Genomic DNA, 48,078 nt, shown 5'->3' on the forward strand with positions numbered 1-48,078 from the left:
GCTAGGCACGCGGCACGGCTTCAGCTTCCTCGACAGCTCATTCTTCGCTGTCTGCGGGATCTTCAGCCCGTGCTGTTCCCGCAGGAGTCTACGTATGTTGTCTACGCTGATAGTAATGGTCTAATGTATAAAAGGAGGAAGCCCATTTAATAAATATTTCGTGAACTCCTTCTTTATACAATAGAAAAGCTTTCTAAGCTGCGGAAAAATGCGAGACTCCTGTGGGAAAGGAACAGTCTGAAGACCCCGCAACGAACGGTTTTGGTGAGTGAGGAGGCTGAAGCGTTCCCCACGGAAAGCGAGTGTTTTTCCACAGCGTCGATTAAGCACTCATCGTGAACAGAGTGAGAGGAAAACTGTTCAAAGTTACTGCGTATTATAGCTATTGTGCTAGGAGATTTATTTTAAAAAGCGACAATTTTTCATAAAACATCCTGTACACAAAAGTAAGCCTGTCCCAAAAGTTTAATTGGACTTTCGGGACAGGCTTCATTATATTTTATAGATCTTTTCGATTTACATAGTCTGTTACAGCACCTTGAGAGGAACAAGATACGTTGTGTGCGTATTTTCCTAATACACCTTTCCTATAAAGCTCTGGTGCTTGCCAGTTTTGACGGCGTTTTTCTAACTCTTCATCTGAAACATCCATGGAAATTTCCTTTTGTTCAGAGTCAATGGTTACCATATCGCCTTCTGCAAGCAAGCCGATTGGTCCGCCAGACTGTGCTTCTGGAGAGATGTGTCCTACTACTAAACCATGAGTACCACCAGAGAAACGGCCATCTGTTAACAAGGCAACTTTTTCACCTAATCCTTTTCCAACAAGGATGGCTGAAATAGAAAGCATCTCTGGCATACCTGGCCCACCTTTAGGACCTACATAACGAATAACGAGGACGTCTCCTTCATTAATTTCATTATTCATTACGGCATTTGTCGCCTCTTCTTCTGTATTAAACACTCGAGCAGGGCCAGTATGACGTTTTACTTTCACACCAGATACTTTTGCAACAGCCCCAGTAGGAGAAAGGTTACCTTTTAACACAACAAGCGGTCCATCAGCACGGTATGGATTATCAAATGGTCGTAATACTTCTTGCCGTTCTGTTAAGCCTGGTACATCGGCATAGTTTTCAGCAATGGTTTTACCAGTAACGGTTAAGCAATCTCCATGAAGGTAGCCATTTTCTAGCAATAGTTTCATTACTGCTGGAACACCCCCTACCTTATGTAAGTCTTGCATTACATACTTTCCACTTGGCTTCATATCTGCTAGATGTGGAACTTTGGCTTGCAGGCGGTTAAAATCATCCATTGTTACGTCTACATTTGCGGCATTAGCAATAGCTAGCAAGTGAAGTACTGCGTTAGTTGAACCTCCTAATGCCATGACTACTGTAATAGCATTTTCAAATGCTTTTTTTGTTAAGATATCTTTTGGATAAATGCCTAGCTCTAGCAGCTTATATGCAGCTTCCCCTGCTTCACGGCAATCTTCTGCTTTAGAATCAGACTCTGCTGGGTTAGAAGAGCTTCCTGGTAAACTCATACCTAAAGCTTCTACAGCTGTTGCCATCGTGTTTGCTGTATACATACCACCACAAGACCCAGCACCAGGGCATGCAGCACATTCAATGCCATGCATTTCTTCGTCACTAATGTCTCCATTGTTATGCTTTCCAACACCTTCGAAAACCGAAACAATATCTAGCTTTTCCCCTTTACGGAATCCTGGAGAAATCGTACCACCATACACGAATACTGCCGGCACTTCGGAACGAGCAATAGAAATTAGGCAACCAGGGATGTTTTTATCGCAACCACCAATAGCAACATATGCGTCCAGATTCTCTGCACCGACTACTGTTTCAATAGAATCTGCAATCACATCACGACTCGGAAGTGAATAGCGCATACCTGATGTACCCATAGAAATACCGTCGGATACAGTGATCGTGTTAAAAATCATTGGCACACCGCCAGCTTCTTTCGCTCCTTCTTTCGCACTTTTCGCTAAATCATCGATGTGTACGTTACATGGTGTTACTTCACTCCATGTACTTGCTACCCCAATCATTGGTTTTTTAAAATCTTCATCTGTCACCCCAACGGCACGTAACATTGCACGGTTTGGTGCACGTTTGGAATCATCGAAAACATGACTTTTAATACGTAAGTCTTTCCCCATTACCAAATGCCTCCCTACTATATTTTCTAACAACTATACGCTTATGGTTGTCAGATTTCAAAAAATTTATATTTTTCTGTAGATTTTTAATCGAGAAATCCCTAAAGCTTACTTCTCAATAATGATATAGTATCATATATTTAGTAATTACGGAATAATGGAACTTACAAATCAAAGGGGAAAAATATGAAAATTCGAGCAATTTTGAGTATTATCATAATTCTTACTGTCATTCTCTTCGTTATTTATCAATATATGCTTTATCAAAAATACGCCAGCAGACCCATGCCGACAGCACTTCACTCTAAAGTAGAGGAAGCCAGTCAACAATTAATCACCAAGGCAGAAGAAACCGGTATAACGGTGGTCATTACTGATGGATTTCGTTCTGTTGATGAGCAAAATTCGATTTATGCTCAAGGTAGACAGACAGAGGGAAATATTGTGACTTATGCAAGAGGTGGAGAATCTTATCACAATTATGGATTAGCTATTGATTTTGCCCTCCAAAACAAACAAGGTGGCATCATTTGGGATCTGCAATACGATGGAAATGAGAATGGAAATAGTGACTGGATGGAAGTCGTGAAAATCGCCAAATCACTCGGTTTTAAATGGGGAGGAGATTTCACTCGATTTAAAGATTATCCTCACTTGCAAATGGATTTCGGTTTAAGCATCCACGAATTAAAACGCGGTAAAAGGCCTCGGGACGTCATCGATCTTTAGAAATTAATCACGATAAAGTGAGACGCAATCAGTGGGTGGTTTTTCCCACTAGTGGTTAGTTGAACCAATTAGGTGTTAGCGCCCGTTATCCTCCACTTAAACTTCTTTGCTTTTGCTGAACTTTTGAACTGGGGGTTTTACGGACGGTTGGTTATTCACCCTGATAAATAACCGTACTATATACTTGTACTGGCGCCTTTGGATCAATCGATTGGTGAGCATAATTAACGGCTGTGATTGCTTCTGTATAACCGGAAGCAATTAAGGTTGTTTTTCCTTGATAGTTCACAATGTCTCCCGCAGCAAATATACCCTCAACATTCGTTGCCATTCTGCTATCTACTGGCACCCGTCCCTTGTCGGTATGTATACCCCATTTCTTAAAAGGCGTTTTTTGTAACGTAAGTCCATGAAAAATTAATAATTCATCCGCTACGGCCTGTTGTTTAATATTACCTTCATCTATGAAATCTATATATTTCAGATGGTCTTCATCCATTTCCACATTATCTAAATAAGCATTTGTAAATACCTTCACATCACTTTTGTATAATAATTCCACATCTTCTTCTTTTGCTTGATAAAAGCTTTCCTCAGGATTTATTAATGTTATTTCTTTTGCTACATCTTTCAAATATTTCGCCCAACCTACCCCGATTTTATGATCAGACGAAATGGCTACACGTTTCCCCTTATATTTTGCTTGATTCATTAGATTTGTCGGCATTTGATCAACCGACTGATAAAAGGGCTTCTGCTCCCAATCGGATGGCTTTTTAATATGAAAAGTCCCTAACGCCGTTGCTATTAATAAGGCTTTAGAATAATGGTTCTTTCCTTCGCTTGTTTGCAGACAAAAATAATCTCTTTCTTTTACGATTTCTTCTACCCATTCACCTAACAAAACAGTTGGTTGATGCCGTTTAGCTTGCTCTACCATTTGCTCGACTAATTGTTCTCCAGTTATTACAGGAAATCCCCCTACATCATAGATCTTTTTTTCAGGGAAAAATTGAGTTACCTTTCCTCCTAGTTCCTGTTGCCCCTCTATCAGTTTTACTTTCATTTCTCGCATGGTTGCATAATAGGTTGCAAATAACCCTGTTGGTCCTCCCCCAATAACCGTCAGGTCGTATATCTCTTCTTTCATCTTCTTGCCTCTCCTTCCTTACCTTTCAAGCAGCCGATTTGTTTTTTGTAAAGAAGAAATACGGTCTGCTCCAATACCAAACATCACCATTTTCAACTCTAGTTCCCGAACCTCCATCCATTCCTGTACCGCTTCCTGAGAATTCATCACTTCTTTTAAAATGGATCTTGCAAAACCGACATGACTTGCGCCTAATGCGATCGATTTAGCTGCATCATGGCCATCATTTATACCGCCACTTGCAATAACATGTTGATGTGGTAACGCTTCTTTTACCTCCTTGACACATTCAGACGTCGGATTTCCCCAATTGGCAAAAGCTTCTGCTGCCTGTTTTTTTACCCGGTCATGTGATCGAAGCTTTTCTACTTGGCTCCATGACGTACCACCTGCACCGGCGACATCAATAAAATCTATCCCAATATTGGTCAACTGTTTAGCAACAGATGCATCAATGCCAAACCCGACCTCTTTTACACCTACAGGTACTGGTAAATCTCGAGACAATGCTTCGATTTTTCTAAGTAAATCAGAGAAGTTGGTATCTCCTTCTGTTTGAATAACCTCTTGAATTGAATTTAAGTGTAACACAAACGCGTCTGCCTCGGTCCATTCCAGTATTTGTTTGCACTGTTCCACCGTTATCCCATAATTCAATTGTACAGCACCGATATTTGCTACGATGGGAATCGTAGGTGCATAATGCCTCACTTGGAAGGAAGAACGAAATTGTTCACTTTCGATCATTGCTCTAGTAGATCCTAGCGCAAAAATCCACCCATTCTCCTCCGCAGCAGTTGCAAGTGTCCGGTTAATGGACTCGGCGTGCTTTGCCCCACCCGTCATCGAGCTGATTAAATAAGGTACTTTCAACGTTTTATCAAAAAATGTAGTAGTTAAATCAATGTCTTCAAAGTTTATCTCTGGTAGTGCATGGTGTTGAAAATAATATTTTTCCAATCCTGTTGTTGTATTTTTTCCTAAAGCTTTTTCCGATAAAGCAAAATCTAGATGCTCTTGCTTTCTTTTATGTATGGAACCTGTCATGCGCTCACCTCTTCTTTCTTTATTATATAGTATCGGGATGTTTATACAAACCATGTATAGACAAATAATTTAGTCAGGCGTAAACTAATATAAAAAGCTATTTAGGAATGGAGTGCTTATTTTGAAGGATACATTAATCGAACGACTCACTCGATATGTCAAAATTAATACACAATCCAATGAAAATAACGATTCATGCCCATCCACAGAGGGACAATGGGAATTAGCACATCTATTAGTGAAAGAACTAAAAGAAATAGGCATGGAGGACATTACCATAGATGATCATTGCTATGTCATGGCCACACTCCCAAGCAATATAGAGGAACAAGTTCCCGTTATCGGACTTCTTGCTCATTTAGATACCGCTACAGATTTCACTGGGGAAGGAGTGAACCCACAAATTGTTTCAGAATATAATGGCGATTCTATTCCTTTACATACTTCATTGTCTATTACCCTTTCCCCAGAGGAATACCCCGACCTGTTAAAGTACAAAGGACATACTTTAATGACCACAGACGGAACCACTTTATTAGGTGCTGATAACAAAGCAGGAATTACTGAGATCTTGACAGCCATGGAGTATTTCATTCAACACCCTGAGATTCCACATGGTAAAATTCGTATTGCTTTTACCCCTGATGAAGAAATCGGCCGCGGACCGCATCGATTTGACGTCCAAAAATTCGGTGCTGACTTTGCCTATACCATTGATGGGGGCCCTCTTGGGGAATTACAATATGAAAGTTTTAATGCCGCTGCTGCCAAAATTTCGATAAAAGGAAATAATGTTCATCCAGGAACAGCGAAGGGGAAAATGATTCACGCAACAAAACTCGCGATTGAAATACAAAAACAACTGCCTCAACATGAAGCGCCAGAGCATACCGAACATTATGAAGGGTTTTATCATTTGCTATCTTTCGAAGGAGATGTAGAGCAAGCAAAGTTATATTATATTATTCGGGATCATGATCGTGAGAAGTTTCATCATAAAAAGGAATTCTTAACAACACTAGTAGAACAACAGCAGGACATATACGGGAATGAAAACATAACATTAGAAATGAAAGATCAATATTATAATATGGCAGAAAAAATTGAGCCAGTTAAAGAAATCGTCGATATAGCTTATCAGGCCATGCAGGATGTTGATGTGACACCGGTTGTTCAGCCCATTAGAGGCGGAACAGACGGTTCCCAGCTCTCTTTTATGGGATTGCCAACACCTAATATCTTTACTGGCGGCGAGAATTTCCATGGTAAATACGAATATATATCGATAGATAATATGCAAAAATCAGTAGAAACAATTGTACAAATCGCTAAACTATTTTCCAAGCAACGGGCTTAACGTTCGTTGTTTTTCTCATTGGAACAGGTATTTTAATTACGGAGATAACATCAACAGCTAGCAATTATGATTTCAAGCCAAAAAAAGCCGCTTAATAGCAAAAATTGAGGCTGTTCAAAAAAATTTTGATCAGCTCCATTTTTTGTTGTATTTATTTGGAAATCACTTCTGCGTAAGTCTGTTTTTATGGTTTATAGCGTGTTAAAATATAGAGTGTATTTTTTTATTTGGGGAGGCGTTTTTTTCATGAGCTCTTTACATAAACCACTAGGATTTGGTGGTATATTGGACCAGACCTTTACCATCATCAAATCACATTTTAAACCTTTATTTCTTATCTCCTTTTTGATCTCAGTTCCTATCTATTTAATTCATGCCATTATCCTTGCGCTGGATGGTAAGAACTTATTAATTGGTGCACAACCAGCACAAAACTTTTTCAATCAAATAACCAATAATATTGACTCCTTTACACAAACAACTTGGGTAGAAGATATCTCTGGATTTGTTTCCTTTATTCTTATCCTTTTTGCAACACCTTTAATTGCTGGAGCTACCATACATGGTATTCAAAAGGTTAGATCAGGAGAAACTTTTACCGCAAAGGAAATGATTAAAATGGCAATGCCTCGTTATTGGCCAATGTTTTGGAGTTTATTGTTAATTTCCTTAATTGTGATGGGTATTGTATTCATTCCTATTTTCCTTATTGGTATCACGATTGCCATTTTAGCTGTAGCGGAACCAGTTATCGCTATTATAGCGGGAATTCTTATCTCACTTGGAACATTCATTGGTTCCGGACTATTATTGTCAAGGTGGAGTCTTTTCTTACCATGCGTGTTGTTTGATAAAGTAGCACCTGGGCTTTCTAAGAGCTGGAGATTAACGAAAAAACAAACATGGAAATTTTTTGGCCTTTTTATTTTATTATTTATTATTACTAGTATTATAAGCTCTGTCTTACAAATACCGCTTGTATTTCTAGGGAATAGTATAGTCTCTCAATTCTTAACTAATGTCATTTCTATGGTTACAAATATTGTCCTGCTTGTTGGTTATGCTGTCATGTATTTCGATGCTAGCTTAAGATATGATGCAACAGACTTGAAAGAAATGATTCAAGATTATGATACAACAGAACAGCCATAAAGGGGGCTCTATATGGCCAGACATGAACAAGCTAAGGAAACAATAGAAAACATTCTTGAACAACATGAGTATCAAATCTATTACGAGGATCACCGAAGCTTTTTAAAAAAAGTATGGGATAAACTGACAACATGGGTTGGTGATTGGTTAAAAGAGTGGTTTGCTTCTTTTGAACCAGATTCCACTGCTAGTAATGTTATCGTATCTCTCATCATCTTTACTCTGCTTGTTTCGATTATAGTTGGAGCTTTTTTAATCATCAATAAAATGATACAGAATAAAAGATTAGGCAAAAGAAAGCCTTTCCGTACACAAGATATAGAGTGGCAATATCATGAACATTTGTATGAGGTAGAACGCCAAGAAAAAAACGAGAACTACCCATTAGCGACAAGACACTTATTTTTAGCGTTATTACTACTTCTTCATGATAAAGGCTGGCTCGAAAAAAAGAATTGGAAGACGAACTGGGATTATGATAAAGAACTAAGGCAATCTGACCATTACCTAGCAGATAAATTTTATCAAACGGCACTGTATTTTGAACAGATCACCTATGGGGAACAAGCCGCTTACTTAGAGGAGTATCAAGTGTACAAAACGAAAGTGTTACAGTGGATCAAACAACTAGAGCCGGATAGGAAACAGAAAGAAGCAGGTGAATAACATGTTGCATCGATCGTCCAATAAAATAGGGATTGCTTTTGTGCTCATACTAGTCGCCGTCAGCTATTTTTCAACAAGTCAGACACCAGAGGAATACCCTGCCTATTTAAGTGCATCTCCTTCTCCAACAGGTACGAAAGCTTTTTATACTTATTTAGACAAAGAATATCAAGTAACAAAAGAAACAAGCTTACCTTCTGACATTACGGAAAAACAAAACACCATTCGCTTGTTACTGAATCCACCTCTCTTTACTGATCAGTCTATTCAAAAATCGTACATAGATTATATGAAGGACGGGAATACACTTGCCATATGGAAAAACAATCCTGATGGCTTGTTTAATATACAAAGTGATTATGTAGAAGAATTAGTTAATATCGACCAAACAACAGTTGAAACGGACAGCTCTTCTTACCAAGCATTATCCAGTATACCTGTTCGTATCCAAATGGAAAACGAAGATCATGTACTCTTGAAAGATGAATACGGTCCTATTGCTATAGAAAGATCAATAGGTGATGGAAAGCTTATCGTTGCATTAGAGCCTGACTGGTTAACGAACGATTGGATTACAAAAGAAGGTCATGTAGCGCTTATTTTTAACACTCTTCCGTTAGATCATGAAAAGCATATCATTTTTGATGAGTATAGTTATTATACACAAGAAGGTTTACAGGCCCAATTTAACCTTTACCCGAACTGGGCTTATGTCTTATTGTTTGAAGGAATCTTACTTACTATCTTGTGGTTGTGGTACAGCGGGAAAAGGTTCGGAGCCATTATTCAACCACGTGATGAAATGGTCCGGTTCAGTGATGAACGTTTAAAGGCCTTATCTAACTGGTATTTAAAAGGTAAAAACTATCATGCATCCATCCAATATCAAGCGGATTACTTGAAAGATAGAATAAAAGAACAGTACGGGATTCCTTATCATAAAAGCTGGATCGAAAGATTGTCAGCAATTGAGAATAAAGTGACATCCTCTAACCATGAATTACGTCAAGTAGCAGAGGAATTGGAAACTTTACTTCATCGTGATTCGTTATTGAAACAGGAGTATCTAATATGGTCTAAAAGATTAGACAGATTACAGAAAGAGGTGGAAAGCCATGAATGAAACGATTCAATCACTTTTACAACAATATGAGAAAAAAATACTTGGTCAGCAAAAAAACTTGAGGTTATTATTAACTGCTGCTCTTGCCGACGGGCATGTACTTATTGAAGGGGTACCCGGCACAGGAAAAACACAAATGGTAAAAACACTAGCCCAATTAGTGGGTGGCTTGTTTAAGCGAATCCAATTTACCCCGGATTTACTTCCTAGCGATATTACAGGGAGCTCTATTTACAATATGAAGGAACACGTTTTTCAAACGGTTAAAGGGCCTATTTTTACGAATGTTCTACTTGCAGATGAGATTAACCGAACTCCCGCTAAAACACAAGCGGCTTTGTTAGAGGCGATGGAAGAAAAACAAGTAACGATCCAAGGGGAAAGCTATGCACTGTCTGAGTTTTTCTTCGTAGCCGCTACACAAAACCCTATTGAATTTGAAGGAACATATCCATTACCTGAGGCACAGCAGGATCGTTTTCTTTTTAAATTGGCGATTGATTTTCCATCGTTAGAGGAAGAAACAGAGGTATTACAGCAAGTCATTCATGAACAAGACTCTCAATCAGAGGTTCCTGCCTTCTTTTCTCTAGAGGAGCTATCTACGATTAAGCAAGAAGTACAAAAAGTAACAATCAGTGAACAGATTGCAGATTATATCGTGAAAATTGTGCGTAAAACACGTGAAATGGAACATATACAACGCGGAGCTAGTACAAGAGCTGCGATTGCTATTGCCAAAACAGCTCGTGCCTGGTCATATTTAGATGGACGAAGTTATGTAACACCTGATGATATTAAGCATGTTAGCTTACCAAGCTTACGACACCGAATCCAGCTATCTCCGTATGCCGAATTGGAGGGATCGAATATTGATGAAATCGTTCAAGAGTTGGTGGGATCGGTTACTGTTCCGAGATAAAGGAATTCTTCCAACCAAGCGATTATTGTATCTGTTTAGTCTCTTCACAGTTGTTGTATTCCTTATCTCTTTTTGGTTATTTTCTTGGATTTGGTTAATTGTTATAACGTTATTAGGTATTGTTTTTAGCCTCTTAGATATATTTCAGTTACCAAATAAAAAGGAAATGGCTGTTTTTAGAGATATACCTAATGAACTGGAGCGTTATCAAGAACAAGATGTGCTCATTCATATACATAATGAATCGACCTACGATTTATATATACGGCTAAAAGATAATGTTCCTCCATCTTTTCAAGCCGTTTATCCATGCCAACATCGATTAAAAAAACGTGCTGTAACAAAGATTAGCTATCCCATATTTCCACAAGTTAGAGGGAAATATTTCGTTCAAAACATTTATATAAGGGTAAAAAGCATACTTGGTTTATGGGAAAAACAGATCACTTTCTCTCAATCGGAAGAAATCAAAGTAATTCCAAACTTATCGGAAACCAAAAGATATCTAGAAAACGCACAACAATACCTATTACATGAGGGCATGAAAATTCGAAAAATGCGTAGCGGGCCTGGTGAATTTGCTAAAGTACGTCATTATGCAGTTGGAGATGATCCTCGGAAAATTAACTGGCGTCAATCTGCCAAACTTCAGGAAGTCATGACGAATGAATTTGAGCCAGAACATGGAAAATATATAACCATTTTAATAGATTGCGGTCGAATGATGGGGGTAGAGCTGGAAGATGGCAATCGCCTCGAAAAATCAGTGGAAGCAGCACTAACTGTTGCTGCTGCAGCATTAGACAATGGAGATTACGTATCTGTGATTGCTTTTTCTAAAGATATTCAAGCGGTTGTACCTGCCGGAAAAGGCTTGGAACATTTACAAACCATCTTGCAAACCATTTATGCTGTGCAAGTGAATCCTCAAGAATCAAATTATGCATTGGCGATTCAATATGCGCAATCCATGCAAAAGAAGCGAAGCATGCTCCTTTTGTTCAGTGATGTACAGACTTTTATCCATGAGGACTATCATTTGCACTATATGCAAAAGCTCCGTCGTAAACATTTATTCTTTGTTATAGGAATCCAAGATTCATTATTGCAAAAAAAGTTAGAGATAAGTCCTTCGTCCGTATCTGAGGCAATGGAGAAGAGTTTGGCTCAAAAGCAATACCTGCAACAAAAAGAAACCATGCTCAAATGGCAAAAGCATGGCTTACCTATGCTGGAAGCCCCAGCTGAGCAGTTAGCTGCTACAGCTGTTTCCCAGTATATCAATACATTAAATCGTGGATTGTTGTAAGGATTTTCGCTGCATAAATAGATGACCGAGGAACATATAGACAACGAGTCCTACAGCAGTGGTAATGGCAACAAAATACTTCATTTCTAATGATAGGTTTGCTGGTGTAATAAATCCTTCTATTATACCAGCTATGACAAATAAAGGGATCGTTCCTAATAATAATTGAACAGATCTCATAGCCTGCATTTTCAGCTGATATTTCCTTGTATACTGTCCGGGAACAAATAGCTTGTAGCCCATCAATAGACCTGCACCACCTGCAATGAAAATGGCCGCAAGCTCCACAACACCATGTGGTACAATATAGGCCCAGAAAGCATAGGAATTACTGTGATTCCAAAATAAACCGGCTAATGCTCCGACTAAAATGCCATTATAAATCAATAAATATACAGTCAAAATACCAAAAGTGATACCTCCAGCGAAAGCTAATATCGCGACCTGTATATTATTGGTCATGATCTCAGCCGACATGACAGAGGCGTCTACGGCATGCGGATCTATCCCTAATTGTTCAGGTTCTACTCCCTGAACCATTTCTTCCGGTAAAATACCATAGATATGCATTGGATTTTCCACCACAGCAAAGAAGCTAGCAAGACCGCCAAAGGCAAATAATAACATGGCCACAATGATCGCTTTCCATTGTTCCAGTAAAAGCCCTACAAATTTAGTACTAATAAAATAGCTAATTTGTTTGAACGACGATTGCTCGGATTGATATAACACATTATGCGCTTTAGAGACTATTTCATTTAAGTATACTGTCACTTCGTCTTTTGGGAAATAAGTTTGACTGAAAGCTAACTGTTGCGAAACTTTTTGATAGGTATGTTGAAATGATTCAATCACGTCTTTTGATTGGTTCTTTTGCAAGAGGGTAGTTAGCTCCTCTAAACGCTGCCATTCAGCACGGTATTGCTTAATAAATTGATTTAATTGCATAATTCCACCTACCTTTGTGTCTATTATACTGAAAAAGGATTAGGTTGAATAGATGTGATGGAATTTATTTACTGAAAAGAGGGATAGAATGGAACATAATCAATTAAATATTAAAACACCGGAATATGTATCATTAAAATTTCAAACAGCCGGCCTTGGTTCACGTGCTGCTGCCCAAATTATGGATCAACTTATTTTACTAACAACTCAAATGATTTTAATCCTTTTTCTTTTTTTCTTCATGGATAATCCATTGATGACGTATTTCTTTAGTGAAGGAAATAGTGTTGCAATTGCGATCTTTATTATTCTCGTATTTGTGATCAATTTCGGCTATTTCATTTTTTTAGAATATATTTGGGCTGGGAGAACAATTGGAAAGAGAATGTTAGGAATTCGAGTCATACAAGAGAATGGGCATCGCATAACTGTATTATCTAGTATAATACGAAATTTCGTCCGACTTATTGATATGCTGCCATCTGCATACGCAGTTGGGATATTATTTGTATTCTTTCATTCCAAGCATAAAAGATTAGGAGATATTGCGGCAGGAACTATTGTGGTACATGAGCACAGACGAAAGAACAAGGCTTCACCATTGGGAAATTATATCGAATCAAAGGGATTACAGGAAGAAATGCTTGAAATTAATGCTTTTCAATTAAAAAGGTTAACCCAAAAGGATTGGGAGCTATTGCAAACGTATTGTCAACGCGCCATTCATTTAAAATCAAGCGATAGAAATCCACTAACTAACCAGGTGGCACAGATTCTGTTGCCAAAAGTGGATATTCCTTTATCTTCTCATGAGGAAGTACGAGAGGATCAATTACTCCTTTTATACCTTCACGCCCGTAAAGATTGGGATATTCACCTATAAAGAGAGACTTCTATCAGTGAGGGGTTCTTATCCCCCACTATTGGTTAGCAAAACTTACCATGGTGCTAGCGTCTGTTATTCCCCACTTATCCTTCTTTCATTATTCTAAGTCTTGAGTGGGGTCTTACGGCCGAATGTTCACCGTGATAAAGCTAACTTTTTTTACGTAATAAATTTAAGCATAACAAAAACCGGGCAAACCCGCCCAGTCCTATCCGTTCTATCTAACACAAACTAACTCACATCAGAACAAAACTGCGACATAAGCCTTAAAAAAGCTCTGAATACCGCTCCAGAAATATACTTCGCTTTCCGGGGGCACGGCTTCAGCTTTCTCGGCAGCAAGCTGCCTGCGGGATCTTCAGCTCGCGCTGTTCCCCCAGGAGTCTACGTTATTTCTTCCGCTTGTGAGTAGTAAGAAAATGTATTTTTCCTCACTAAAAACGAGCATCCATCCAAGCTGTGGAAAAATACGAGACTCCTGTGGAAAGGAACAGTCTGAAGACCCCGCAGGAAGCGTCCTTTGCTTCCGAGGAGGCTGAATCGTTCCCCACGGCAAAGAAGACACTGCGAAAGCGACTAAAGGAAGCTTGAGTAGATGTCGCACTTGTGCCCTAGGGTGAAAGCGAGTGTTTTTCCGCAGCGACGATTAAGCACTCATCTTTAAACGAGTGGGAGGAAAATATTTATAAGTTACTGTGCAGTTTATGTTTTTCGTGTACTAATTTTATACTTCTGTTATTAACAAAAAACCTCCTGTACGACTGCAGGAGGCTTTATCTCATCTAGCCTTCTCTGCTCATCTAAAAGGCTAGTTACTTATCTAATTGGTTTCCCAGCGACAACTGGATGCACTTGCTCCGAATTTGCCTCTAAATTCATCTCTACTTTCAGTTTTTTTCTACGTGATGAAATTTTTTCCACGACAGATAAAACTAGAAAAGTAAGCAGAATAGTTAAAGAAACCATGTATAAAGACGTTACCATAGTTAACTATCCCCTTTCCTAAAAAAATCCTTCATTTATTAATGAATTCAAGTATATAGTACCATATTTTCTTGATTTGTAAATATAAAATATAAAATTCTTTCAAATACTTTTTTATACTCATACATTTACCTATATACTTCATATTTGCCAAGCTATGGATCATCCTATATACACTGAATATTCTGAATATTTATGCATTTATTGACTAGTCAAAATTCGAGAGAAGAACTTTAGTTAACAGTGAGACAACCACTTCATTACATACAAAACCCCTTTGCTTCTTTGTTCAGCAAAGGGGTTTTTTAGTCTTTCATCATGGCTTTGATGCCTGCAATATTAATACCTTGATCAATATATTTTTTTATTTTCTTTAAGCGCTCGATATCTTGTAATGAGAAAATTCTTCGGTTAGCTTCATTTCTTGCAGGAGTAATTAATCCTTGCTCCTCATAATAACGTATTTGCCTGCCACTTAAATTCGTCAAATCCTTCACTACACTTATGGGAAAAGTGGCCACGTGATCTGGAATATCATGATTCACTCTGTTTTCGCTCCCTTCAAACCGTTAAGGCAAGCTCGCAATATGTGTATAGATATCCTTTAAATTATGGAAGCCCATGTCCTCTACCTTCTGGACACCTTTAGACCATAATCTAGCGGTTGCAACTGCATCATATAGGGCATGATGCCTTTTGCCAATTGGAACATCATAATGATCACACCAATCATCTAAACTAACATGCTCTATCTCTGGTGCCATGACTTTTGTTAAAAACGTTGTGTCAATAATTCGGTGCTGAAAGCTAGTTTTTAAAGCAGTCCAACTGGCATGCTTCATAAATTGTTTTTCATGGCTTGAATGATGGGCAACTAGTGTATCACTTTTTACAAATTGGAAAAATTGCTTTAAAACAACATCTAATGGCTCAGCTTTTTTTAATTCAGACCCCGTAATACCTGTTAAATCCACAATTTCTTGTGAAGGTGGAGTATCGTTGTAGATTGTTTTATAAAATAACTGATCCTCTAGCACTTCAGATCCGATCATTTTGACAGCACCAATCGAAAGAATACAATCTCCATTGTATGGATAGAACCCTGTTGTTTCTATATCAAATACGACAACCGGCAATTCTTTAAATGGTACACTTAATACATCTTTTTTCTTCAATTCACGTTGCAAATTACGTAAATAGGCAATTTTTCTTGGATCTGCTTGATTCGATAAAGAAGTTAAGTCACTTCCATAGATTTTCCCTGACATCTGCTTTATAAATTGCAGCATTTGATTCATTACCATTTCGAGCACTCAATTTCTACTTGTTTTTTTGTTTTTTGAAACAATTCTGAACCATTCTTCATGAAGCTCTTCAACTCCTGCTTATCCCTTTTTCTTAAAGACTTTACCGCAACGTGATGAACCTCGTCATAATCTTTAGCATCCTTTGTATACAAATGTTTAAACTTTAATAGTTTCAGGTAAATCTCTTCATAATCTTGCAAGAAGGGATACTTATTCTTTAATAGTTGAAATCTTCCTGCAGTGGATGCCTCTTCACATTTATCTACTAATGCAAGTAAACGGAGAGCATTAACATAAGGAAAAATAGTAGTTGTTTTAATATTGATTCTGCCAGACATCTCTCCAGATTGTTCTGGTAATAACTGACCAAAGATCCCGATCCCTTTTCGAATGAAATCCACATTATCGATTAGTCTCTCATAAACGTGTACATGCTGTTCTAAATATTCGAATGCTACTTGCTTAACATCACTTAACAGGAAGGAGTTTCCAATTAAGACACGAGAATCAAAAAATGTAGAAAAGTGTCTAAGAGATTGCCAAGTAGCATTATCCAGCCACTCATGTATCTTTTTCTCCCACGACTGTCTAGTCTTTGTCCACATAGGCTCTGATGCCATGACTTTACCATCGCATTTTTGATAACCAACCATTTCTAAGCCATGAACAATTTCTTCACCTAAAGTTAGAAAGTAAGAAGTGAATTGTTCGTCCCCTTCAAAAATAATACCATGATCCTGATCACTCCATACTGATTGCTCTTGTCTTCCGGCACTTCCCATAATAAAAAAAGCGAAGGGAGCAGGTATTTGACCCTGCTCTCTTTCCACTTTCTCCATTGCTACATGTACTGTTTTTTCCATTACTTTATCATGAAAAGCATTTAATTGCTGCGCATTTTCCTTCTCTTTTATATACTGCTCTCTAAATTGCTTTATTTCTTCATAGTTATTCAAATCGGAGGTCATCTCCTTTTGACTCAAACAGGTATTACCTAGCCTGTTTATCATTTACCTGGTTGTCATTTGGATGTGGTATATTCTCAGGATAACCATAGCTTCCGTGTTCACTTAAGTCAAGACCAATGATCTCTTCTTCTTCAGATACACGTATTCCTCCCATAACTTTATCCATTACTTTCAAGATGATAAATGATACAACAAATGCGTAAATACCACTTGCTACAACACCCATAATTTGAACACCTAATTGTTCGAAGCTACCACCGTAAAATAAACCTGGCAGACCCCATTCCATTCCGACTGATAATTCATGTGTAGCAAAGAAACCTGTTGAGATTGTTCCCCAGACACCTACAGTACCGTGAACAGATAAGGCGAAAATTGGATCGTCGATACGAGCTCGATCAAAGAAACGCATACTTGCATAAACAATAAGACCACCAATTGCACCGATTAAAACGGCCGCCCATGGTTCAACAAAACCACAAGATGCTGTAATTGCTACGAGACCTGCTAGTGCACCGTTTAATGTCGTTGGGACATCTGCTTTACCTGTGATCGCCCAAACTAATAACATTGCTGCAATAGCACCTGCTGCTGCTGCTAATTGTGTATTTAAAATAACATAGCCAAAGAATGCGTCAGATACGCCAAATGTACTTGCACCGTTAAAACCGAACCAACCTACCCATAGTAATAATACTGCTAATGCTGTATATACTTGGTTGTGCCCAGCTAACTCATTAGATGAACCATCTTTATTATATTTACCAATACGTGGCTTTAAGATAATAGTTGCTGCTAAAGCTGCCATCGCACCTGTTAAGTGCACAACAGTTGAACCTGCAAAGTCTTGCTTACCGTGGTCAGCTAACCAACCGCCGCCCCAGATCCAGTGTGCAACGACCGGATAAACTAACGCTGAGAAAAGAACTGCGAATACTACATATGCTGATAATTTTGCACGTTCCGCAAAACCGCCAAATGCAATAGTTAATGCGATAAGTGCGAACATCATTTGGAACATAAAATCAACTGCTGGAGATAACCCTTCGCCATCAAATGATGTATCTCCGTAAAAGAAATCTGACAAGCCAATGAACCCGTTACCTTCACCGTAGATGAATCCCCAACCTACAGCCCAGAAGACAATCGATCCAATACCAATTGTAAAGATTGTTTTCCCTGCAATGTGGCCGGCGTTTTTCATTCTAGTAGAACCAGCCTCAAGCAAGATAAATCCACCAATCATTAATAAAACTAAGAAAGTACCAATAATGACCCATAAATTATCCATAAGTACCATTTCCATTTTGCTTTCCTCTCCTTGTAAAAATTATTAACATCAACTGTTAATCACAGTTTAATCCGAATTTAGGCTATCCACAATTTTTATGTAAGGTTATCTTACATGGTTTTTTAATTTAGTTAGTAATTGGTAATAGCTGTTAAAAAATTCGCTTGTTATCCATAGATCGCAAGTGTGTGACCGCCTATATAGTTCTCTTACAGTGACTTCTATGTTAGTATTTTCTACAGCAAGGTTGTATATTCTTACCTTTTTATAGAAAAACCCCCCTATTAAGATAAGCACTCATCCTAATAGGGGGTTCACTGTTTCAAATAAGAACCTTGTTATTCAATTTTATCTAACAATTCATAGGCTTCTTCATCTGATTTTACATTTAATAATTTTTCTCGAAACTCATCATCCATTAATTTTCTTGATAACATTTGTAAGATTTTTAGATGGGCATCTCCTTCTGCATGTTTCGGTACAGCGATCATGAAAATAAGTTTAGCTAATGAGCCATCTGCACTATGCCAATCCACTCCATTTTTGTGAATACCAAAAACAACTCTTGGTACTTGGACAGCATCAGACTTTCCATGTGGAATCGCTACATTCATCCCAATTCCTGTAGAACTTTCTGCTTCTCTATTCAAAATTGCTTGGCGAAATTCATCTTTAGATGTTAACACGTTTTCTTTATCTAACGTTTCAATCATTTCATCTATCACTTCATCTCTTGATTGACTCTCTAAGTTTGTGTTAATAAAAGCTCGATCTGTTATGTCGGTTAACTTTTCCATTTTACTTACAGGCTCAGCAACCACCGAATCCTCTACTTTTGTATCTGTGGTTGCGTTAATTTCTTGATCTTCTTCTGTATCTACTTCCTGTACGTCTTTCTTTAAAAAGTTTACTACAATAGCTGTCACAACAGCACCAATAGCAATAGCTACAAAGAACATGAACACATTGTCCACTGCCCCTAACACACCAACTATCGGACCACCATGTGCCACTCTGTCCCCGACTCCGCTTAACATAGCAATAACAGAACCTGTCATGGAGCCAATCATAATACTAGGGATAACACGCAACGGGTCTTGTGCTGCAAAAGGAATAGCACCTTCGGTAATCCCAAAGAATCCCATTGTTAAGGATGCTTTTCCTGCTTCTCGTTGTGATGGTTCAAATTTGTTTTGAAATAGCAATGTTGCCAATCCTAAACCAATTGGTGGTATAGCGATAGCTGCTGCTATTGGTCCCATGATTTCATAATTCCCTTCTCCAATCATGGCAGCACCAAATAAGAATGCCACTTTATTAACCGGACCACCCATATCAAAGGCAATCATTGCACCTAATATTAAAGCGAGCAATATAGAGCTTGTCCCTTGCATGCCTTCTAACCATCCAGTTAATGATTCAAATATTTGTGCAACTGGCGCACCAATTAATAGAACAAATAATAAACTAACGACTAATGATGATAACACAGGAATAATGATAATCGGCATGATAGGTTGCATCATTTTTGGCACCTTCACTCTTTTAATCCATAGCGCAACATACCCAGCTAAGAAACCTGCAATAATACCGCCTAAGAACCCTGCACTCGCTTCACTGCCATAAAAACTTCCATTTGCTGCAATAAAGCCGCCAATCATCCCTGGCGCTAACCCTGGCCGATCCGCTATACTATAAGCTATATAACCCGCTAATATTGGGACCATAAAGCTAAAAGCTGCTGCCCCTATTTGTTCAATCGTCTTCCATATAGAATCCTCTGGTATGGCTATTCCTTCTTCTCCTGGAACACCACCAATAGTTAAAGCTATAGCAATCAACAAACCACCAACAACGATGAATGGCACCATAAAGGAAACCCCGTTCATTAAATGACGATAAATAGGGTTTTCCTTCGTTTTATCGGAAGAAGTTGGCATACTATCCTTATCGCCTTTCTTTCCTTCTCCCTGATGTACGGTAGCTTGATCACTTAAAGCTTTCTCGATGAGGTATTTTGGATTTCTTATCCCTTCCTGTACTCCTGCTGTTATTAATTTTTTACCGACAAATCGATCTTTGATAACAGTTTTATCTGCAGCAATAATGATCGCATCTGCTTCTTCAATTTCAGAAGAAGTCAACTCATTTTCCGCACCAATAGACCCTTGTGTTTCTACTTTTATCTCTATACCCATTTCCTCTGCTGCTTTTTCTAAATTTTCTGCAGCCATATAAGTATGCGCAATCCCGTTTGGACAGGATGTAATCGCTAATATTTTAGTCATGTTGTCACCCCTTCTTCTGTTTATCTAGAGTCATTATACATGCAAGCTATCTCGGAAAAATGACAAAATGTTACCGCAAGTTACGGAAAGACTTGATTTTTTATGAAAAACTCTTACGGCTAATTTGTCAGATTTTCCTACAATGCATTCATTAATAAAAATTGCGTCTTTTGATAGATTGCGTAAAAAAAATCCATCGATACCTATTTTCGATGGATTTTTTATAATAATTCAATTATCTTTTCTTTATCTTTTTCCATCACAATACTTTCAACTTCCGTTGGATTCCCGGCTAACTTAGAAATTCGATGGAATAATTTCCTCCGGTCATTAGATAATTCATGTTTTAAAGCTAAAAAGAAGATCAAACTCACTTGTTCTGTTCCCCACTGCATCGGTTCAGGTAATGTGACCACTACTATCTTGGATTCCTTTACTAGATCTGGATTACCGTGAGGAATAGCAATTCTTCCGCCTATTGCTGTGGCAGACCTTCTTTCTCTTATCAATGCTTCATGACCATAATTTTCTTTTACTATTCCCTGGCGAGCCAAGTGATTAGAGAGTTGTTCAATTAACTTGAAACGATGATCTGTTTTCATATGAACATAAATATATTCCTCACTCAAATACTTTGCAAGAACAGAATGCGCATTGCCATGTCCTTTTTCTTTTTGCACTAAATAATTTTCAAGCTTTCGTTGATCTTCCTCTGTAAATAAAGGCGATACGATTATTTGAGGGACCATTTTTTGCTCCAAATCAACGGTAGTGACAACAAGATCTACGTGATGGTCCTTTAAAAAAGTGCCCAAATCATTTTGGGATAAAGATGCTTTTACCGATAACTCTTGAAAAGAAGCAGTCAATTTAGAGCGGAGTATTTCCGAAACACCTATTCCCATATGACAAACTACTGCCACTTGAAGCTCTTGCTTTTCTTTACCTTGAAGCCTTTCAACTGCCGCTTGATAATGTAAAGTTAAAAAGGCAACCTCATCTTCCGGGATATCATACGGCAATATCGATTTCATATCGTCTAGAACCGAAATCAACAAGTCAAACATATTAGGATACATTTTTTTGATATCTTGCAGCAGCGGGTTTTTCACTTGCAAATGATACTTTAACCTATTTAACACAGAATATATATGTGTTTTCAAACCATCCTTTAATTCCTCATCTTGATTTAACGGCATTAGTGACATAATGCTTAATCGTTTGGTTAGCTGATCAGTGATCTGACTGGCTTGTCGTTCCGTCTCCACATCAAACGGATAACCTTCGCTTAATTGCTCACTAAACTTTGCTCCTAATAATTGAATCGTCAAAAATATAAGTTCATCTTCAGGTAAAGAGACAACAAATCTTTCACTTAGTTTCTGGCTCATTTCATGGATCCATTGATATTCCACTTTTTCTTGAATATATGACTTGTGTGATGACTCTACGCGAATAAATTGTTCCTTCTTTGTACGATGGAACATTAATAGAACATATGCTTTCAATTGACCAATACTTTGATCTGTTATAAAAATTTTATGCTTCTTTAATAATTGATCGACTTGCTGATTTACTAATGATCTTTCATGAGAAGGCATTTTGGTAAGTATGAACGGTACAGTCCCTTGTTTTTGTTCAGATATTTCGTCTAATGTTGCTAATGCAAGGCGCTTACTTTTTTCATCCCCTTTTATATAAATGCCGACCCTTTGTTTCGATTGTATTTGTAAATTTTTTGACGAAAACCAAGTCTCTAAGCTTTGTAAAGCTTGTCTTATTACTTGCACCGAAGTGTAAAATTGACTAGCCAATGCTTTTAATGTAGCAGGTTCTAATCGGATTAATAAATGATATACCATTTCCATTAATTCTTTATTACTCAGATGCTTTTCACCATGTTTTTCAAGGCTGGCATTATAGATTTCATCTAATAAAAGTTGTTTATCTTCATGTATTATATCAAGATAAACGCCTACACCAGGTTTTCTCATCAACGTTCCTGATACCTTTTTAGTTAAGTATTGTTCGATCATTCGTAAGTCATTGCGAATCGTTTTTTCAGAACATTCAAATTCTTGGGCAAGAGACTCAACTAATAAGGGGTTCGATTCATGTAATAAAAGCCTTTTCAACACTTTTTGTTGTCTAGGACGCATGTTTTACTCCTTTCTAACTACTGACCATATTCACTATACAATATTTGACGAAAAAACTCGAAAATTATAATTTTACGGACAATAAAAATCCCCTATCTCTATATAAGAGATAGGGGAAATGTTTTATAACAACCGACCAAAAACATAATTAATTAAAAACCACAATATACCAAAAAAGATAATTAAGTAAGTAATATATTTGATGGCTGCTACGCCAACTTTGCTAGTGTCTGTTTTTTTCTCTCTTTTTTCTACTTCAATATCTTTATTGTCTCCCATAAGAACATAACTCCCTTCATTAGGATGTTATAGTTCCATTCCCTTTTAGAAATTATTAAAAACATGTTTATTCAGCTCTTTCTACTTTATTAAAAAAACACTTGCCTCATAAGAAGCAAGTGCTTTTTTATTTTGCTCTGATTTGATCTTCAAAGCCAATTTCCTTATGTGACCCATCACAAAACGGCTTGTTCTTGGATGCACCACAACGACATAAAGAGAACGCTTTTTTAGTTTCGAAAGCATTGCCCTCGGCATCAACTAGCTCAACATCTCCTGTAACCAGAACGGAGCCATTGTCTCTCACTTTTAATTGTACTTTCTTCTCTTCACTCATCTTTTATTACCCCCTACTGCGATTTTACTGATTTTCGTTATTTCTGTCTATACCATCACTGCATAAATATTGTTTAATCACCCCATATTATAATGAAAGGTGGGAATAGAAATGGAGAACTTTGAGAATGAACATGTTAATTATTTTGATCAAGCAATTTCTGACTACAAACGCGGAACTACTAGGATGCAAGAGCACTTGCCAGATATGACAAAAGGTTTCTTTGATTTTACAGAAGAAGCTTTTAAAGAAGGAACTATTGATCAAAAGCATAAACAGTTAATGGCCTTGTCTATCAGCATCTATGCCCAGGATGAATACTGTATTATTTATCATACAAAAGGTGCTGTCGAACATGGTGTTAGCGAAAAAGAGATTATGGAGACATTAGCGATTAGTGCAGCATTAGGTGGTGGAGCCGCTTTTGCACAAGCGGTTACTTTAGCAATGGACACATACAATCACTATAACCAAACCTTACATTAACACATAGAAAAAATCAGTAAAGCTTACTTGCTTTACTGATTTTTTACAGTTTATATGGTGTTTCTTGATATACATAATAATTAAGCCAGTTGGATATTAACATGTTCGAATGGGAACGCCATCTTAATCTAGGCGTTTGGCTTGGGTCATTGTTCGGGAAATAGTTAGCGGGTATCTTTGGATTTAACCCTGCTGCCACATCACGATCAAATTCTTTTTGCAAAGTATATGCGTCATACTCAGGGTGCCCTGTTACAAATATTTGCTTACCATCAGTAGATGCAATCATATAAACTCCAGCTTCTTCTGACTCACTTAACACTTTTAAACTGGGCTCTTTTTCAATATCTGTTTTTCGAATATCTGCATTTCGAGAATGCGGCACATAAAATTCTTCATCAAAGCCACTTAATAGCTTTTCTTGAGGATCTGTAAGATAATGTGTGAATATACCGGACAGCTTGTCTTCCATAATATATTTATCAATACCATAATGATAATACAGTCCAGCCATTGCTCCCCAACAAATATGAAGAGTAGAAGTGACATTCGTCTTACTCCATTCCATTATTTGCGACAATTCGTCCCAATAAGTGACATCTTCATATGGTAATTTCTCAATTGGAGCACCGGTTATAATTAACCCATCATACTTATTCTCCTTTACATCTTCAATCGATTTATAAAATTGTTGCAAATGTTCAGGAGATGTATTTTTAGATGTATGTGAACTTGTATGCAAAAGACTTACATCTATTTGTAGTGGACTATTTCCCAACAAACGCAATAAATGGGTTTCTGTTAATTGTTTTAAAGGCATCAAATTTAAGATTAATATTTTTAAAGGACGTATATCTTGCGTAAATGCCCTACTCTCATCCATGACAAATATATTCTCTTCTTGTAATTTACTTTTAGCAGGTAATAAATCTGGCACTTTGATAGGCATTTCACGTTTCTCCTTTATTCAAAATATGACTAATATCGATCACTTTTATTTTTGCACGACAACTTTCATTATACCTATTTTTCTAAATAAAATAAAGCAAATTGTTCCTATTTTCAGATATTTTAAGTTAAATGTCCAAGCTTCAAGACGCTTTAAATGGGAAAAAGATGCCTTGACTTTGTAAAGGCACCTTTTCCACTTCAGGTCATCCATTTCGGTGGTGTATTTTTCCCCCAATATATCTCAGCAATTTGATTATGCTGCTCATAATTATCTACTTTCGAATGGTAATGAAATTGAAAATAATATCCTTCATTTGGCCGTTTTAACCGATTGACATGGAATCTTGCAACATCACTTTTGGTTTCTGCATGATGTAAATTAAAGATCCGCTCTCCGTAACCAGGTGATGGTTCCTCTGCAATCATTAAGAATTGGCTGTCCTTTTCCCCTATTTCTTCATAATAGTGATCTAATACAGATTCAATATTAGGTAAAACGACATCTTCTAACTCTTCGTTCATTTTTGATGCAATACGCTCGCCTAGCTTTTCGATTACTTGTTGCTTCGCCCGCTCATTTAATGATTGCAAATAAAGATGATTCGTTGTCTGGTCAACCGACAAGGGTGCTTCTATTTGAGCTGTTGCTTGTGAAACTGGTGTATCTTCATTATTAGGAGCTACTTCCCCTTTATCTACCTTCTCTAGATCTGCATCAAGGTAGATAGGCGGAACATACAGCCCTAAAGTCAAAATCGCAATCAACACAACCGTTATTTTTTTCATCCACCATTTCATATAGACCGAACTCCCTCAACATTTCTTACTAAAATTTTATCATGTTTATTGTATTTGTCTATATCTTTGAAAGGATTTACACGATTTTTACTTAAGTTTGTGAAAAGGCTTATACCGGATATTTCTCCTTAAAATGGAGAAAATTAAAAAGATCCTTCTCCATTTAATTGAGAAGGATCCGTTGTTTATGAAAGTGAATAAACGTGGAAACTTAAGAATATAAAAACTTAAGCACTCGGATCTTCTCATCTTCGGATACGTTATATACCCTCTGAAATTGGCACCGGGCATTTCGACAATGCTGGTTGCCGAGGCCTCTCAGGGTCAGTCCCTCCGCCTCTCTAGATAAGAAAACCTTACTATATTCAATTGATTTGATGCAATAGTATCATAACATGAGCCATTAGACAAGTTATTTTTTGAATTTTCCGATAATTGTATAGAATAATGGCAATGTTGGTAAGATAATAATAGTATTTTTTGTAGGAATATGGAGGAAAAATAATGGACCGAGAATTTTTAGATCAAATCAACAACGACCATGATTTGGATCATGCCATTGCGGAAGAAATATCAGATGACATTGCTTATTACCGAACAATTCTATCTAATGTCGTGATGATTGGTGCTCCCGATGAAGATTGGGTTTTAGTAGATACAAGTATTCGAAAATATCATGAACGTATTCTTCATGCTTGTGAAAAGCGATACGGTAATAAACCGCCAAAAGCCATCCTGCTTACACATGGTCATTTTGATCATGTCGGATCAGCCAAAAAGCTCGCAGAATATTGGAATATTCCTATTTATGTTCATGAAAACGAACTAGATTATGTAACAGGGGAAAAGTCTTATCCTCCTGGAGATCCAACTGTAGGAGGGGGAATGATTTCCTTATTATCGACTATATTTCCAACAAAGCCAGAGCATTTAGAAAAATGGGTAAAAGTGTTGCCAAACGATGGTTCTATTCCTTTTTTAAAGGATTGGCGTTATATTGAGACGCCAGGCCATACACCTGGGCATATCAGCTTATTTCGTGATAGTGACAGTTGTTTAATCGCAGGGGATGCCGTTTCAACGGAGAAGCCGGAATCTTCCTGGGCGATTTTCTTTCCTTTGCAGCATATTTATGGACCACCTGCTTATTTTACGGAAGATTGGATGAAAGCAGAAGAATCAGTCAAAACTTTAGCACAATTAAAACCAGCTAATATTATTGCTGGTCATGGATTACCAATGCATGGAGAGAAAATGCAGGAAGAGTTGCAACATTTAGCTGATCACTTTATAGATCAAGCTATCCCCAAACACAAAAGGCACTAAAAAGACTGGCATTCGTGACATGCTAGTCTTTTTTGATTTCTGGGGCTTCCGTTTCTTGATTTTCAAGATCGGAAGGGCGGCTATTTTTAACAAAGAAAGAGAGAACCAATCCAATTAAGGTTATGATGGATAATACTAAAAACGCAGTATTGGCCCCGTATATACCTGGGAATTCCTTCTCGCTATTTTCTGCAGCTCCTTCAGCAGTAGTCATAACCGTTACTAAAATGGCCGTACCAACAGAAGCAGAGACCATACGGAATGTATTATCCATAGCAGCACCATGTGCAATTAATTTCTTTGGCAGTTGGTTTAAACCTGCTGTGGCTAGCGGCATCATCACCATTGATATACCTAGCATTCTGAGGGAGAAAACAATCATCAAATATGTGATCGATGTTTTGTCATCTAAAATAGTAAACAGAAATGAACCGGCAGTCATCAAAACAAAGCCTATGATAGCAAGCCATCTCGCACCAACTTTATCAAAAATCCTCCCCGTTATTGGTGACATGATTCCCGTAATAATAGCGCCTGGTAGTATGACTAGACCCGACTCAAAAGCACTAAAATCTCTCGCATCCTGCATATATAAAGGAAGTAATGTTTCCACCCCGATCAATCCCATAAAGGCCACCATTCCTAATGATACTGTTAATGGGAATATAGAATATTGGAAAACTCTAAACTCAAGCATTGGGTGTGCTAACTTTATTTGTCTTATAATAAATAATAGAAGTGCCACCGCACCAACAAATAATGACACTATGGTTATAACAGATGTCCATCCGTTGTTCCCTGCACTGGTGAAGCCGTAGAGTAAACCACCAAAACCAAAGGTTGATAGAATAATAGATATCACATCAACATTAGGTTTAGATATCTCCGTTACATTTTTCATGACAAAATAGGCAATGATGATATCAATAATCGCTATCGGTAATATTATATAAAACAACACACGCCAAGAGTAATGTTCTGTCACCCAACCAGATAATGTTGGACCAATAGCAGGTGCAAACGAGATAACTAGTCCAACAAGGCCCATAACAGAGCCGCGTTTATTTACAGGAAAAATCATTAAGAAAACAGTTTGCATGAGCGGCAGCATGACACCAGCTCCTGCTGACTGGATGACTCGTCCTGCCAATAAAACGGAAAAATTAGGTGCCACACTTGCCACTAAAGTTCCGAATGCGAAGACACTCATAGCTGCTATAAACAATTGTCTTGTTGTAAAGCGATCTATTAAAAATGCACTAACTGGAATCATAATTCCATTTACAAGCATAAAAATCGTCGTTAACCATTGTGCTGAATTAGCTGTTACTCCCATTTCATTCATAATTGGAGGGATTGCTGTAATCATTAATGTTTGATTTAAAATAGCAATAAAGGAACCCGCAAGCAGTAAAGTCACAATTGTGCTGCGTTTATATGTAGTTTCTGCCAATATTACCACCCTTTCTAAATGGAAGTATTTCACACATTATTTCTAGTCACGAAATATATTGTATTCGTTCTTGCTATGAAAAGCAAAAAATAGAAACTGAGATTCAGCTTCTATTTTAACCACCCTTTTTCTTTCACTTTCGCAATCGCTTCAATACGGTTTTCCACCTCTAATTTATCTAAAATGATAGAGATATAATTGCGCACTGTTCCATGTGACAAATAAAGATCTTTTGCAATATTTTTTGTTGTCCTTCCATCTGCCATCAATTTCATCACTTCTATTTCTCTTTCTGTTAATGGATTTGGATCAGAAAAAGCTAAATCCACCAGCTCCGGTGCATATATTCGTTTTCCTTTTATAATCTGACGAATTGATTGAGCCAGGTCTTCACTTGGGCTATCTTTTAATAAGTAACCGCTCACCTCTGCTTTTCTTGCACGCTCAAAATATCCAGGTCTTGCAAAGGTGGTTAATATAATGATCTTACAGGGATGTTGTCTTAACGCTTCTGCAGCATCCAATCCCGTTTTAACAGGCATTTCAATATCCATAATACATACATCTGGATTTTTTTCCTCTACCAGCTTTAATACCTCTTCCCCATTACTTACTTGGCCAACTACTTCCATATCTTCTTCTAAATTGAGTAATGAACCCATTGCACCTAATAATAATTGCTGGTCTTCTGCGAGCACAATCCGAATCATGCTTCGCCCTCCTCTATCTGTTTAATCACTTTAGGAACCGTTACGATAAGATGAAAGCCTTTATTTGTAGTTAAAATGGTTAATGAGCCATCTACAAAATCTAAACGTTCCTTCATTCCCTTTAATCCATGACCTGAGGATTTTTCACCTGTACTGCCCTTTCCGTTATCTTGCACCTCTATTAGAAAGGAATCTGCAGTTTCCTTCATCACAACCTTACAATAGGTGGCATCACTATGTTTCACGACATTTGTTATTGCTTCTCGCAAACACATGCTCAACACATTCTCTATAAACATAGGGATGCTATCAACCTCACACTTTATGTCCACATGTCCCTTTATATTGGCAACTTTAAGCAATTGTTGCGTGTGCTCGATCTCGTCTTTTAATCGAACAGCACGCATATTGGACACCATTTCCCGTACTTCTTTTAAAGCCTGACGAGACACTGCCTGGATATCTTCAATTTCCCTCTTAGCGTTTTTCTTATCTTTCCCTATCAATTTCCCCGCCAATTCGCTTTTCAACCCTATCATGGATAACTTTTGCCCCAATGTGTCATGTAAATCCCGTGCAATACGATGGCGTTCTTCTACAATGGCTAATTGATCAATTCGTCGATTCGCATCCTTTAGTTTTCCTTCTAATTCTTCCTGCTTTAACCGATTGTAACGATTAATGGGAATAAGAATGACGCCAAGTACAGTCATAGCAAGAAAAGGAATTTGACCTAAAAGCAAAGAATAACTGAACAGAAATCCTACCGTAATCGTTAAAATGGTTGTAACGAGATGAACCACATATAACGAAATAAACGCTGCTTTCCTTCTTATATTACCAATAAAAAAAGCGATAAATAATGCAAAATAAACATAACCAAACATAAAAGTCATGGCAATGTTGATCACCATTTCCACACTTACTGCAACATAGGAAAGACTTCCTTTTTTTGATGTAAAAGAAACCCAATACGCTGCAAAAAAGAGCAGAGTCACTGCGATCCCAAATCCAACCTCAAGGAAAGAAGTAGATCGAAATATGAAATAAAAGGGAAGGACACAAAAAATAATCCAAATGTATAAACTAACCCCTGTATTTTTAGGAAATATATGATACCAATGTTGCATACTTACCGTCCTTTCCATCATACTCTATTATAGCAAAACAAACGCTTCGTTTAAGAGCGAAGCGTTTGAGATTTCGATACATTGGCCGTAGAAGTGGCGATATTTTTTCGTTGTTTTTGTTCTTTCTCCAATGTCTTTATTTCCTTAAAGCTGACAAATGTTTTTTTCTCTTCATCATACAGACGAAACTTAATCGACTCTAGGCTTGTTTTAAGAGTTATGGTTGTAGCTTTTTGTAATGGCGGTGTATCCTGATGCGCTTTGTCTAAATGGTAATTTGGCACTCTAGGACTTAAGTGATGAACATGATGATAACCGATATTACCTGTTAACCATTCTAACCATTTTGGCAATTTGTAATAAGAGCTGCCATCCACTGCCGCTTTCACATAATCCCATTCTGATTCATTTTCAAAATAAGAATCTTCAAATTGATGCTGTACATAGAATAGCCAAATACCAACTACACCTGCTGTATATACGATTGGAATTTGTACGAGTAATAACGTCTTCCAACCTAAAGTGAAAGTAATCGTTGTATAAATTACCGCTAGTAACGCATTAATCAAGTAAGTGTTATACCGTTCTTTTTTCTTTGCTCCTTTACGGTTGAAACGATTATCATATAAAAACAGTAATAACGGACCTAAACCGAACATGACAAAAGGATTTCGGTACAATCGATATTGTAATCGAAGCCATTTGGATGCTTCTTGATACTCTTTCACTGTCATGATCCAAATATCGCCCGTTCCACGTTGATCTAAGTTTCCACTTGTGGCGTGGTGAATGGAATGTGATCTTTTCCATTTTTCAAAAGCAAAATGCGTGAGGACACCCGTTATGGTTCCTAACACTCTATTCCATTTTTTGTTTTGGAAAAAAGATTGATGGGCACAATCATGGAATATAATAAAGGTTCGAACCATAAATCCAGCAGCCAAAACAGAAAATACAAGACTTAGAAGAATGGAAAGAGATAGGCTTTGGTAAGCTAAAAACCATAATAGAAAAAATGGTGGTATCGTATTCAATAGTTGTATGGCACTTGCCTTTCCATCTGGTGAAGCAAAAGGCATCACTGCTTTTCTCAATTGAGCTTGTTTCTGTTTGCTCATTGGTATCATCCCTACTTTCTCTATTTCTTACTATTTAGTGTACACCAAACAGTACAAGCTTATTAGACTCACCTGTCAGGAATCTTACATGACAAATGTCATACTCCCTTTTCTCTTAGAATAAAAAACTTGGCACCATCTGTTGTGCCAAGTTTTTTCATATCTTACCTTGAAATATTGGTGGATCGTTGGGTGAAATCGATGTCTTGATAGTACGTGTTTTTTACTAATATATTAGGACCAAGGCATTTCACTGCGGGACAGTGGCAATTCAACGATTTAGCCGTTTTAGAATCCATCCAACGATCATATGCTTTTTGTAAAGTCGTATCTTGAATATTTCCTAAAGACGGCTCTTCTTCATCCCCAAAATCGGTCACAATGACATCACCTGAAAAGATATTTACATTTAATCTAGAACGACCGTCAGGATCATTACGAACTGTTACATTTTTTTCTCGATATAAGCGGCGAAGCAAATCCAGCTCTTTCTCACTTTTATTACAAGGATAAAAAGGCAATGTTCCAAAAAGCATCCAAACTGACTGGTCACGGTGATTTAATAACCTTTCAATCCCTTCTTGCATCTCTTCTAATGTCAATGTCTGCAAGTCGCTAGCAAAATCAACTGGATACATTGGATGCACTTCATGTCGCACACATCCCATCTCCATCACATGATCATGAATGGTTTCTAAATAGGGAAAAGTTCGCTTATTCAGCATTGTTTCTGCAGATACCATCACACCTTCTGCTACTAATCGTTGTGAATTTTCTACCATCCGCTCAAAATATTTCTTTCGATTTTCGATCGTAGGCTTGCGCTCCATATTCGCAAATCCTGTTTCAGCGAATTCCTCTGCTGTTCCCCAATTATGCGAAATGTGTAACACGTCTAAGTAAGGAATAATCGTTTCATACCTTGAATAAGGCAAGGTTAAATTCGAATTAATCTGAGTTCTTACTCCTCGCTCATGTGCATATCGAAGCAGCGGAACCACATATTCACGGACAGATTTCTTCGACATCATCGGCTCTCCACCCGTAATACTTAAAGTCCTCAAATGCGGTATCTCATCTAACCTTTTTTTCATCAAATCAAAAGGCAATGCATCCGGATCTTTATCCTGAAGTGTATATCCTACCGCACAGTGTGCACAGCGCATATTACATAATGTAGTTGTCGTGAACTCTATATTCGAAAGTGTCATCTCGCCATATTCTTCCACATCCAAATAAGCTTCCCACGGATCATAATGCGGCGTAATTGGACGAATTTTTTCCATAGATGTCATGTTCAAGACTCCCTCTCTATCATTCATAACCTTTTCCCTCTATTGTATCAAACATGACAAGCCTTTGTCGGAACAAAAAAAACGAGCAAACCTCACCCGATCTCTTCATCCTTTCTCTACATGCATAAATGTCGTAGTAGAACAAAACTGCGCAATAATCAAAATTTGTCTTGCTGTAGCTTCTTCCATTCTAGTTTGAGATGTGTGCTATCATTCGCTCCGTCAGAATACTTCGCTAATAAAGAAGTTCTACCTTTCAGGAGAATAGGCGCATAGGAACTTATTTCTTTTGTGCTCTTTCTTTCTTCCATCAGAACACCACACAAAGCGGAGGCAAGATACGTAGACTCCAACGGGAACAGCGCGAGCCGCAGACTCCGAAGGAAAGCGACTTTTGCTTTCTGAGGAGGCTAAGGCCGTGCCCGTGGAAAGCGAAGTATCTTGCCGAAGCGATTCTTTGCACTTAGCTTCGGAAGAGTGGTAGAAAGCCATGCTACAGTTATTGCATCGTATATGGATATGACGAACGAATTTTTATACTAAGAACGTTCTTTTTCTTCATAAAAAAAGCTATCTCAAAAGTCAGCTTGCTGATTTTGCAGCTAACTATGAGACAGCTTCTGAATCTTTATTGTTTAAAGGTCTACCCAAGTGTACTTCTCGCCCCAGCTCTCCTTGGCAAGTTTCTCCACTTTTTCAACAAATTGATTGTCCACCGCATAAGCATCACCTTGTTCATATGGATTATAATGAAAGGCGTAAAGTCTTGCGGCAAATTCATGAAATGGCAGGGAAGACTCACCAGGTATCTCATCATGGCCGGTAACAGTAGGTGTAATGCCTTGTCCCCAATCCTGTGCACTATCATTATTCGGGTTATAAAAGTAAACCCGATATTTGCCGTTTGAATCCTTGGCAATTCGTTGGATTGATACAGCATGCAATCCTAACATATGGCCAAAGGAATTGGTAATAAAAATACCAACAGGATTCGGATATATTAATTCATATCCATTATTATATTCCGGATGGTGCGTAGCATAAAACAATCGAACAAAGCCTGGATAGTCAGCAATCGAGCCAGTTAGCGGATCAATAGTTGAACTAAATCCTCTTGGAATCCAATCTCCATAGAAGGCTGGGTTCACCCATTTATGCACATCATCCCCGCGAAACTTAGATCTTCTTACCAGCTCGCCGTAAATACGATCTAGGTGCGGAACTAAAATTAACGAAACTGGGTCCAGCTCTTCATGTAAATCATTAACTAGTCCTTCACGAAGGTTCTTAGAATGAATTCGTTGCCCTTCAAATTGTACGTCAACGTCTCCATCCCTTGCAGCACGAGGAATTAATTCTAATAAATAACCAGGTGCATGCAAAGACCATAAACTAATACCACGAGCAGTTTGACAGGTTGGGTTCATCCCTTGTCCAACTCCTAAAGGTTGCCCCAACACACTAATCACACCTGCCATCATAATATCATTGGCCGTAATCCCTTCATTGCCATTTATAGAATTTAATAATACTTTACGAACATCTGGCTGCAGGTCTAACTCGATCAGCCTTTTTAATCCAGGGATCACTGGTGTTGATGACAATACACCTCGCTCTAACATACAAGCTAATCCGTACAACGCCTGTCTCATTGGAGGATGTATCGCTACCGTGATGAGCTTACTAACAATATCTGCATGTTGTTCAGCATTTGCTTTTCCTTTTTTAGTTAATCGAAGTGCCTCAGGCAATAGTTTTTCACGATGCTTATTTAAATAGCGAACTAGTACAACATGATGCTTTGATACAAGCCCTGTTTCTCTCATTGATTTCGCAAATGTTCTGGCTTCTTCTTCTAGCTCTTTATCCGACATCTCTTTTAATTGTTTTCGATATTCACAGGGTTCTTGGTACTTTTGACATTTTTTCGTCGGACAAGTAATAGCTCGTACATAGCGTTTAATAGCTCTTTTATCCTGCTCATCAATATCCTTATCCAATAATGATCGAGAATTTTTAATCATGTGGACAATTCGATTTACCATAATAGGCCGCTGTGCCACAAGATCATCAATTTCTTTTAACAATTTTCCAGATATAGGTGCTAAGGTTAATTCATCAGCTAAAAATTGAAATAACCTTTCTGCTCGATTTTTTTCTTTTTGTTTTCCTTCGATTCGGGATGCTTCTGTTTCCTCTGGAAATAGAATATCCACATTTAAGGCCATGACTTCATTTAAAAACTCTTTTGCTTGTTCTTTAGAAACATTTTGATGCTTATAGTTTCCTTTAGCGATGGCAACCATTCTTAATTCACTTAGAATCTCTACAATGGATGTCATACCACTATCCATTAAAGATCCGGCTACTAAACGCGGTTCCAACTTAGAAGGCTCTGCCCATGGACCTCCTTCAAAAATACCCGACTCATCAAAACGATCAGCATGTTGATACAAAAATTTCATCCCGTCTTCTTCATCCATCACTCTTGCAGCAGCTTGAAACAGGTCTGACTGATACATTTTTTTTGCATATGGAAAAGCATTTTCCAATGTATCTAGTGCCTGCATAAAAGCTTCTGTTTGATTTGTATCTACTTTTAAGCTCACTTTTCCATCTCCTTTACATAAAGAAATCGTGATCTACATAATCCGTTAATGGCTGTTTAACTTGCTCGTGATCTTCATGATGAAAAAATAATGTTCCTAAATGATTGCCATACCCTTCTTGGTCTTGTACTTTTGCTTGCATAGGCTTATACAATGTATGTTTATCAAAACCAGGATGTTCTTCTAGTTCATCTGGTATATTTACACCTTGTATAAAGTTCTTTTTTGGATAAACTAAGAAGCTGCCTGCATGTCCATTTGTTTCATCTTCTTGTGGAAAGAATCCATCCAGCTCTTCAGTTGAAGTATGTGGATCTGAGCATAGAATATGCCCAACATAAGGATTAAACTGATATGCTTTTTGCATTAAATCAAAAATATGTCCGCCAGGAATACGATACGCCACTTCTCCAAAATATATTTCGTCATCATTAGTAATAAAAAATTCTGGATGAATAATGCCATATTCAATATCAAAGGCATCTACCACTTTTTGTACCTCATTACGAATAGCTGAGCGATACTCTTCAATGTCTGGAGAAGGCGGCACCATCATCGAATAACCAAATACCACATATTCTGTAATATTTAAAAACAACACTTTGCCTTGATGAATAAAGGCTTCACACGAAACTTCTATTCCATCTAAATGACTTTCCATTAAACAAGGAAAATTGTCATCACTTAGCTTCTGATCAATATCTTCAACAGAGCGAATCATACGATGTCCAGCTGCACCTGCTTTATTTAAAGCTTTAATATGAACAGGGTCTGGATCTTCTCCGTGATGACGCAACAATGAATCATTCACTCGCTGGAAGAATTGCTTTACATCTTCTTTCTGATTTCCTTCTTCAAAAACACCTACTCTTAAACCACCTATATGAGCACGTCGTTTCATCATGGCTTTATCTCTAAATAAGATAGAGTGATGAAAAACACGAGGTTCATTCCTAAAATAGGCATTTAACGCTCCTGCCCATTCCACTGTTTCTTCAAATAGTGGAATCGCATGATCGACCTCAAGAGCTCGCAGTTGTTCTGATAAATCTTTTGCTTGTTGATAAACCTGTTGATAACCAAGCTCATTATTAAAATCCCAAGCAAAAAATGGTATATTGTGCTGTTTCGCATAATCATTAAATTCTGGTAAACTAACCACTACATATGGTCTCTTTAGCTGATCCATCGCTTCAATGGTTGGAATACTCCAGCCAATTAAAGCAATTTTTTTCCCTTTCTCCGGTTTTGTAATTTTCAATTTTTTGGGACCAGTTTGAATATTTTCAATTATTTTACGATCTGTTTGATCCGTTTGTTTAAAAGAAATTTCTTGTGCTGTTGGTTGATCAAATGTCATGTTACTTCTTTCCTTTCTTATATGTTGTGATAGAATTTATAACACTTTATACCAAATATTCATGTTTTCCATACTGCCTGCGATATTGCTGTTTTGCACCATTCTACCCCCGAACGTGAAGCCATGTTTTACATTGACTAAATTCATTCCAACAGAATTAGCACGTGAATAGGAAAATAATGTACGGATGCCCATTTTCTTTACCTTTGGAATTAAATGTGCTACCTGATAGGATAATAATTGTTTGGCTCTGTGTTCAGGGTATGTAGCACAATCTGAAAGCTCTGCTGATCGAAAATGAGGCAGAATATCGGCAGAACAAGCACTTACAATCATACCGTTGTGCTGCACTACTAAAAAATAGACATCACTTTGCATCATTTCTTCTATAAATACCGGATCATTCATTGGCGTTGGATACGATTGAAAAACAGTTTGATAAAGGTTTGCCATTTGTTTAGCATCTTTCAAATCCGCCCATCTCATTTGATAACCTGTTGGTAATTCAAAATTAGTAGAAATTTGTTGCCTCTTTTGAATAACATCAAATACTTTCTTTTCTGATGCGAGTCGATCTGTCTTATGACGAGCAGGATCTAAAAACAAGGCATAGATGTATGCGGTAGCACCATTAAAAAAACCTTTGATTTTCCCTTCATAACAAGCACCATGTTGTTTGATCTCCCCTGTTTGATGATCGCGCAAATAAAAAATTAACTTATCACAATTCGTATCCTTCGCCACTAGCTTTAAACGGTCTAAAAAAGAATTCAATTCCTCCCCGGTAGGCATTTGATAAATTTTTATCCGTTGACTGATGGGTTCAACAGATACCGTCCTGCCAAAATAGGCTAAATCTTGCGGCGTTGTTTTTAACATTTTCATAAATGGAAATACGCTCCTTTATCGATTCACTTCATATTTATTGATGCTTGCAAACCTACAACCTAGTTTGTTTATAATTGCTCTTCGTATACACGAGTTAGTAAAAAGCTCCGCGTTATAGCAAAAAGAATTGTTGGTACGTTTTACAGAAAAAGGATATTAGGATAAAACCCTATAAGAGAGCGCATTATTGGAAGGGAAAATGTTTTTACTTTCATGGAAAAAGCGTAATTTACTACGTATAAAAACTAAATTTTACACTCTTGTATAACATTAAGAAAAAACCGGCCAAAATTCCGGTCTCTAATAATTTTTTAACATGCATAAATTTCGTAGTAGAACAAAACTGCGAAATAAGCCTTAAAAAGCTCTGAAGACCGCTCCAGAAATATACTTCGCTTTCCGGGGGCACGGCTTCAGCTTCCTCGGCAGCAAGCTGCCTGCGGGATCTTCAGCTCGCGCTGTTCCCCCAGGAGTCTACGTATATTTCTTCCGCTAGTGAGTAGTAAGAATATGTTTTTTTCTCACTTAAAACGAGCACCGCGTTCCCCACGGAAAGGGAGTATTTATCCGCTTCGCCGGACTAGCACTCACCTAAGAAAGAATGATAGAAAGACGGTTACGTTGCAGTTTATGGATGTTACGAAAAAATTTTATGTTTTCCTAATCACAAAAAAATCCCACGGAGATTTTTATCTCCGTGGGATAACTTATCCGTATTTACGAATCTGATACATTAGGAACCCAACCGTCCAGCACATTTTCTACTGTATAGTTCGCTGCTTCTTCATCCGTAAGCTGTCTTCTACTATCATTCACGATAGCGCCTGGGCCTTCATTTTCATATTCATATAACTTAGCATCTTCTGGCTGGAAACCGCCCATCTCTGTCCAGCCTTCTTCCTTAATATGCTCACCTAAATGAGAATTTTTATAAACGACATGAGCAATTGCACTAGGGTTACTACTTGGCTGCCAAGGTCTGCCTAAATAAACTGTATTTGCTTTCGCATCACTTGTTAGAGTACTGTTTAAAAACAAGAAGCCAAATTCTTGATCATCTTGAGTACTCGCTGCTGTAATGTATCCATTGTTAGAATCTGATCCTCGGTCTAAAGAATGAATCGTACTATTTTCAAACACAGCTCGAGCTGCACCAAAAATAAAGTCTACATCCCCTTCAATATAACTATTATAGTAATATTGAGAACCGGAGTGAGCGAAAAGCGTATCTTGATTACCTAGTAAACGAACATTATCAAAAATCATACGCTCACCAGTTGCATAGACAGCCACTGCTTGCTTCCCATCTGTTTCAACAGACTCATCAAAGCTATTTTCAATCGTGATATCTTGTACTAAGAAATCATTTGCTCGGAAAAATGCTGTCGCACTATTACTTGTACCAATTGTCCCTCCAACACCATTATCTTTACCGGCATAATTATCGTAATGAATCACTGTTTCGTGCTCATCCTCACCGATTAGATTAATAAACGGTTTATCAGCAGGAACGGTAATTACCTCTTTATATACGCCATTTTTCACGAAAATATCTACGAGGTTCTGATTATCATTTGGTACAGCATCAATTGCTGCTTGCACGGTTTGATAGTCACCCGATTCATCTGTGGCTACCACCAATTTATTTTCAATGGCAGCTAGACTATCCGTGAAATCTTCTACTTTTTCCACTTGTCCATCAACTAATGTGTATCCTTGATCATTCGCACTATTAGTTTCCACTACTTGAGCATAAATGTTGCCTTCAAAATACCCTGTTGTTTTTGCTGTTTCTAACAATAACTGTCCATAGCTTCCGCCCCATTGATAGCCATTTCTTCTCTCTGCCTCAATCTCATGAATATCATGTTTAATAACACCATCACGTCCAGAGAAAATCGGCTTATTTGTACCTATTTCATAAAAACGATACCACGTTACTGCATTTTCATCTTCTACAAAGTATTCACCATTTTCATTACCGCCACTTACATAGCGAACACCTTCTACTTTCACTTCATCATACCATTTTAAAGCACTTAACACCGCTTCTTTTATTTCATTGGATTGATCCATTCGTTCCATTAAAAACTGTACAATCGCTACGGATTCCTTACCTGAAATAGAAGGATGTTCATACGAACGAGCACCCACTGGCTCATACGTTTGCGGATGATGTTGTTGACCCCAAGCTGTTTTCTCACCATCGGCAACAATTTGTGATTTTAGAATATAGTCTAAAGCTAGATCTAGTGATTCCTCTATATCAGCAATGCCCTCGTCTGTTACAATATCTGTGTGGAACGGATACTTTTGGTCCACTATATCTTCAAACATATTAATTACTCGTATCATGGCCTCATCATTAAATGTCACCATGTCAGAATAATTTCCTCTTCTTGGATATACTTGGGCAAAACCACCCGTATCATATTGCAGATCAAACAGAAACGCTAACCCTTTTTGGAAACTTTCACGATATTTCTCGTCGCCTGTTTCTGCATACACTTCAGCTAAAAATTCCATTTCCTTAATTGTCGCGTCATTATCAATCATTCCAAGTTCGACACCATTACTATTCACCCACTCAGAACGAGTTGCTTCACCATCCCAAGGCTCACTATAATCTATTGCTTTTGACCAGCCGCCATGTTCTATTTGCCAGCTAACCATATTATCTGCTTGCTCAATAGCAGCTTGTAAATCCCCATTAAAGGTAGGTTCATCTTCTGGGATAATATACTGATCTCCGTCTAATGATTCGATTACTTCATAGATAATAACGGTGTTGCCATATCGGTCCTGAGTCACTGCCGCTTCTTCAGCACGTAAATGTTGACTTAAAAGAGGAGATAAACTGCTCCAAGAGCCATTTGGTAAAGACAGTTTGATATCATTTACATCAACATCCGTTAACTCTCCATTTAAAGTAACTGCAATGAAATGTTCTGTTAATACATCAGCTCTTGCAATATGAATGTCTTCAGAAGGCTTATTGGATTCTTTCACAAGTAAATCCACCATATCTATTGCTTCTCCCCAAGTCATATCTTCCTTAACACCGTAATTATTCGGGCTATTTGGATTCATGATACCTTGGCGAGCCAGCTTACCAAGCATATTAGAACCTTCTTCATCCTCAGACACCATATCCAGCAAATCTCCGACAATAAGAGCAATCTCTTCTTTTTCTAATGGATTTTGAAAAGAAGTGTCTTCCCATAAAAAGGAAGGGACATATTCATTCGCCTTTGCTATCTCCGCTGCATAAATTCCCCATTCATCTGCAGGAATATGACCGATTGCTTCTCGGTCTGACATATTTTTAAATACTTCTTGCTGATCAAAGCCAAACTCACGATTGATTAATGCTAGTAATTCTACTCCAGTGATTAACTGATCTTCTTGATAAGCATCCCCTACCACACCTAGTTGCTTTAATTTTTTCAATGTAAGGCCAGGCACTAATTCTTCGAGTTCTACTTTCTCTGTGATAACTGGACCGTTATTCTCACTGTCACTTTTCTGATTATGGATACGTAAGTGGTCAATATTTCCACCACCTTCTGCTCCAGTTGCTGTTAATCGAATAACATTTTCTCCAGCAGGAAGCTGCAATTTAGTACCTTCTACTTTCCATTCTGCCCAGTCTCCAGTTGGAGGAAATTCTAATTCCTGCATCGTTTCACCGTTCACACTGATTTCTGCTGGCCGATTGCTTCCTCCAGCATGCGCATATCGAAAATCCACGTTATACGTAGCTTCAACAGGAAGTTCTACGACCCATTCGATATAACCGCCAGGAACGTTAGGGTTAAAATCAACAAAACCATCCCCAGTGAAACCAGCATGCTTATTGTCAATTATAATCCCATCACCATTTGCATCTTCTGCCTCTTTTAATTCGTCAACACTTCGATATACATATAAATGATCAATATTAGCTCCACCCTCTGGAGCAGTTGCTGTTAAAGTAACTTCATTGGTTCCCTCTTGTAACATTGCTTCTTCTGTTACATAAACATAATCTACAAAATCTCCTGTTTGAGGAAAGTCCATTTGCTCGTTCACAACGTTTTCATTTACTTCCAAACGAGCATGTCTGTTATCAGGCTTGCCATGAGCGTAACGAATCGCCAACACATATTCCGCTTCTTCTTCGACCTCAACCGTCCAATTTAAATAACCTCCTGGTTCATTGGGGACAAAATCAATAAACCCATCCCCTGTAAAGCCTACATGCTTATTATCTACCATAGTGCCTTCTCCATCTGCTTCCTCTGCTTCATACAGCTCCCCCGGGAAACTGATTGTTTCCGCTTGGGCTTGTCCAACTCCAAATAAAAACATCACAAATAGTGCTAGTACAAGAACTTTACACTTTCTAGAAAATGAATTGTCCAATCTTTTCACCTCTCCTTTTTATTAGGATAACGCTTTCAGGTTTAAGTATATCAAGAGAAAAACAACATTTTTTGCACATTTCTTATCGAGATATTTACATTTTTTTCACGAAAAAGCCTGTTATTTTTGTCGATACTGATTAGGAGAGATGCCTTTAATTTTTTTAAAGACTCGATGAAAATGAACATTGGTTTTGTATCCTACTTGCTTTGCAATCACCTGGACAGATCCATCTGTTTCATTTAATAAACGTTCTGCCTCTGCTACACGAAGACGGTTTACATATTCCGTGAAACTATACCCTGTAACACGTTTAAACACACGACTTATATAATGTTCATTTAAGTGGAATTGACTAGCTAACATCGATAAAGATAGTTCTCGATGATAATGAGAATGGATGTAAGTTAGCAGATTAGATACATGGTGTTTACTTGTTAGTGGACGAGCACTGCTCACGAATTGCTGGGATTCAAGCATTCTTCGGCTATCGATTAACAGTTGAGTTAATAATGATTGAAAATATAAGTAGCTTTCTGGTGTATCCTTTTGATACTCCTTTAATAAATCCGTAAATAGTTGATTGATCTTCCTTACCATAGACTTCGGAATCGTGACAACATGCGGACCTTGTTCAAATAACTTTTTTAATAGCCCTTGTGCACCATCAGATAGAAACTGGCCGTGGAAATTCAGAACAATTCTTTTATGAGAAACCCCCTTTTTTTGCTTCGTTTGATGCAGCATATTTTTATCAATAAAAACTAGCTGATTTTCTTTTACCTTAAATTTCTGACCTTGGATGTCATAATATCGTTCTCCTTCTAGTAAGTAATAAATTTCGTAATCTTGATGTAAATGCGGATTTTTCATGAGAATCGTATTATTTTCATCTGCTTCATGAATGTAAAAAGAGCGATTTCTCATCGAGACGCTCACTTTTTCCATTAAACGATCCCTCCTCTATCGTTAATTATTACGACTTGTCCTAGGAAAATCCTGCTAAATTTTAAAAATTGAGTGGAATGGACTATTTTTTATCTGATCAAGGAACCTTTTGCCCATAAAATCCGTATATAGATTGACTAGAGAATGATCATATCGTCTCTGGTACTAAATAAAGGAAGGTGAACCTATTGAAAGTAATAGGAAAATTAGTACTTATGTCCGCTATCATGTGTCTATCCAGTGTTCTTTTCACCCCAGAAATTTCTGCACAAGATTCTCCACCGAAATCATCTAGTGAAGACTCTATCAACATTCAATCTACAGACTATATTCGAGATGGTGAGGCAAGCATTAATAAGCAAGATGCAGATACCGTTACCGGAAGCTGCTCCACTACCAGCTACTCGTACGTGGATCGCATTCATTGCGAGATTTACTTACAAGTATGGGATGAAGAAAATGGTACGTGGGAAGAAGCGGGTGTACGAGAAGAATTTATGAACTATGACGACAATCATGTTTTCGGAGATACCTCTTTCGATGTCCCTAAAGGTTTTTACTATCGTTTTAGATCGATTCACAAAACAGTTCATAACGGGAAAATTGAGGTTCTCACCGGTACAACACCTTACGTGAAAATGTAAAGAAAACTAGTCGATTGACGAGCTTTTGGCGAAGTCAGAGACGTAGTTGCACTTATCTATATTCCCCAAATTGTCCAATACGTCGAGATTGCTTCCTTGCTGAGAATTTATACTTTCTTAATACGGTAAAGAGAATAAGGCTATCTCCAACCTTTGCAAGATGGATATAGCCTTATTTTGTGCTTTGTTTTACCTAATAGACTGTGCCACTTCTACAATTTGTTCTTCACTATAGCTTCCTTCTACCACCCATTGATTTAACTCTGATTTCCATCTTAACTGTAACCATCCATCTTTATACGTCAATAATGTCGCTTTTTCCCCTTGAATCGTTAAGGTCTCTATTTCCGTATCTTGATTGTCTACAATTTTGCTATAACCTAAACCTTGTGAAGCTGGCTTTTGTATAATCACCAATTGCCGTTCTTGTTCATTTTGATAAAGGGATTGGACTTTTCTTGTTTTATCTTGATCATAATATATCGTTACCCGTTCAAGTTGTAAATCCTCTGGCATGTAATCAGGTCGTGATAAATCCACTTCTGTGATTTCTTGCGCTTCTGCGAAAGTTGACACCTCATGAGATTTGGTGCTATTTCGTACATGAATATCCGCTTCTGTAGGTAATAGTTGTTTTTTTACAGCGGGAGGATCTCCTTGTATTTCACTAATCTGTGTCACTTCTCCCTCTGTTGTTACAAAGTATTTCGTAAACCAAGAAAAAGCTTGTATTTGGTCCTCTTTCATAAATAGGGATCCAACAGCAAAAAGAGCCAAAATGGCTACAGCTATTAAGCCTTTTTGTTTTATCCAACTAGGGCGGCTTTGTTTCTTTATGCCTGTTTGGGATACGATATGACTCCACGTTTCTTCTTTTGTTTTTATCGGTTCTTCTACATTATCATAGTATTCCCTGAGCCAATTTTCTTCCGTTTGGTCTTTCGAGGAATGGGTCATGAGATTTCACCACCTATCCAACTCCGCTTTGGATCCTTCTCAATATCTTTTTTTAATATGTTTCGTGCACGATGTAGTCTAGTTTTAACTGTGCTTTCTTTCATCTCTAAATATTGGGCCATTTCATTTATAGATAATTCGTGTATATACTTTAATAATATGGCCTCTCGATACTCTGGCTTTAATTGGTTAATTTTCTGAAAAAGTTCCTCTTTCATTATGTTTCCTTCCACCATATCTTCTAATGAACTCCATTGATAATCTGATAAGTATTTATCATTATGTGTCATATCTTCTGTCAAAATTTCACTAGAACCTTTTCTTCGGCGCAAATAATCAATAGCTGTCCTTGTTGCAATAGTCGATAACCACGCACCAATTCGTTCCTTATCTTCGACACGATACATATTGTTATATGCTTTCACAAAGGTTTCCTGAAGAGCATCTTGGGCTAAATGACTATCCCTTGTAATAAAGTACACATCACGATAAACCCTTGAGTAAAACATTTCATATAGAAGACGGAATTCAGCTTCTGTAGGTTTCGCCTTTTTCAAAAATTTTTTAAACATAGCAATTCGCTTCCTTTAATTTAACAAAATCATGAATAAGAAAATTATAACATTTTTTAGGTAAAACATAATAGTTAGAGGAGGATTCTAGTAATTTTTTGTTAATTTATTCCTCCTTCTCTTATTCTTTGGCAAGAGAAAGGAAGAATATAAGGATAAAGATAGACGTTCATCAGTCTTTGGTGAAGGCTTACGAACGATTGTTCACCGTGATAAAAAGTTTCATTGCTAAATATATTCCAAACGCTATATACTTAAATAAAGGATGCATCACTTAGAAAGTGACTCATAGAAATAAAAAAGATAGGAGGGTCCTTTTTTGGAAAAATATTTGATTTGGAATGGTAAGTTTCTAGATAAAGATAATCGAGATGGGCTTATCTCCTTTGAAGACCGTGGTTATCAATTCGGAGATGGTGTCTATGAGGTCATACGTATATATAGCGGAAAAATTCATTTACTCGAATGGCACTTAGACCGCTTATTTTATTCCATGAATGAAATTGGTATTATTCCACCTTTTACTCGAGAAGGTATTACAGACCAGTTAAAAGAGTTGATCACCCGTAATCAATTTAGAGAGGACGGGAACATTTATTTACAAGTCACAAGAGGGGCGCAAGAACGTGATCACATTTATGTAGAGAATTTGGATGCCATCTACTATGTGAAAATTGATCAAGTAGATCGTCCTAATGAATGGATTGAAAATGGAGTCACTGTCACACTGCAAGAAGATATTCGATGGGCTCGCTGTGACATTAAATCGCTGAATTTGCTTCCTAATGTTATGGCAAGAACCAATGCACAACGAAAAGGATTTAATGAGGCGTTATTCTACAAAAATGGCATTGTACGTGAATGCGGTGCCTCTAATTTTTTTATGGTGAAAAATAAAACTTTGGTGACACACCCTGCTAATCATTCTATTTTAGGTGGAATAACGAGAAAGAAAGTATTGGATATTGCTCGTGAATTAGAAATTCCGGTTGAAGAGCGCGAGATTAAAAAGGAAGAATTAGAAAAAGCTGACGAATGTTTCTTAACGGCTACTTCCTTAGAAATTGTACCAATTCTAAAAATAGACGAAATCAGTATTAATGAAGAAAGAATTGGTACACTAACCAAAAAGCTGCAGAAAAACTATACAGAAAAAATTCCAGAATCGCTCACATAAAATCCGGGAGGGCATAAGACCCCCGGAATTTTTTATTCGTTATTTGCTCTCACCAATATGCACCATATTGACATGTGCTGTGGCTGTGGCTAGAATTATTCTGATGGTGGTGATAACTTGATTAGTACAAAGTTTTCGGTGGCTATACATATATTAACTTTAGTTGCTTCTAATGAAGAGGAAGGAACAACCTCTGATTTCATTGCTGGGAGTGTGAATACGAACCCTGTTGTGATAAGAAGAATTAGTGCCATGCTTAAAAAAGCTGGTATTTTAGATGCTAAAGCAGGGAGATATGGCTATTTTTTGACTAAAAAACCTGAGGATCTTACTTTGCTAGATATCTACTTAGCTGTGCAAAAGCAAGAAGACTTATTTGCCATTCATGACCAGCCTAACCCTAACTGTCATGTTGGCAGCAAAATACAAGATACACTTGAAGACACATTTACACAAGTACAACAAGCTATGGAAAACGAATTAGCAGCCCAAACCTTAGCAGATATGCTTAAACATCTCTCTCCTTAATAGAGAGATGTATTTTTGCTGATAAGCGTGTTATCTCCCAACCCCTCTGTTCCTATGCTTAAATACCTATAACGTGTTATAATAAAGTACGTTTATTGAGAATTATTAGTAAACTTGAGGTGAAAGTATGATGACATCCGTCTATCCAGACCTAAAAGACATAGAGAAAAAAGTACTAAAGGAGGAAAAACGCTACGGTGATAAATATTTTAAGGAAGGAAGCACCCCACTAGGATTATATGATGCCTTAATGGACCTTACCCTTGACGACCTACATCAAATTCGCCAAACGTTAGAGATTAATGGAATAAGCAAACTAAAAAAACCTGAGTTAGTACAATATCTTACTGATACCATCCCTTCTGAACTGCAAAATCAAATATCTTTGTTTGATCAATCGTTATTTCAAGTAATAAATACAACAGCCGATCATAATGGAGTCTATCATCTAGGAAATCAACTCATAATAGATGAAAAACATACCTTTTGGCGTAATCATGGTATTCTTTTCACTAAACGGTTAGACGAAGAATATGTCTATATCATGCCAATTGAAATTCAACAAGCTTTCCTTAAAATGAAAAATGAAGTAAAACCTGCTATTGAAAGAAACACGAATTGGTACCTTCTAACAAAAGGAATGCTAGAATACTATGGTGTTCTCACAACGTCCGACTTATTCGAGCAACTCCATCGATTAAAGACAGCACCGAAACCAGAAGAATTATTAGATTTTTACCGAGTACTAGATAAGTGCTCTGATTATCATGGTGAGATATTGAATCAACCAGATTATTTCTGTATTGCTTCTTGTGAAGAACCAGAAGAACTGTTGCAAGTACAAAAGAATCGCTCAGACCTAGACTTTAATCTATTCTCCAAACAACAACTGCTAGAGGCAGGAGAAGCAGAATTTTTTCAGAAAAATCGTCAGCATACTAAACTAGTCGACTTCTTAATAGAACAATATGCCGTAACACATGAAGAAGCAGAAGCTTTTGTGATAGATTTACAAGAATTATTACAAACAGTCTATAACACTGATATTATTCTTCAAATGTTTCAAGATGCCTTTGACATTAAACACCAAAACGAAATAAAACAGTATTTTGGTCTCGCTGTAGATTTACATAATCATTTAAAACAATGGCGTTTAAAAGGATTTAGTCCAAGAGAACTGTCCACAGCATATCAAAAAACATCCTCTAACCAGCCAGTAAGAGTAATAAAAGTAGGCAGAAACGAGCCTTGCCCATGCGGAAGCGGGAAAAAACACAAAAAATGTTGCGGAAAGTAAAAAATAATCACATTAGATTATAATAGACATATTGTCGCATCGAAACAAACAGTTGTTATTTACCTAACGAATTAGTGAAATGTAACTAAACAAAGCAGCAATCCTCAAAATGGGTTGCTGCTTAAGGTTTATGGAGGTGATAAAGGAGACTAGCATCCGCTGTCCCCTTACACATATTTCCTTATTAAATAAGTAGGTGTACAACTCCACGCATGGCAATAGCTATTAATTAAATGATTGCCATATGGCGAAAACTCCTTGTCCTCTGGATTATATAATTCCCAAAAAGTGTCTGCTCCATCTTTCAGCATGCCACCCCAATACATTTTCATCC

The 48,078-nt window shown here is 37.5% G+C and carries 41 protein-coding genes and 1 riboswitch; of the genes, 14 read left to right on the forward strand and 27 right to left on the reverse strand.

Going from position 1 to position 48,078, the window contains the following annotated elements:
• Positions 1 to 499 precede the first annotated feature (499 nt).
• The gene (gene ilvD / locus GHD00_RS17150) at positions 500 to 2,191 is read right to left on the reverse strand and encodes a dihydroxy-acid dehydratase (RefSeq protein ID WP_163539410.1); all 1,692 of its coding nucleotides are present in this window, start codon (positions 2,189 to 2,191) and stop codon (positions 500 to 502) included.
• A 186-nt stretch (positions 2,192 to 2,377) separates the two neighbouring features.
• Between ilvD and GHD00_RS17155 the strand changes: the two genes are divergently transcribed.
• On the forward strand, positions 2,378 to 2,920 hold the full coding sequence (locus tag GHD00_RS17155) for a M15 family metallopeptidase (RefSeq protein ID WP_163539412.1): 543 nt from the start codon (positions 2,378 to 2,380) through the stop codon (positions 2,918 to 2,920).
• Positions 2,921 to 3,071: 151 nt separating this feature from the next.
• Here GHD00_RS17155 and GHD00_RS17160 read toward each other — a convergent pair whose 3' ends face one another.
• A complete protein-coding gene (locus GHD00_RS17160; RefSeq protein WP_163539414.1) occupies positions 3,072 to 4,070 on the reverse strand; it encodes an NAD(P)/FAD-dependent oxidoreductase in 999 nt (332 codons plus the stop codon).
• 18 nt (positions 4,071 to 4,088) lie between these two features.
• Complete coding sequence (gene fni, locus GHD00_RS17165; protein WP_163539416.1) at positions 4,089 to 5,117, reverse strand: type 2 isopentenyl-diphosphate Delta-isomerase; 1,029 nt, start codon at positions 5,115 to 5,117, stop codon at positions 4,089 to 4,091.
• A gap of 121 nt (positions 5,118 to 5,238) precedes the next feature.
• On the opposite strand from fni, the gene pepT reads away from it, so the two are divergent.
• The 6 genes from pepT (at position 5,239) to GHD00_RS17195 (ending at position 11,646) form a co-directional block, all read left to right on the forward strand.
• The gene (gene pepT / locus GHD00_RS17170) at positions 5,239 to 6,474 is read left to right on the forward strand and encodes a peptidase T (protein WP_163539417.1); all 1,236 of its coding nucleotides are present in this window, start codon (positions 5,239 to 5,241) and stop codon (positions 6,472 to 6,474) included.
• Positions 6,475 to 6,720: 246 nt separating this feature from the next.
• The gene (locus GHD00_RS17175; RefSeq protein ID WP_163539419.1) at positions 6,721 to 7,626 is read left to right on the forward strand and encodes a hypothetical protein; all 906 of its coding nucleotides are present in this window, start codon (positions 6,721 to 6,723) and stop codon (positions 7,624 to 7,626) included.
• Positions 7,627 to 7,638: 12 nt separating this feature from the next.
• Complete coding sequence (locus GHD00_RS17180) at positions 7,639 to 8,292, forward strand: hypothetical protein (protein ID WP_163539422.1); 654 nt, start codon at positions 7,639 to 7,641, stop codon at positions 8,290 to 8,292.
• A 1-nt stretch (position 8,293) separates the two neighbouring features.
• Positions 8,294 to 9,415 (forward strand): DUF4350 domain-containing protein, encoded by a 1,122-nt coding sequence (locus GHD00_RS17185; protein ID WP_163539424.1) that lies wholly within the window; start codon positions 8,294 to 8,296, stop codon positions 9,413 to 9,415.
• Positions 9,408 to 10,337: an AAA family ATPase gene (locus GHD00_RS17190; RefSeq protein ID WP_163539426.1), complete on the forward strand. Its 930-nt coding sequence runs from the start codon at positions 9,408 to 9,410 to the stop codon at positions 10,335 to 10,337. The genes GHD00_RS17185 and GHD00_RS17190 overlap by 8 nt, the downstream gene beginning before the upstream one ends.
• Entirely contained in the window at positions 10,291 to 11,646 is a 1,356-nt protein-coding gene (locus GHD00_RS17195; RefSeq protein WP_163539428.1) for a DUF58 domain-containing protein, read from the forward strand. Before GHD00_RS17190 ends, GHD00_RS17195 begins: the two co-directional genes overlap by 47 nt.
• Here the strand turns inward: GHD00_RS17195 and GHD00_RS17200 are convergent.
• Positions 11,626 to 12,594: a stage II sporulation protein M gene (locus GHD00_RS17200; RefSeq protein ID WP_163539430.1), complete on the reverse strand. Its 969-nt coding sequence runs from the start codon at positions 12,592 to 12,594 to the stop codon at positions 11,626 to 11,628. The two genes, GHD00_RS17195 and GHD00_RS17200, sit on opposite strands and share 21 nt — an antisense overlap.
• Positions 12,595 to 12,682: 88 nt before the next feature.
• Here GHD00_RS17200 and GHD00_RS17205 point away from each other — a divergent pair, with 88 nt between their 5' ends.
• The gene (locus GHD00_RS17205) at positions 12,683 to 13,477 is read left to right on the forward strand and encodes an RDD family protein (RefSeq protein ID WP_163539432.1); all 795 of its coding nucleotides are present in this window, start codon (positions 12,683 to 12,685) and stop codon (positions 13,475 to 13,477) included.
• Positions 13,478 to 14,296: 819 nt separating this feature from the next.
• On the opposite strand, the gene GHD00_RS17210 is transcribed toward GHD00_RS17205, so the two are convergent.
• The 9 genes from GHD00_RS17210 to GHD00_RS17250 form a co-directional block, all read right to left on the reverse strand.
• Positions 14,297 to 14,464: a hypothetical protein gene (locus tag GHD00_RS17210; RefSeq protein ID WP_163539434.1), complete on the reverse strand. Its 168-nt coding sequence runs from the start codon at positions 14,462 to 14,464 to the stop codon at positions 14,297 to 14,299.
• Positions 14,465 to 14,769: 305 nt separating this feature from the next.
• Positions 14,770 to 15,009: a MerR family transcriptional regulator gene (locus GHD00_RS17215; RefSeq protein WP_163539436.1), complete on the reverse strand. Its 240-nt coding sequence runs from the start codon at positions 15,007 to 15,009 to the stop codon at positions 14,770 to 14,772.
• 24 nt (positions 15,010 to 15,033) lie between these two features.
• Positions 15,034 to 15,768: an exonuclease domain-containing protein gene (locus tag GHD00_RS17220; RefSeq protein WP_163539438.1), complete on the reverse strand. Its 735-nt coding sequence runs from the start codon at positions 15,766 to 15,768 to the stop codon at positions 15,034 to 15,036.
• Positions 15,762 to 16,727 carry a DUF294 nucleotidyltransferase-like domain-containing protein gene (locus tag GHD00_RS17225; protein WP_240468737.1) on the reverse strand — a complete coding sequence of 322 codons (966 nt, stop codon included), beginning with the start codon at positions 16,725 to 16,727 and terminating at the stop codon, positions 15,762 to 15,764. Before GHD00_RS17225 ends, GHD00_RS17220 begins: the two co-directional genes overlap by 7 nt.
• A gap of 34 nt (positions 16,728 to 16,761) precedes the next feature.
• Positions 16,762 to 18,045 carry an ammonium transporter gene (locus GHD00_RS17230; RefSeq protein WP_163539442.1) on the reverse strand — a complete coding sequence of 428 codons (1,284 nt, stop codon included), beginning with the start codon at positions 18,043 to 18,045 and terminating at the stop codon, positions 16,762 to 16,764.
• Positions 18,046 to 18,368: 323 nt separating this feature from the next.
• Positions 18,369 to 20,318, reverse strand: coding sequence for a PTS fructose transporter subunit IIABC (locus GHD00_RS17235; protein ID WP_163539445.1), 1,950 nt, complete (start codon positions 20,316 to 20,318; stop codon positions 18,369 to 18,371).
• A gap of 221 nt (positions 20,319 to 20,539) precedes the next feature.
• Positions 20,540 to 22,477 (reverse strand): BglG family transcription antiterminator, encoded by a 1,938-nt coding sequence (locus GHD00_RS17240; RefSeq protein WP_163539446.1) that lies wholly within the window; start codon positions 22,475 to 22,477, stop codon positions 20,540 to 20,542.
• Between the two features lie 123 nt (positions 22,478 to 22,600).
• Positions 22,601 to 22,756 carry a hypothetical protein gene (locus tag GHD00_RS17245; RefSeq protein WP_163539449.1) on the reverse strand — a complete coding sequence of 52 codons (156 nt, stop codon included), beginning with the start codon at positions 22,754 to 22,756 and terminating at the stop codon, positions 22,601 to 22,603.
• Between the two features lie 127 nt (positions 22,757 to 22,883).
• Complete coding sequence (locus GHD00_RS17250; protein ID WP_163539451.1) at positions 22,884 to 23,093, reverse strand: CDGSH iron-sulfur domain-containing protein; 210 nt, start codon at positions 23,091 to 23,093, stop codon at positions 22,884 to 22,886.
• Between the two features lie 111 nt (positions 23,094 to 23,204).
• On the opposite strand from GHD00_RS17250, the gene GHD00_RS17255 reads away from it, so the two are divergent.
• A complete protein-coding gene (locus GHD00_RS17255; protein WP_163539453.1) occupies positions 23,205 to 23,579 on the forward strand; it encodes a carboxymuconolactone decarboxylase family protein in 375 nt (124 codons plus the stop codon).
• A gap of 43 nt (positions 23,580 to 23,622) precedes the next feature.
• Here the strand turns inward: GHD00_RS17255 and metA are convergent, their stop codons facing one another.
• Positions 23,623 to 24,528 carry a homoserine O-acetyltransferase MetA gene (gene metA, locus GHD00_RS17260; RefSeq protein WP_163539455.1) on the reverse strand — a complete coding sequence of 302 codons (906 nt, stop codon included), beginning with the start codon at positions 24,526 to 24,528 and terminating at the stop codon, positions 23,623 to 23,625.
• Between the two features lie 200 nt (positions 24,529 to 24,728).
• Positions 24,729 to 25,328, reverse strand: coding sequence for a YpjP family protein (locus tag GHD00_RS17265; protein WP_163539456.1), 600 nt, complete (start codon positions 25,326 to 25,328; stop codon positions 24,729 to 24,731).
• A gap of 242 nt (positions 25,329 to 25,570) precedes the next feature.
• Positions 25,571 to 25,680, reverse strand: a riboswitch (SAM riboswitch).
• 152 nt (positions 25,681 to 25,832) lie between these two features.
• On the opposite strand from GHD00_RS17265, the gene GHD00_RS17270 reads away from it, so the two are divergent.
• Positions 25,833 to 26,654, forward strand: a complete 822-nt coding sequence (locus GHD00_RS17270) for an MBL fold metallo-hydrolase (RefSeq protein WP_163539457.1) — start codon at positions 25,833 to 25,835, stop codon at positions 26,652 to 26,654.
• 22 nt (positions 26,655 to 26,676) lie between these two features.
• Here the strand turns inward: GHD00_RS17270 and GHD00_RS17275 are convergent, their stop codons facing one another.
• The 10 genes from GHD00_RS17275 to GHD00_RS17320 all read right to left on the reverse strand — a co-directional run bounded on the left by GHD00_RS17275 (position 26,677) and on the right by GHD00_RS17320 (position 42,569).
• Entirely contained in the window at positions 26,677 to 28,107 is a 1,431-nt protein-coding gene (locus GHD00_RS17275; RefSeq protein ID WP_163539458.1) for a DHA2 family efflux MFS transporter permease subunit, read from the reverse strand.
• Positions 28,108 to 28,217: 110 nt separating this feature from the next.
• Complete coding sequence (locus GHD00_RS17280) at positions 28,218 to 28,817, reverse strand: response regulator transcription factor (protein ID WP_163539459.1); 600 nt, start codon at positions 28,815 to 28,817, stop codon at positions 28,218 to 28,220.
• Positions 28,814 to 29,947 carry a sensor histidine kinase gene (locus tag GHD00_RS17285; RefSeq protein WP_163539460.1) on the reverse strand — a complete coding sequence of 378 codons (1,134 nt, stop codon included), beginning with the start codon at positions 29,945 to 29,947 and terminating at the stop codon, positions 28,814 to 28,816. Before GHD00_RS17285 ends, GHD00_RS17280 begins: the two co-directional genes overlap by 4 nt.
• Before the next feature lie 50 nt (positions 29,948 to 29,997).
• The gene (gene desA / locus GHD00_RS17290; RefSeq protein WP_163539461.1) at positions 29,998 to 31,065 is read right to left on the reverse strand and encodes a Delta(5) desaturase DesA; all 1,068 of its coding nucleotides are present in this window, start codon (positions 31,063 to 31,065) and stop codon (positions 29,998 to 30,000) included.
• Between the two features lie 164 nt (positions 31,066 to 31,229).
• Entirely contained in the window at positions 31,230 to 32,387 is a 1,158-nt protein-coding gene (gene yfkAB, locus GHD00_RS17295) for a radical SAM/CxCxxxxC motif protein YfkAB (protein WP_481810398.1), read from the reverse strand.
• 608 nt (positions 32,388 to 32,995) lie between these two features.
• Positions 32,996 to 34,969 carry a hypothetical protein gene (locus GHD00_RS17300; RefSeq protein ID WP_163539463.1) on the reverse strand — a complete coding sequence of 658 codons (1,974 nt, stop codon included), beginning with the start codon at positions 34,967 to 34,969 and terminating at the stop codon, positions 32,996 to 32,998.
• Between the two features lie 13 nt (positions 34,970 to 34,982).
• Positions 34,983 to 36,329 carry an ATP-grasp domain-containing protein gene (locus GHD00_RS17305; protein ID WP_163539464.1) on the reverse strand — a complete coding sequence of 449 codons (1,347 nt, stop codon included), beginning with the start codon at positions 36,327 to 36,329 and terminating at the stop codon, positions 34,983 to 34,985.
• A 36-nt stretch (positions 36,330 to 36,365) separates the two neighbouring features.
• On the reverse strand, positions 36,366 to 37,214 hold the full coding sequence (ablB, locus tag GHD00_RS17310; RefSeq protein WP_163539465.1) for a putative beta-lysine N-acetyltransferase: 849 nt from the start codon (positions 37,212 to 37,214) through the stop codon (positions 36,366 to 36,368).
• Between the two features lie 720 nt (positions 37,215 to 37,934).
• Positions 37,935 to 41,621 carry a pectate lyase gene (gene pelA / locus GHD00_RS17315; RefSeq protein WP_163539466.1) on the reverse strand — a complete coding sequence of 1,229 codons (3,687 nt, stop codon included), beginning with the start codon at positions 41,619 to 41,621 and terminating at the stop codon, positions 37,935 to 37,937.
• Positions 41,622 to 41,741: 120 nt separating this feature from the next.
• Positions 41,742 to 42,569, reverse strand: coding sequence for a helix-turn-helix domain-containing protein (locus GHD00_RS17320; RefSeq protein ID WP_163539467.1), 828 nt, complete (start codon positions 42,567 to 42,569; stop codon positions 41,742 to 41,744).
• A gap of 188 nt (positions 42,570 to 42,757) precedes the next feature.
• Between GHD00_RS17320 and GHD00_RS17325 the strand changes: the two genes are divergently transcribed.
• Positions 42,758 to 43,213 carry a DUF6147 family protein gene (locus GHD00_RS17325; protein ID WP_163539468.1) on the forward strand — a complete coding sequence of 152 codons (456 nt, stop codon included), beginning with the start codon at positions 42,758 to 42,760 and terminating at the stop codon, positions 43,211 to 43,213.
• Positions 43,214 to 43,402: 189 nt separating this feature from the next.
• Here the strand turns inward: GHD00_RS17325 and GHD00_RS17330 are convergent, their stop codons facing one another.
• Positions 43,403 to 44,170 carry a DUF4367 domain-containing protein gene (locus GHD00_RS17330; protein ID WP_163539469.1) on the reverse strand — a complete coding sequence of 256 codons (768 nt, stop codon included), beginning with the start codon at positions 44,168 to 44,170 and terminating at the stop codon, positions 43,403 to 43,405.
• On the reverse strand, positions 44,167 to 44,742 hold the full coding sequence (locus GHD00_RS17335; protein ID WP_163539470.1) for an RNA polymerase sigma factor: 576 nt from the start codon (positions 44,740 to 44,742) through the stop codon (positions 44,167 to 44,169). The genes GHD00_RS17330 and GHD00_RS17335 overlap by 4 nt, the downstream gene beginning before the upstream one ends.
• A 319-nt stretch (positions 44,743 to 45,061) precedes the next feature.
• Between GHD00_RS17335 and dat the strand changes: the two genes are divergently transcribed.
• From dat to GHD00_RS17350, 3 genes are all read left to right on the forward strand, one after another.
• Positions 45,062 to 45,919 carry a D-amino-acid transaminase gene (gene dat / locus GHD00_RS17340; protein ID WP_163539471.1) on the forward strand — a complete coding sequence of 286 codons (858 nt, stop codon included), beginning with the start codon at positions 45,062 to 45,064 and terminating at the stop codon, positions 45,917 to 45,919.
• Positions 45,920 to 46,036: 117 nt separating this feature from the next.
• Positions 46,037 to 46,447: an Rrf2 family transcriptional regulator gene (locus GHD00_RS17345; protein ID WP_163539472.1), complete on the forward strand. Its 411-nt coding sequence runs from the start codon at positions 46,037 to 46,039 to the stop codon at positions 46,445 to 46,447.
• A 127-nt stretch (positions 46,448 to 46,574) separates the two neighbouring features.
• Positions 46,575 to 47,744 carry an SEC-C metal-binding domain-containing protein gene (locus GHD00_RS17350; RefSeq protein WP_205600784.1) on the forward strand — a complete coding sequence of 390 codons (1,170 nt, stop codon included), beginning with the start codon at positions 46,575 to 46,577 and terminating at the stop codon, positions 47,742 to 47,744.
• The last annotated feature ends 334 nt before the right edge of the window (positions 47,745 to 48,078 follow it).

It is taken from the genome of Gracilibacillus sp. YIM 98692, from assembly GCF_010993965.1.
In the GTDB taxonomy this organism is placed as follows: domain Bacteria; phylum Bacillota; class Bacilli; order Bacillales; family Amphibacillaceae; genus Gracilibacillus.

What these genes read in the sequence shown, in the direction of transcription:
- desA (WP_163539461.1), bottom strand. Translation starts at nt 31,065, where the DNA reads ATGAGCAAACAGAAACAAGCTCAATTGAGAAAAGCAGTGATGCCTTTT.
- GHD00_RS17160 (WP_163539414.1), bottom strand. Translation starts at nt 4,070, where the DNA reads ATGAAAGAAGAGATATACGACCTGACGGTTATTGGGGGAGGACCAACA.
- GHD00_RS17335 (WP_163539470.1), bottom strand. Translation starts at nt 44,742, where the DNA reads ATGTTTAAAAAATTTTTGAAAAAGGCGAAACCTACAGAAGCTGAATTC.
- GHD00_RS17185 (WP_163539424.1), top strand. Translation starts at nt 8,294, where the DNA reads ATGTTGCATCGATCGTCCAATAAAATAGGGATTGCTTTTGTGCTCATA.
- yfkAB (WP_481810398.1), bottom strand. Translation starts at nt 32,387, where the DNA reads ATGAATGATAGAGAGGGAGTCTTGAACATGACATCTATGGAAAAAATT.
- GHD00_RS17245 (WP_163539449.1), bottom strand. Translation starts at nt 22,756, where the DNA reads ATGGGAGACAATAAAGATATTGAAGTAGAAAAAAGAGAGAAAAAAACA.
- GHD00_RS17210 (WP_163539434.1), bottom strand. Translation starts at nt 14,464, where the DNA reads ATGGTAACGTCTTTATACATGGTTTCTTTAACTATTCTGCTTACTTTT.
- GHD00_RS17175 (WP_163539419.1), top strand. Translation starts at nt 6,721, where the DNA reads ATGAGCTCTTTACATAAACCACTAGGATTTGGTGGTATATTGGACCAG.
- metA (WP_163539455.1), bottom strand. Translation starts at nt 24,528, where the DNA reads ATGCCTATCAAAGTGCCAGATTTATTACCTGCTAAAAGTAAATTACAA.
- GHD00_RS17180 (WP_163539422.1), top strand. Translation starts at nt 7,639, where the DNA reads ATGGCCAGACATGAACAAGCTAAGGAAACAATAGAAAACATTCTTGAA.
- GHD00_RS17230 (WP_163539442.1), bottom strand. Translation starts at nt 18,045, where the DNA reads ATGGAAATGGTACTTATGGATAATTTATGGGTCATTATTGGTACTTTC.
- GHD00_RS17330 (WP_163539469.1), bottom strand. Translation starts at nt 44,170, where the DNA reads ATGACCCATTCCTCGAAAGACCAAACGGAAGAAAATTGGCTCAGGGAA.
- GHD00_RS17305 (WP_163539464.1), bottom strand. Translation starts at nt 36,329, where the DNA reads ATGACATTTGATCAACCAACAGCACAAGAAATTTCTTTTAAACAAACG.
- GHD00_RS17205 (WP_163539432.1), top strand. Translation starts at nt 12,683, where the DNA reads ATGGAACATAATCAATTAAATATTAAAACACCGGAATATGTATCATTA.
- GHD00_RS17320 (WP_163539467.1), bottom strand. Translation starts at nt 42,569, where the DNA reads ATGGAAAAAGTGAGCGTCTCGATGAGAAATCGCTCTTTTTACATTCAT.
- GHD00_RS17200 (WP_163539430.1), bottom strand. Translation starts at nt 12,594, where the DNA reads ATGCAATTAAATCAATTTATTAAGCAATACCGTGCTGAATGGCAGCGT.
- fni (WP_163539416.1), bottom strand. Translation starts at nt 5,117, where the DNA reads ATGACAGGTTCCATACATAAAAGAAAGCAAGAGCATCTAGATTTTGCT.
- GHD00_RS17220 (WP_163539438.1), bottom strand. Translation starts at nt 15,768, where the DNA reads ATGGTAATGAATCAAATGCTGCAATTTATAAAGCAGATGTCAGGGAAA.
- GHD00_RS17240 (WP_163539446.1), bottom strand. Translation starts at nt 22,477, where the DNA reads ATGCGTCCTAGACAACAAAAAGTGTTGAAAAGGCTTTTATTACATGAA.
- GHD00_RS17250 (WP_163539451.1), bottom strand. Translation starts at nt 23,093, where the DNA reads ATGAGTGAAGAGAAGAAAGTACAATTAAAAGTGAGAGACAATGGCTCC.
- GHD00_RS17280 (WP_163539459.1), bottom strand. Translation starts at nt 28,817, where the DNA reads ATGATTCGGATTGTGCTCGCAGAAGACCAGCAATTATTATTAGGTGCA.
- GHD00_RS17285 (WP_163539460.1), bottom strand. Translation starts at nt 29,947, where the DNA reads ATGCAACATTGGTATCATATATTTCCTAAAAATACAGGGGTTAGTTTA.
- GHD00_RS17265 (WP_163539456.1), bottom strand. Translation starts at nt 25,328, where the DNA reads ATGAAATGGTGGATGAAAAAAATAACGGTTGTGTTGATTGCGATTTTG.
- GHD00_RS17235 (WP_163539445.1), bottom strand. Translation starts at nt 20,318, where the DNA reads ATGACTAAAATATTAGCGATTACATCCTGTCCAAACGGGATTGCGCAT.
- GHD00_RS17350 (WP_205600784.1), top strand. Translation starts at nt 46,575, where the DNA reads ATGATGACATCCGTCTATCCAGACCTAAAAGACATAGAGAAAAAAGTA.
- ilvD (WP_163539410.1), bottom strand. Translation starts at nt 2,191, where the DNA reads ATGGGGAAAGACTTACGTATTAAAAGTCATGTTTTCGATGATTCCAAA.
- GHD00_RS17255 (WP_163539453.1), top strand. Translation starts at nt 23,205, where the DNA reads ATGGAGAACTTTGAGAATGAACATGTTAATTATTTTGATCAAGCAATT.
- GHD00_RS17155 (WP_163539412.1), top strand. Translation starts at nt 2,378, where the DNA reads ATGAAAATTCGAGCAATTTTGAGTATTATCATAATTCTTACTGTCATT.
- GHD00_RS17270 (WP_163539457.1), top strand. Translation starts at nt 25,833, where the DNA reads ATGGACCGAGAATTTTTAGATCAAATCAACAACGACCATGATTTGGAT.
- GHD00_RS17195 (WP_163539428.1), top strand. Translation starts at nt 10,291, where the DNA reads ATGAAATCGTTCAAGAGTTGGTGGGATCGGTTACTGTTCCGAGATAAA.
- GHD00_RS17190 (WP_163539426.1), top strand. Translation starts at nt 9,408, where the DNA reads ATGAATGAAACGATTCAATCACTTTTACAACAATATGAGAAAAAAATA.
- ablB (WP_163539465.1), bottom strand. Translation starts at nt 37,214, where the DNA reads ATGAAAATGTTAAAAACAACGCCGCAAGATTTAGCCTATTTTGGCAGG.